The 46,258-nt window shown below is 36.2% G+C and carries 52 protein-coding genes; 17 read left to right on the top strand and 35 right to left on the bottom strand.

Features of this window, described 5'->3' with window-relative positions:
- Window positions 1-951, top strand: a 951-nt coding sequence (locus COD92_RS18660) for an IS110 family RNA-guided transposase (RefSeq protein ID WP_098527279.1), incomplete at its 5' end; no start/stop codon positions are given.
- Window positions 952-1,596: 645 nt separating this feature from the next.
- On the opposite strand, the gene COD92_RS18655 is transcribed toward COD92_RS18660, so the two are convergent.
- The 3 genes from COD92_RS18655 to COD92_RS32105 form a co-directional block, all read right to left on the bottom strand.
- On the bottom strand, window positions 1,597-1,920 hold the full coding sequence (locus COD92_RS18655) for a hypothetical protein (protein ID WP_098527278.1): 324 nt from the start codon (window positions 1,918-1,920) through the stop codon (window positions 1,597-1,599).
- Between the two features lie 173 nt (window positions 1,921-2,093).
- Window positions 2,094-2,486, bottom strand: a complete 393-nt coding sequence (locus COD92_RS18650) for a YybH family protein (RefSeq protein ID WP_141561123.1) — start codon at window positions 2,484-2,486, stop codon at window positions 2,094-2,096.
- A 506-nt stretch (window positions 2,487-2,992) separates the two neighbouring features.
- Complete coding sequence (locus COD92_RS32105; RefSeq protein WP_176541025.1) at window positions 2,993-3,154, bottom strand: hypothetical protein; 162 nt, start codon at window positions 3,152-3,154, stop codon at window positions 2,993-2,995.
- 457 nt (window positions 3,155-3,611) lie between these two features.
- Between COD92_RS32105 and COD92_RS18645 the strand changes: the two genes are divergently transcribed.
- A complete protein-coding gene (locus COD92_RS18645) occupies window positions 3,612-4,142 on the top strand; it encodes an ECF transporter S component (protein WP_098527276.1) in 531 nt (176 codons plus the stop codon).
- A 65-nt stretch (window positions 4,143-4,207) separates the two neighbouring features.
- Here COD92_RS18645 and COD92_RS18640 read toward each other — a convergent pair whose 3' ends face one another.
- Window positions 4,208-5,170 (bottom strand): S8 family peptidase, encoded by a 963-nt coding sequence (locus tag COD92_RS18640; protein WP_098527275.1) that lies wholly within the window; start codon window positions 5,168-5,170, stop codon window positions 4,208-4,210.
- Between the two features lie 391 nt (window positions 5,171-5,561).
- On the opposite strand from COD92_RS18640, the gene COD92_RS18635 reads away from it, so the two are divergent.
- Window positions 5,562-5,744 carry a hypothetical protein gene (locus COD92_RS18635; RefSeq protein ID WP_098527274.1) on the top strand — a complete coding sequence of 61 codons (183 nt, stop codon included), beginning with the start codon at window positions 5,562-5,564 and terminating at the stop codon, window positions 5,742-5,744.
- 189 nt (window positions 5,745-5,933) lie between these two features.
- On the opposite strand, the gene COD92_RS18630 is transcribed toward COD92_RS18635, so the two are convergent.
- From COD92_RS18630 to COD92_RS18610, 5 genes are all read right to left on the bottom strand, one after another.
- Complete coding sequence (locus COD92_RS18630; protein WP_098527273.1) at window positions 5,934-6,794, bottom strand: DUF421 domain-containing protein; 861 nt, start codon at window positions 6,792-6,794, stop codon at window positions 5,934-5,936.
- Window positions 6,795-6,810: 16 nt separating this feature from the next.
- On the bottom strand, window positions 6,811-7,017 hold the full coding sequence (locus tag COD92_RS18625) for a DUF1657 domain-containing protein (protein WP_098527272.1): 207 nt from the start codon (window positions 7,015-7,017) through the stop codon (window positions 6,811-6,813).
- Window positions 7,018-7,098: 81 nt separating this feature from the next.
- The gene (locus COD92_RS18620; RefSeq protein ID WP_098527271.1) at window positions 7,099-7,302 is read right to left on the bottom strand and encodes a DUF1657 domain-containing protein; all 204 of its coding nucleotides are present in this window, start codon (window positions 7,300-7,302) and stop codon (window positions 7,099-7,101) included.
- 194 nt (window positions 7,303-7,496) lie between these two features.
- Entirely contained in the window at window positions 7,497-7,802 is a 306-nt protein-coding gene (locus COD92_RS18615) for a hypothetical protein (protein ID WP_255286489.1), read from the bottom strand.
- A gap of 200 nt (window positions 7,803-8,002) precedes the next feature.
- The gene (locus COD92_RS18610) at window positions 8,003-8,812 is read right to left on the bottom strand and encodes a hypothetical protein (protein WP_098527270.1); all 810 of its coding nucleotides are present in this window, start codon (window positions 8,810-8,812) and stop codon (window positions 8,003-8,005) included.
- Between the two features lie 213 nt (window positions 8,813-9,025).
- On the opposite strand from COD92_RS18610, the gene COD92_RS18605 reads away from it, so the two are divergent.
- Window positions 9,026-10,498, top strand: coding sequence for a flavin monoamine oxidase family protein (locus COD92_RS18605; RefSeq protein ID WP_098527269.1), 1,473 nt, complete (start codon window positions 9,026-9,028; stop codon window positions 10,496-10,498).
- 134 nt (window positions 10,499-10,632) lie between these two features.
- Here the strand turns inward: COD92_RS18605 and COD92_RS32100 are convergent, their stop codons facing one another.
- The 5 genes from COD92_RS32100 to COD92_RS18580 form a co-directional block, all read right to left on the bottom strand.
- Complete coding sequence (locus tag COD92_RS32100) at window positions 10,633-10,797, bottom strand: hypothetical protein (protein ID WP_176550455.1); 165 nt, start codon at window positions 10,795-10,797, stop codon at window positions 10,633-10,635.
- Between the two features lie 29 nt (window positions 10,798-10,826).
- A complete protein-coding gene (locus COD92_RS18595) occupies window positions 10,827-11,981 on the bottom strand; it encodes a Ger(x)C family spore germination protein (RefSeq protein WP_176541024.1) in 1,155 nt (384 codons plus the stop codon).
- A 28-nt stretch (window positions 11,982-12,009) separates the two neighbouring features.
- Entirely contained in the window at window positions 12,010-13,569 is a 1,560-nt protein-coding gene (locus tag COD92_RS18590) for a spore germination protein (protein ID WP_098527266.1), read from the bottom strand.
- Window positions 13,570-13,587: 18 nt separating this feature from the next.
- Entirely contained in the window at window positions 13,588-14,697 is a 1,110-nt protein-coding gene (locus COD92_RS18585) for a GerAB/ArcD/ProY family transporter (protein WP_176541023.1), read from the bottom strand.
- 259 nt (window positions 14,698-14,956) lie between these two features.
- A complete protein-coding gene (locus COD92_RS18580) occupies window positions 14,957-16,174 on the bottom strand; it encodes an MFS transporter (RefSeq protein WP_098527264.1) in 1,218 nt (405 codons plus the stop codon).
- Between the two features lie 385 nt (window positions 16,175-16,559).
- Between COD92_RS18580 and COD92_RS18575 the strand changes: the two genes are divergently transcribed.
- Entirely contained in the window at window positions 16,560-17,522 is a 963-nt protein-coding gene (locus tag COD92_RS18575) for an LCP family protein (protein ID WP_098527263.1), read from the top strand.
- Window positions 17,523-17,716: 194 nt separating this feature from the next.
- On the opposite strand, the gene COD92_RS18570 is transcribed toward COD92_RS18575, so the two are convergent.
- The 3 genes from COD92_RS18570 to COD92_RS18560 all read right to left on the bottom strand — a co-directional run bounded on the left by COD92_RS18570 (window position 17,717) and on the right by COD92_RS18560 (window position 19,624).
- On the bottom strand, window positions 17,717-18,580 hold the full coding sequence (locus COD92_RS18570) for a hypothetical protein (protein WP_098527262.1): 864 nt from the start codon (window positions 18,578-18,580) through the stop codon (window positions 17,717-17,719).
- A complete protein-coding gene (locus COD92_RS18565) occupies window positions 18,561-18,902 on the bottom strand; it encodes a glycosyl hydrolase family 28-related protein (protein WP_098527261.1) in 342 nt (113 codons plus the stop codon). The genes COD92_RS18570 and COD92_RS18565 overlap by 20 nt, the downstream gene beginning before the upstream one ends.
- Before the next feature lie 278 nt (window positions 18,903-19,180).
- The gene (locus COD92_RS18560; RefSeq protein ID WP_098527260.1) at window positions 19,181-19,624 is read right to left on the bottom strand and encodes an NlpC/P60 family protein; all 444 of its coding nucleotides are present in this window, start codon (window positions 19,622-19,624) and stop codon (window positions 19,181-19,183) included.
- Between the two features lie 486 nt (window positions 19,625-20,110).
- On the opposite strand from COD92_RS18560, the gene COD92_RS18555 reads away from it, so the two are divergent.
- Together COD92_RS18555 and COD92_RS33400 are read left to right on the top strand one after the other, a co-directional pair.
- Entirely contained in the window at window positions 20,111-20,536 is a 426-nt protein-coding gene (locus tag COD92_RS18555) for an SRPBCC family protein (RefSeq protein ID WP_098527259.1), read from the top strand.
- 252 nt (window positions 20,537-20,788) lie between these two features.
- Complete coding sequence (locus tag COD92_RS33400; RefSeq protein WP_368731436.1) at window positions 20,789-21,148, top strand: CBO0543 family protein; 360 nt, start codon at window positions 20,789-20,791, stop codon at window positions 21,146-21,148.
- Window positions 21,149-21,367: 219 nt separating this feature from the next.
- Here COD92_RS33400 and ycaC read toward each other — a convergent pair whose 3' ends face one another.
- Both ycaC and COD92_RS18545 read right to left on the bottom strand, forming a co-directional pair.
- Entirely contained in the window at window positions 21,368-22,012 is a 645-nt protein-coding gene (ycaC, locus tag COD92_RS18550) for an isochorismate family cysteine hydrolase YcaC (RefSeq protein ID WP_098527258.1), read from the bottom strand.
- Between the two features lie 204 nt (window positions 22,013-22,216).
- The gene (locus COD92_RS18545; protein WP_098527257.1) at window positions 22,217-22,777 is read right to left on the bottom strand and encodes an NADPH-dependent FMN reductase; all 561 of its coding nucleotides are present in this window, start codon (window positions 22,775-22,777) and stop codon (window positions 22,217-22,219) included.
- A gap of 73 nt (window positions 22,778-22,850) precedes the next feature.
- On the opposite strand from COD92_RS18545, the gene COD92_RS18540 reads away from it, so the two are divergent.
- Window positions 22,851-23,942: a low temperature requirement protein A gene (locus tag COD92_RS18540; RefSeq protein WP_098527282.1), complete on the top strand. Its 1,092-nt coding sequence runs from the start codon at window positions 22,851-22,853 to the stop codon at window positions 23,940-23,942.
- A gap of 228 nt (window positions 23,943-24,170) precedes the next feature.
- Here COD92_RS18540 and COD92_RS18535 read toward each other — a convergent pair whose 3' ends face one another.
- The 5 genes from COD92_RS18535 to COD92_RS18510 all read right to left on the bottom strand — a co-directional run bounded on the left by COD92_RS18535 (window position 24,171) and on the right by COD92_RS18510 (window position 28,930).
- The gene (locus COD92_RS18535) at window positions 24,171-24,692 is read right to left on the bottom strand and encodes a DUF3231 family protein (protein WP_255295283.1); all 522 of its coding nucleotides are present in this window, start codon (window positions 24,690-24,692) and stop codon (window positions 24,171-24,173) included.
- A 301-nt stretch (window positions 24,693-24,993) separates the two neighbouring features.
- Window positions 24,994-25,890 carry a shikimate dehydrogenase gene (aroE, locus tag COD92_RS18525; RefSeq protein ID WP_098527254.1) on the bottom strand — a complete coding sequence of 299 codons (897 nt, stop codon included), beginning with the start codon at window positions 25,888-25,890 and terminating at the stop codon, window positions 24,994-24,996.
- Window positions 25,891-25,898: 8 nt separating this feature from the next.
- Window positions 25,899-26,663, bottom strand: a complete 765-nt coding sequence (gene aroD, locus COD92_RS18520; protein WP_098527253.1) for a type I 3-dehydroquinate dehydratase — start codon at window positions 26,661-26,663, stop codon at window positions 25,899-25,901.
- 168 nt (window positions 26,664-26,831) lie between these two features.
- Window positions 26,832-28,142 (bottom strand): MFS transporter, encoded by a 1,311-nt coding sequence (locus tag COD92_RS18515; protein ID WP_098527252.1) that lies wholly within the window; start codon window positions 28,140-28,142, stop codon window positions 26,832-26,834.
- Between the two features lie 215 nt (window positions 28,143-28,357).
- Window positions 28,358-28,930, bottom strand: coding sequence for a VOC family protein (locus COD92_RS18510; protein ID WP_255286488.1), 573 nt, complete (start codon window positions 28,928-28,930; stop codon window positions 28,358-28,360).
- Between the two features lie 198 nt (window positions 28,931-29,128).
- Between COD92_RS18510 and COD92_RS18505 the strand changes: the two genes are divergently transcribed.
- On the top strand, window positions 29,129-30,034 hold the full coding sequence (locus COD92_RS18505; protein ID WP_098527251.1) for a LysR family transcriptional regulator: 906 nt from the start codon (window positions 29,129-29,131) through the stop codon (window positions 30,032-30,034).
- Between the two features lie 78 nt (window positions 30,035-30,112).
- On the opposite strand, the gene COD92_RS18500 is transcribed toward COD92_RS18505, so the two are convergent.
- From COD92_RS18500 to COD92_RS18490, 3 genes are all read right to left on the bottom strand, one after another.
- Complete coding sequence (locus tag COD92_RS18500) at window positions 30,113-30,301, bottom strand: hypothetical protein (RefSeq protein WP_098527250.1); 189 nt, start codon at window positions 30,299-30,301, stop codon at window positions 30,113-30,115.
- Window positions 30,302-30,425: 124 nt separating this feature from the next.
- Window positions 30,426-31,367: an aldo/keto reductase gene (locus COD92_RS18495; RefSeq protein WP_098527249.1), complete on the bottom strand. Its 942-nt coding sequence runs from the start codon at window positions 31,365-31,367 to the stop codon at window positions 30,426-30,428.
- A 15-nt stretch (window positions 31,368-31,382) separates the two neighbouring features.
- Window positions 31,383-32,381 carry a Gfo/Idh/MocA family protein gene (locus tag COD92_RS18490; RefSeq protein ID WP_098527248.1) on the bottom strand — a complete coding sequence of 333 codons (999 nt, stop codon included), beginning with the start codon at window positions 32,379-32,381 and terminating at the stop codon, window positions 31,383-31,385.
- Between the two features lie 124 nt (window positions 32,382-32,505).
- Between COD92_RS18490 and COD92_RS18485 the strand changes: the two genes are divergently transcribed.
- On the top strand, window positions 32,506-33,354 hold the full coding sequence (locus tag COD92_RS18485; protein ID WP_098527247.1) for a helix-turn-helix domain-containing protein: 849 nt from the start codon (window positions 32,506-32,508) through the stop codon (window positions 33,352-33,354).
- A gap of 76 nt (window positions 33,355-33,430) precedes the next feature.
- Here the strand turns inward: COD92_RS18485 and COD92_RS18480 are convergent, their stop codons facing one another.
- Window positions 33,431-33,607: a DUF3934 family protein gene (locus COD92_RS18480; RefSeq protein WP_098527246.1), complete on the bottom strand. Its 177-nt coding sequence runs from the start codon at window positions 33,605-33,607 to the stop codon at window positions 33,431-33,433.
- Window positions 33,608-33,923: 316 nt separating this feature from the next.
- Between COD92_RS18480 and COD92_RS18475 the strand changes: the two genes are divergently transcribed.
- Window positions 33,924-34,112 (top strand): hypothetical protein, encoded by a 189-nt coding sequence (locus tag COD92_RS18475; RefSeq protein WP_098527245.1) that lies wholly within the window; start codon window positions 33,924-33,926, stop codon window positions 34,110-34,112.
- A gap of 193 nt (window positions 34,113-34,305) precedes the next feature.
- Window positions 34,306-35,451: a YsnF/AvaK domain-containing protein gene (locus COD92_RS18470; protein ID WP_098527244.1), complete on the top strand. Its 1,146-nt coding sequence runs from the start codon at window positions 34,306-34,308 to the stop codon at window positions 35,449-35,451.
- A gap of 151 nt (window positions 35,452-35,602) precedes the next feature.
- Here COD92_RS18470 and COD92_RS32095 read toward each other — a convergent pair whose 3' ends face one another.
- Entirely contained in the window at window positions 35,603-35,779 is a 177-nt protein-coding gene (locus COD92_RS32095; RefSeq protein WP_176541022.1) for a hypothetical protein, read from the bottom strand.
- Window positions 35,780-36,033: 254 nt separating this feature from the next.
- Window positions 36,034-36,519, bottom strand: a complete 486-nt coding sequence (locus tag COD92_RS33395; protein ID WP_368731437.1) for a CBO0543 family protein — start codon at window positions 36,517-36,519, stop codon at window positions 36,034-36,036.
- Window positions 36,520-36,981: 462 nt separating this feature from the next.
- Between COD92_RS33395 and COD92_RS18460 the strand changes: the two genes are divergently transcribed.
- Complete coding sequence (locus COD92_RS18460) at window positions 36,982-37,449, top strand: DUF3291 domain-containing protein (RefSeq protein WP_098527242.1); 468 nt, start codon at window positions 36,982-36,984, stop codon at window positions 37,447-37,449.
- Between the two features lie 86 nt (window positions 37,450-37,535).
- Here COD92_RS18460 and COD92_RS18455 read toward each other — a convergent pair whose 3' ends face one another.
- The gene (locus COD92_RS18455) at window positions 37,536-38,093 is read right to left on the bottom strand and encodes a GNAT family N-acetyltransferase (RefSeq protein WP_098527241.1); all 558 of its coding nucleotides are present in this window, start codon (window positions 38,091-38,093) and stop codon (window positions 37,536-37,538) included.
- A gap of 265 nt (window positions 38,094-38,358) precedes the next feature.
- On the opposite strand from COD92_RS18455, the gene COD92_RS18450 reads away from it, so the two are divergent.
- Together COD92_RS18450 and acpP are read left to right on the top strand one after the other, a co-directional pair.
- Window positions 38,359-38,550 (top strand): aspartyl-phosphate phosphatase Spo0E family protein, encoded by a 192-nt coding sequence (locus tag COD92_RS18450; protein ID WP_098527240.1) that lies wholly within the window; start codon window positions 38,359-38,361, stop codon window positions 38,548-38,550.
- A 103-nt stretch (window positions 38,551-38,653) separates the two neighbouring features.
- On the top strand, window positions 38,654-38,881 hold the full coding sequence (gene acpP / locus COD92_RS18445; protein ID WP_098527239.1) for an acyl carrier protein: 228 nt from the start codon (window positions 38,654-38,656) through the stop codon (window positions 38,879-38,881).
- Between the two features lie 256 nt (window positions 38,882-39,137).
- Here acpP and COD92_RS18440 read toward each other — a convergent pair whose 3' ends face one another.
- Both COD92_RS18440 and COD92_RS18435 read right to left on the bottom strand, forming a co-directional pair.
- Window positions 39,138-39,527, bottom strand: coding sequence for a cupredoxin domain-containing protein (locus COD92_RS18440; RefSeq protein ID WP_098527238.1), 390 nt, complete (start codon window positions 39,525-39,527; stop codon window positions 39,138-39,140).
- Window positions 39,528-39,717: 190 nt separating this feature from the next.
- The gene (locus COD92_RS18435) at window positions 39,718-40,722 is read right to left on the bottom strand and encodes a macro domain-containing protein (RefSeq protein ID WP_098527237.1); all 1,005 of its coding nucleotides are present in this window, start codon (window positions 40,720-40,722) and stop codon (window positions 39,718-39,720) included.
- Between the two features lie 338 nt (window positions 40,723-41,060).
- Between COD92_RS18435 and COD92_RS18430 the strand changes: the two genes are divergently transcribed.
- Window positions 41,061-42,887, top strand: a complete 1,827-nt coding sequence (locus COD92_RS18430; RefSeq protein ID WP_098527236.1) for an APC family permease — start codon at window positions 41,061-41,063, stop codon at window positions 42,885-42,887.
- Between the two features lie 163 nt (window positions 42,888-43,050).
- Here the strand turns inward: COD92_RS18430 and COD92_RS18425 are convergent, their stop codons facing one another.
- On the bottom strand, window positions 43,051-43,539 hold the full coding sequence (locus tag COD92_RS18425; RefSeq protein ID WP_098527235.1) for a DinB family protein: 489 nt from the start codon (window positions 43,537-43,539) through the stop codon (window positions 43,051-43,053).
- Between the two features lie 263 nt (window positions 43,540-43,802).
- On the opposite strand from COD92_RS18425, the gene COD92_RS18420 reads away from it, so the two are divergent.
- A complete protein-coding gene (locus COD92_RS18420) occupies window positions 43,803-44,558 on the top strand; it encodes a hypothetical protein (RefSeq protein ID WP_098527234.1) in 756 nt (251 codons plus the stop codon).
- A gap of 115 nt (window positions 44,559-44,673) precedes the next feature.
- Here the strand turns inward: COD92_RS18420 and COD92_RS18415 are convergent, their stop codons facing one another.
- Window positions 44,674-45,885 carry an ATP-binding protein gene (locus COD92_RS18415; protein ID WP_255286493.1) on the bottom strand — a complete coding sequence of 404 codons (1,212 nt, stop codon included), beginning with the start codon at window positions 45,883-45,885 and terminating at the stop codon, window positions 44,674-44,676.
- Window positions 45,886-46,258 lie beyond the last annotated feature (373 nt).

Raw genomic sequence — 46,258 nt, 5'->3', positions numbered from 1 at the left:
GTAAAAAGGAATAAAGAAAACCGTGATAATACTCAATCAAAAAGTGATAAAAAAGATGCCTTAGTCATCGCTGATATGGTGAAGAACGGTTACTACTCGGAAGTTAGATACACAACAGAATCATTTGAAAAACTAAGAGTTCTAATGTCTAACCGTGATGTAGTTGTTAAACGCCTTGTCAGTTCTATTAATCAATTAAATCGTTGGGTAGATATTGTCTTTCCTGAACTCCGACAGGTGTTTAAAGATATTAAGGCTAAAGGGGCAATCGCAACCCTTCGTTTATTCCCCTCCCCTGTTGACTTAGAGAATATGAAGCCTCACGAGGTTATTACAGGTTGGAAATCTATAATGAAGAGGCAGCCTGGATTAAAAAAGGCCCTATTACTCATCCAGTTAGTTAAGAAATCTGTTGGTAATAGACAAGCACTTGATGCTTATAAATTCCATTTGGAACAATTATTAGAGGAATATGATTTAGCTGTAACTCAACTCGAAAGAGTTGAACAACAAGTTACTGAAGCATTAAATAAAATTCCTTTCGCTAAGAAGCTCCTTACCATTAAAGGAATAAGTGAAATTTCTTTAGCTGGCATATTAGGTGAAGCTGGTGATTTAAGCAGCTTTTCTCATGGCAATTCTTTACTCCGCCATGCAGGATTGCATTTAGCCGAAGCAAGTTCGGGCAAGTGGAAAGGCCAGATTATCATTTCTAAGCGAGGACGTTCCAGACTAAGGCGATTCCTCTACCTAGCGACAATGAGCCTTGTGATGAATAATCCAGAATTTAAAGCAATACATTTTCATAATGTCAAAGTAAAAAAAATAAAGAAAATGAAATCTATTATGAAGTTAATTGGCAAATTGGCAAGGATTTTTGTAGGTATTTCTAGACGAAATGAGTCTTATTGCCCTGATAAGGTCAAACCATTATCACCGTTAGCTGCCTAATGAATTACAGAAATTAAGTTAATCGTCCCCTTAAAATAAGAAATACAGCACACATGTATTGACCGTATGTTGGCTTATTTGCAGGATTTCAAATATGTACGGAGTACCAGGTTTGTTCAACATAAGGGCACAGACCCATTCCGTTAGCATAACTGGCCTCCACCCCTTGGATAGGCATGACGAAGGAATGATAGGGCAAATGACCCGTTGAGACATGGGAGGGAAAGCCTCCAGGGGCGGCGTGGAGCATGTACATTATATGGTAAATTATGGAGTTTCACTTTACTCCTCTATTTAACTATGCCTTCACGAAGCCATAATGATCTAAACGTAATTCATTTAATCGTTAACTCCAAATCAAGGGATATGAAATCCTGCGAATAAGCGAGCATTCGAGAGAAAATCGTATTTAACTGAGGGAGTTGAACAAGGATTATCAAATTATTATAGCTTTTTGAACCTATGCATTAATCATTTCATAATTGATTAAATTAAGAGAAAACTATGGGTTGGTCTTCTATGAAAAAATTCATTCTTATAATTGTTGCCTGTTTGTTTCTTGTTCCATTTACTTCAGTTAAAGCAGAAACCGTTTAAAATTGAAGCTGTATCTTAATAAGCACCCATGAGATAGTTAAAATTTAATCATCTTATAGTTTCATTGTCACCAAGATGTTCAATTTTGTCTAATATCCAGGGATTATCTCCTTTTTTTGAGTAACTTGAAAAATAAGTTTTATTAACCTCAATCAAGTTCCAGACCATTAGTTCTTGGACCAATATTTTTATTTCTTTCTTTTCTGTAATACTGTTGGGGTCATATGCTATTATCCACGCTTCGTTATCATCCTTTGAATGTGCCTTTTTAACTACATACAAATCGGAAGATGTTGATGTAAAAGGACCTCCACAAGCAGTAACAACCAATAAGAAAATAAAAAAAACTAATAAACTAGGGGTCTTTTTCATCGTTCACCACCAATAATCAATATTTATGACCAATTTATTACGATAATATCCTTTCATTCCTTCATTAAGTAAACTGCCCCGATAATGGAACAAGAAAAAGAGCTCAGTTACGACTCTCTGTTAAGCACAAGCACCCGTTTGTTTAAGTACAATGATTCACAAACTATTACTAACTATTTGTTAATTAAATCCGTACCATATGAGTTGTCTATGGCACAAAGCCACTCACCTTGTGGACTTTTCTTAAATACATATGTTGCTCGTCTATCCATTGAATAATCACTGTTATTTTTATCAGCTTCAAGCAAGGTTTGGGATATAACTAGGGCAGTGTCTCCAGTTTCTAAGACAATCATTTCTCCTTGTGTTGGGACAAGACTGTTATTGAAATATTTCGCAATTTTAATAAATGCTATTTTAATTTCCTTTTTGCCTCGTGCAATCATGCCTGGTTTTATAACTAAGATTGCATCATCTGTATAGTAATTAATTAGTGTATCAAAATCTTCCTGTTTAATTGCGATATCACATTTTTTAATAAGTCCCTTTAATTCGTGTTCAAAAATATCCCTCCTATCTCAGTTAAATTATTTATATTCTCTATTAATTGCTACTATCCTTCTTAAGCTACTCTTTCCCGTTCGTAAGCTTTCTTTTATTTTAATATAAATATCCAATAAACCTTCTTGAAATTCGGTCCTCAATTTGCGTCATAATGAACATACGAATTCGCACGCTGACAATAACTTCTGTCAACCTGTCAAAAGGGGTGGAATTTTGGGTGCTAATCGTCCTCAATTTGGATAAAAATCCTTATATAACAAAAAAAGACAGTCCAATTCAAGTGTAAATTGGACTGCTTATTGGTTTGCCAATTTGGTTTTTGTACTCGAAAAACCCAACCCGTTAGATTTAATTCTAAGCGTTTTTATGTGCTAAAATGGTTACCATTTTAGTTTAAAATTCACTATCATTGATAACAGCTGGATCCACTTTTTAAGGTCTCTTTGTTTTTTGAATCTTTAGGAATTCAATCCACATGATCTAGGCTAAAAGTATTTGGTTCATTCCTTCAGAATGGGTTAAAAGAATTCATGCCATGTTCTGGTGGATATTCCTCTAACTTCTCAGCAGTTCTACCTTCATCTGGAGAAGTCGCCCCATATTTTCTTTCAAAATAAATAGCTATTCCACTCAATATAAGAACAGGCATAAATATATATATCCAAATCATTTATTACACCTCCATTCAAAATTATTACTATTCATATTATGAAGTTAACCTTACGATACTTTTCTAAAGCCAGTTTCAGTCAGTTTAATAAATTTAATATAATCAATAACACAATGGATATTGATAAAAAACCGATTATAAAATATCCAAAGAATTTTAATGCTTTTGGTAATTTTTTAAAATTAGTTTTGGCAAGTTTAACAGCATTTCCTTCAATCTTGTAAAGTGGTCAATTACTTCATTTATTGGTTTATTTTCGTCCTTCATACAACCACTCCCTTTACCACATTTTAACATATACAATCCTATTTTTTATGTTTTTGTTTATAAAAATTGAATAATTCTCCGTTATCTCAAATGTATAAAAGGCTGCCTGAGAAAAAAAGAATATTACATATTTATAAAGTTTCAGATTAGGTGTATGATATTATTTTAAAAACAAGAAAGAGGTCATCATATGAATACTACATTCTCACCGGCAGCAACTTCTAAAACAAAGTCCATAGTTATCAATGCACTTTTCATCGCATTAACACTGGTAGCCACAATGTTCATTAACTTAAGGCTCCCAATAATGGGTAATGGAGGTCTAATCCACCTAGGGAACGTGCCTCTTTTTATAGCTGCCTTGGTTTATGGTAAAAAAACAGGAGCCATAGCTGGCGCCTTTGGAATGGGCTTATTCGATCTTATCTCTGGCTGGGCAGTATGGTCGCCGTTTACTTTTATCATCGTAGGGGCAATGGGCTTTTTAGCTGGTCTCATATCTGAGAAAGTACCCGGCAATAGAATCCTTGTAAACACAGTAGCAATTGCGGTTGCATTGATAATAAAAGTCGTAGGCTACTATTTTGCTGAAGTCATCCTTTACGGTAACTGGGTACAGCCATTCGGCTCCATTCCTGGAAACATTATGCAGGTTGTCATAGCCGGGATAATCGTAGTACCTCTTGTAGGACGCTTAAAGAAAAGATCTGGACAGATTTAGAAGTTAAATATGCCAAAAAAACAGTGCCAGAAATATTCTTTTGGCACTGTTTTTTTACTAGTAAACTAGTTATTTAGCACTTCTGCTTTTACATCACTGTTAAATATTTCAGTTAAATAATCTACTGCCGTCAGATACACTATCCCATTCCCTTCTAACTTTGGAGAATGACCGAGAGGAACCGTTCGTTTGATTAATTGCGCATAAAGCTCTGGTACAGTTAGCTCTCTATCGAATGATTGATTTGCAAGGACTTTGATGAGGGCAAGTGCACCCGATACATGTGGAGTGGCCATTGACGTGCCGCTAAGCGTTGCAAATTTCCCATTCAGATAGGTAGATAGAATCGTTTCACCTGGCGCTACAAGATCTACTTCATTATTAGAATTACTGAAATCCGAGATTCGTCGGTCTAAGTTGACCGCCCCTACACTGATCACTTCATTATAAGATCCAGGATAATCAAATTCATTGGTTGCATCCTGTCCATCCCCTTCATTTCCGGCAGCACAGACCACAAGAATATTATGTTCGACTGCCTTTTGAATAGCCTCGTGTAACTCCGAAACATCTTCAGGACCGCCAAGGCTCATGGAAATAATGTCTGCTTGTTGTTCAATCGCATAATAGATACCATTTATAATCCAGTCATATTGGCCGGATCCATTTTTATCAAGAACTTTAACAATTAATAGATTGGCTTCAGGAGCAACTCCAACTACCCCTCTTTGATTCTGTGTCGCTGCCATCGTGCCGGCCACATGGGTACCATGGCCATTGTAATCCCGATAAACATCTTTATTCCCGTTATCATCATTCGTGAAATTCCTGCCGCCAATAATCCGGTCCTTTAAGTCAGGATGTGTCAGATCACAGCCTGTATCTAGGATGGCAATGGTCATGCCACTTCCTTTTGTTTTTTCCCATACTTTAGGGGCCTGAATCATTTCGACTCCTTTCGGGACCTCGGTTACTTCTTCAACATGTGCAATGAATTGGTACGGAATCAAGTGCATTTTTCGTTCCATATTATCCCTCCTGACTAGTTTCATTGAAGTCGACCCATGATAGTAATAATAGTTTAACAATTTTGAATCAATTTAAACAGGGTCTTTTTACGTACATTTGTTCCCATTCTTCTCTACTACTATTAATGAAATCAACTTCTATATATATGAAAACAATGGAAAGAGACAGGTAAGGTTTTAAGATTTTTTTCTACAATTAGTTAAAGCACCTATTGGTTTACCGTCTGAATTTGTAGGAAAAGGGAGGAATTTTAATTTTACTTATAAAATATGGAGATTACTGTAGAAAAGTTTTGTAACGTGATGGCAGGAAAAATGCTTCTCTTTACAAAATATTAAAGAAAACGGATAAACAGATGTCTAACGAATAAGTTGAAAGGTGGTATTATCCTTGAATGAACTTACCCTACAACAACTCGTCGAAGGTCTACCGAAGTCTTTATTAAATGCATCTGATCGAGATTTGGAAGGATTCCAAAAAATTATTGAAGAAACGATAAAATTAAGAGAGGGCCATCGAAACCTGCAAAAAATGGTGAAAAACTTCTCACTCTCTACGATTCAACGTACTTAGAACCCAATGAGAAGAAGGATTTAGAAGGTGAATTGCCTTCTTTTTTTATTTGAATCGTTCTCTTATTAATTCTTATGATATACATGATCCTTAGTCCCCTCCTAAGGATCATTTTGACTTAGATGTATGAAAATTATGAGGCAAGAATAGAAAAAATACATGCTGTACCCTTAACTTTTCTTCAAAGATTTAAGCTTTTAAATAAGGGCTAAGTATATCAATTGCATTTTGTATTTTTTCGGCATTTACTTGATATAATTTTTTTGCTTCTGCAGAATCAGTTTGTAATGAAAAGGATTCCAGATCCGCTTGGCATTTTTTTAGTGATGACATTAACAAAGGCTTTTGTTGTGGTGATGGGATCTTGAGTTTGTCATCATATACATCCACCGTTAATTGTCCGTATGAATCAACTTGTCCCATAAATACATTCTCCTGCATGACGCCAAGTTTTTGTAATTCAGTATCCAGCCACTGCCGGTTCTTATTAGCTTCCGTAAGAGCACTATCTAAAATTTTTCCGTCCATGATGACCGTCTGTGGAACTTTTTCATTCCCAACCTTCATATTTAAATCTTTTGGAGTTAGAGGTTGATTTTCTTTCTTCAACAGTACATTTAAGTCCCCATTGGGTTCTAAAACGGCAAACTCTACATCCGCAACTTTAAATACATTCTTTTTTCTTAGTAATGAATTTAATTCATCAATCGTATAATATTCCTTTTTTAAACTGTCTTCCATAATCTTGCCATCTTTAACAACAACCGTTGAAGTACCTTCAGCAAAATCTCTGAATTTTTTGCTCTTCAAAGAAAAAACATCAACCGCATAGGTTATCCCGCTAAAAAGAATTAGCACAATAATACCGTGCATAATATTTGCATCTAGACCTGTAATTACTTCAGCTGCTACACTACCAATAGTGATACCTGAGATATATTCGAAAAAAGAAAGCTGGGAAATTTGTTTGGTCCCTAAAAGTTTGGTCATAAAAAATAATACAGCAATAAACAAAATGGACCGTAATCCAACTTCAACCCAATCCAGCATTTTTATCACCTCGAAATTACAATGGTTTATATTGAGGTTCTTGAACTTCCATTTCTATCGTTCGTTTTTGTAAATCATTTTTCACTTCTTCGACAATTAACATGGCATTGTGAAAGGTCTGTTGAGCTTTTTCATCCTGAGAATTTAAAGCGAAAGTGGATAGTTGTGCTTCAATTCCCTTAATGGAAACTAAGCATTGTTTTACATTGGAGTATATCGTCATTTTTATCTCCCTATTTTTAAAAACTTATTTATTGTGCATGTTAATATTAAAAGGGGCAGCATAAAACGCCACCCCACCTTTTTACTGATTATATTGGGGTTCTTCTTTTTGTATTTCCTGAAGACGCGGTTCTAAACTGTCAATGATTGACTGAGTTTGTTGAGCAGCATTTTGGTACAATTCCTTTGCATTCTTGTTTTCAGTCTGTAAGGCAAATGTTTCAAAACTAGCTTGTGCACTTTTTAAACCTGCTAAAGTTTGATTTACTTGAGTAGCAACCGTCATTGTGCATACCCTCCCTTTAATTTTAATTGTACTAACATATATAATCTCTGTCTGAAAATTAGTAAGTATAAGTGGTAATGTTTACATAAAACAATTACAAACAAGCATTCACAAATCCAGAAAAAAATACAGCCAGATTACAATGAGAATAAAACGTTGTATTCTGGCTGATTTCTATTTAAGATAAAAATTTATTACTTGTTCACAGAACCGCTGTTATTGGTGGCATTACGGTTGTTAGCAGCATTATTCTCTCCGCTAAACTCCTCACCAACTTGGTTACCAAGCGCACCGCCTGCAAGTCCACCTGCAACAGTACCTATTGGTCCTAAAACAGAGCCAATCGCAGCCCCAGCAGCACCGCCGCCAACAGTACCAACCGCTTCACCAACATCACTGCCTGTTTTGTTCGTTGCATTGTTACCAGCTTGGTTTGTAGCGTTGTTGACACCTTGGTTTGCGTTTTCACCATATCGATTACGTTCGTCGTTTGTAGGCATCCTCTTTCACTCCTTATTTGTAGTTGGAAAGCTACTAAGCCTGGTCAGTACCATTCCCTAACATATTTTAACCAAGCTGAATGGTATTACACGATTATTTGTGATTTCCATTAATACACTAACTCAACCATGTTTCTCTCCTTGTTTCACCTATGTAAAAAAGTTGGCACCATGATAGATGCCAACTTTTCCGTTAAATTCTATTTTATCTTTTCACATTCCTCTAAAATATTCTCCGTCTGTTCGATTAAAAAGAATGTTTCATTCCAAGAGTTCTCGGTGTTGATATCCTGGGAATGAGCCAAATTGTTCCGGAGCTCTTCTAATTTTTTAAAAAAATGCTTCCCCTTCGTCTTGGTTTCAATCCCCAACTGCTCCCTTAATGGATCTTCATTCAAGACAATATCCCGTTTATCGCAAATTTGCAAGCAATCACTTAATTGAATCCCTTCATTCCTGGCTTTTCGAAGAGCAAATAAATCTTCTGTAAATTGAATCCGCTTCGGATTTAAATGCTTTTTCCAGGAATCATCAGGAAAATACTCATTAATAATCCGATAAAGATGCATCTCTAATAACGAGATCAACCCAAATAATAACATCCGAATCGGCGGCTTCTGAAGATCGGCAAGTGTGACAACCTTTGTTATTCTGTTTCCTTCAAGGATAAAAATTCGTTCATTTTCTTTAAAAATAAACAGTGTATGTAAAAGGGACGTTGATTCCGAAACAAGCTCTGTCGGACTAAAGCTCCGGTAATAATCTTTACAGATTCCTTCCTTCAATTCATCTCTTACCACATATCCAATAACAATTCCGTTATCCTCCACACCGAGAATATCGTAGTCCTTCATTTCCATCATGTTTTTAATATGGGTAGCATCATCATGTAGATGACAAGTATCCAATGATTCTGCAATACTGTTTACGGTGATGTTTTGCTCGTATAAGGAACGAAGACTTTGATACGAACTCACTTTATCGCGCTGATGAACTGGTTGAATTGGCATAATTATTACCTCCGTGTTAACTCCTCTTAGACAAATCTATTATAACCTTAATCATTAACAAAAAAATAGACAACTCATTGATTGCCTGCCCTTTCGAATGCTTGAAAAGTAAAAACTTTATGAAACACAGGGACGTTCATCTTCATGCCATAAACACATAGGGATCTCTTTAAGTGAATACAATGTAGTAATCTTTTCACTAGGGGCGATGAGATGCCTGATTACAAATACAATAAGTTAACAAAGCAACAAATGCTTAGCATCATACAAAATGGGCTGATGAAGTCGAAAGTACCCAAGAATATTACAATTGTCGGTGCAGGGCTAGCAGGACTGGTTGCTGCTTCCTTATTGAAAGAAGCCGGGCACAATGTCATCATCCTCGAAGCCACTAACCATGTGGGCGGCCGTGTCTATACTATTCGTTCCCCTTTTTCCAATGGGCTTTATCTGAACGCAGGACCGATGCGTATTCCGGATTCTCATCATTTAACCTTAGAGTATATTAAAAAATTCAGTTTGAATATAAACTTGTTCATTAACCGAACACCTGTCGATATTCTTTATATCAACGGAATCAAAACACGCCTTAACATTTTTGAGCGTTATCCGGATATTCTAAATTTCCCTGTAGCCCCGAACGAAAAAGGGAAGAGTGCAGAAGAACTCTTAAATTTAGCTTTACAACCCATTATTGATTTTATTAACAAAGATCCAATGAAAAATTGGGATTTAATCGAAAAAGAATTTAAGGACTACTCACTGGGTTCATTCTTAAAATTTTACCATTATCAATATGGAACCACATTTTCTGATGGTGCGGTTGATATGATCGGAGTGCTCCTTGACTATGAAGCCTATATGGGAATGTCATTTCTGGAAGTATTGCGAGAAACCGCGCAGTTTAGAACGAATCGTTACTATGAGATAACAGGTGGTATGGATCTGCTTCCGAAAGCCTTTCTTCCACAATTAAATGATGTCATCTACTTCAATCAAAAGATGACGAAAATTACCCAACATCACAACAGTGTAACCATTCATTCCTCCCATCCGGACACGTTAGCAGCTTCCACCCTAACTAGTGATCTTGCTATTATCACCATCCCATTTTCCGTACTGCGATTTGTCCAAGTTGAACCACATCGTTCTTTTTCCTACTTTAAACGACGAGCGATCCGTGAATTGAACTATATGGCCGCAACTAAAATCGGAATCGAATTTAAAAGCAGGTTTTGGGAACGGTTTGAACAAAAAGGTGGAAAGTCCATAACGGATCTGCCAATCCGTTTCACCTATTACCCAAGTCAAGGTATTGGTACAAGTGGACCCGCTGTACTTTTAGCAAGCTATACATGGGCGGATGAGGCTTCGACATGGGAGGGTCTATCAAACGAAGATCGCATTCAATACGCTTTAAGGGACTTAGCTGAAATTTATGGAGACCTGGTCTATTCTGAGTTTAAAGTAGGAACTTCGTTCAGCTGGGTCGATAATCCCTATTCTACTGGGGCGTTAGCGGCTTTCGAACCAGGTCAGGAAAACGAGTTGTTTCCTTATGTCACTTTACCTGAGGGCAGAGTACATTTTGCTGGGGAGCATACCACACTTACACACGGGTGGATGCAAGGTGCGATTGAATCTGGGATACGAGTTGCCTATGAAGTGAATGATCTGTCAAAATAAACAAGAAAATATTTAATAAGGGTTGCTCCGAAATACGATCAACCCTTTAGATTTACTAACCTGTCGGACAAGAAGAAACTAAGGTTAAGCGAATAAAAATTATTAAGCAATCTGCTTTAATTAGAATTTAATCATTAGATAAATGATCGAATAACGACCAAAATACTCAAAGCAAGTCCAATGATCGAAAGAATAGAAAAAACAACTAATTCTTTTATCTCTTTTTTTCGTATTAACTGTAAGGCTTCCCAGGCAAAGAGTGAAACAAACATAAGAATCTCTATAAAAATCTTAAGCATTTTCGATTCCTTTATCTGAAGTTTTTTCATTACTTACTTAAACCGATTCTTCTTACAAAAACTTTTGGATTAATGGTTACCTCTAATTTTGGAAACTCTTGGTCCCACTTCTTTTTATAAATTGTATTCCATGCTTTTGGGTATTCTCTGTATACAGCTTGGCCAAATCCAAATATGTCTGACTGAAACTCTTTTTGGGCTTTGTCTAAAACCATTTGTATTCGATCTTTAATCTCTTTTTCGATATCTGTTTGGATCCCATCAATTTCTTTTTGATTAAATAATACTACCTTTGAAGCATTTTCAATTACAATGATTTCTGAGGTAACATTTATATTAAATTTTATTTGTCCATTGTTCAAATGGGGAATGATTTTGGTATCGGCTCGAATAATCTCAAAACTAATATTCCCTCCGCCTTTCTCCTTTGGGATCTTAATTGAAATGACTCCTTCTTCTATCTCATTTCGAAGCCATAATAATCCCCGGGTTTCACTATCATCAAGCCAACCTATTAGTTTGTCCTTTTTAAATACAGCAGCTCCATTAATTACCTGTACTTGAGCAGAATTATTTTCCGTATTTACTTCTAATGAAGTTAATTTATATTGAGGGGCAAATGGTTCTAATCCATCTGTAAGCAGCATGTTCAAAAAATCTCTTACATAAACTTTTATACCTACACTTAGCTTTGCAAGTTCTTTCGTTTCTTCTGATGAAACATTTTCTAAATTCGGAATATTTTTAATAACATCAGAAGCGTTTCCTTTTGTAAACATGATAAAACTGTTCATTCGAGGTTGATGGAACCTTGTATAAAAATCAATAATATTAGAAATTCCCTTTTTGGCCAACGCCTCTCCGATTAGTAAGACTCTGCTTTGAGAAAAGAATATACGTCTTGATAGCTTCATTTGTAAATTTCGGTAAGCTTCAGAAACGGTTACGCCCTTCTCTGAAATGACGAATGTACTGCGTTCTTTGCTACCTCCTTTAGCCCCCCCTGCTGGTCCTAACTTTGCTGGTATCGCTACTTGCAGAGATAAGCGGATCATATCATCATCAACAAGGTCTAATCCAATCGCTGTAACAATGGCAATATCATTCACTTCAATCCGGTTCCAACAACCTGTAAGTAAACTAACTGTTATGACCAAATGTAGCAGCACTTTAATCGCCCTCATGTATCTCATCCTGTCTTTTTGAAGCGAACTAGTATTTACGGTTTCGGAGACCTAATCTCTTCAAGTTTCTTTTTCCTGTTTGTTCAGGTCTTTCATTCATCTTCCACCAAGGCGCACGAATAAAAACGTCTTTAAGATTGTTAAAATTAAAAGGAGCTATAGGAGCTAAATAAGGAACACCAAAGCTACGAAGTTGAACAAGGTGAACCAGGATAAAGAAAACTCCTAACAAAATCCCATAAAACCCTAAAGTAGCGGCTAAAAAAATCATTAAAAACCGTAGGAGTCGAATAGCGCCTGTTAAACTATAACTAGGAAACATAAACGAAGCAATACCTGTAGTCGATACTACAATGACTAATGGAGCTGAAACAATTCCCGCCTCGACAGCAGCTTGACCAATCACCAATGCACCTACAATACTAACGGTTGATCCGATTGGCCGCGGTAAACGCAAACCAGCTTCTCGCAAAGCTTCAAAAGTAATTTCCATTAATAATGCTTCGACAACTGCTGGGAACGGAACCGTTTCTCTTGATGCAGCAACACTAAACAAAAGATTGGTTGGAAGTAATTCCTGATGAAAAGTTGTCACTGCAATATAAATGGCCGGAAACATTAGGGCAATCAATAAAAAGAGATACCTGATAAACCGAATAAATGTAGTTATGATATATCTTCCATAATAGTCCTCAGGAGAGGTCATCATTTGAAAAAATGTCGCAGGAACAATCAGTGCAAAAGGGCTATTTTCAACAATGATTCCGACTCTGCCTTCAAGAAGGTTACCAACAACACGATCTGGACGTTCAGTCTGCAATATTTGCGGAAACACGGAGTAAGGATGATCTTCAATAAGCTCTACAATGTATCCGCTATCCTCAATCGCATCGATATTAATCTGATTTAGTCTGCTGTGAACTTCTTCAATGATTGAATTCTGTGCAATACCGTCAAGATAGGTAATAACTACTTCGGTTTTGGAAAGATCCCCAATTTTTATACTTTCAAACTTAAGTTTAGTTGTTTTTAAGCGTCTTCGAATCATGCTTGTATTTGTTTGGATATTTTCAGTAAAGCCTTCTCTTGGGCCTAATACAACTGCTTCGGATATAGGTTCTTCAATTGAACGCTTTTCCCATGATTGTTCACTTATAAAAATGGCTTGTTTGAGTCCATTAATCAGTAAAACCGTATCTCCCGATAATAGATGATTAACGATTTCTTGAACGGTTTCTCCATGTTTGACTTGAGCTGAACTAAGCCCCTCTTTTATGTTATCAATGGTCGGTTCAGGGTTCTTTAATAAAGCCTCGATATGCTTTAACAAAGGATCTATAATATTTAATTCGATTCTTTCGATATCCACTAATCCATTTAGATATAAAATCGTGATAACGTGATTGTCTTTTAAAGTAAGTTCTCGATAGGCAAAATCTGAAGCCCCTTCAAAATGCTGCATGACCAGCGAAAAATCATTCTGCAGAAATCCAGATAATCGATCATTTCCATCTTGCACTATAATTTTGTCGGGATTTTGCTCTTGTATTATAGATGTTAGTTTTTTTAACCGCCTTAAAATTCTCAATAATCGTACCACCCTAAATTATTTTTGCGGATAGACAAGTCCCAATTTTTTTCGAATCACTGCGATGCCAAGCAATAAAATTGGTAAAATAATTTGCAAAAATGTATGTAGATATGGAACATAGAGCTTAAATCCAATTTCTAAATGTTCTACATAACTGGATGCACTTATTAGCGATAAGGGAGTAATAATTAACCCAAGGCCAAGAATGACAGAACGAGTTTGTTTTAAATTGAATAAATGAGAAATAGCAATGGATGCACCCAATGTAAATCCTCCAACCTTAAAAAAAACTCCTGCTACCATCATTAAAATAACAAGGGCATCAAAACGTTCAAGAAAATCTGCAACAGAAACCATTTGAGTAGCTGCAAGAAGGGAAAAAAGGTCCTTGCTGTAAATTTCCGGTCCTAAAGTAGAAATCATCATAATAGAATTAACTGTTAACAGGGATCCTCCAATTAGTAGAGTGGACAGTCCGATCTTTCTTATATTTTTTTTATTGCTTAAAAAAGGAAAAAACATCATAATGACTATTGTTTCTCCAAATGGGAAGTTTATGGCAGCGGGGACCGCTTTTTTCAATACGTGCATTACACCATTACCTAATACAGGTGTCAGATTTCTCAAATCAAATGTTTCGACACTTAGTAAAAGAAGCCAAATCAGCATGAGGGAAAAAAAATAAATAGGAAATACAATTTCTGCCATCCGCCCTAAAGTCTCCACTCCTCCTCGTAAGCAATAAATCACTAACACCATGAAGCTTCCTATTACTACAAAGATTGGGGTTTCAGTTAAAATGGTTGTCACAATTAGGTCCCCTAATTCTCTGCAAGCCCTTGCTGCAGAATAGGTAAAATGTGCAATATAAAGCAGGATAACGGGATAGGATAGAATTTTTCCAATTATTTTTGGCATCATCTGAGCGAGAGTATCACCCGGATAGTAAAATGTTAATTGAGTGTAAACAACCATTAAAAGCACACTGGATAACATTCCTATTATGATAAAAATCCATGCATCTTGCTTCACATCTGCACCTAATCCTAAAATGATCGCAGTTCCCAATACATAGCCTGCCATTAAATAAAAAAGCTGGAGTCCGCTTATTTTTTCCTTATTCATTCTTAATCTCCCACTTATGTAAAGCTTTTGATATTTCATAGCAAACTTATTTTTTTTAAAAGCTTCCTTTTTGGTTAATATTTTCCATAAAGAAACATGTTATACATGAAGACCGATTGCCTAAAACCTTGAGATAAATAAAAAAAATGACGCGTACCAGTTTACGCGTCATAACTAATAAAATTTTCCCAGTATAAAACTAGCTTGGTAATTTGGTTAAAGGAATAGACCTTTTCCTTAAAAGATTCCAGCTTTCACTTTACACCGCTTTAGAAAATGAATGGATTTGTGCTTTCTTATCCTTTCCTTTTTTCAAACTAACCATTGCGATAAAGGAGATACAGTAAAGGCCAGCAAGATACCCCATCGCTACCGTTACATTCGCGTGCTGCAGGATGTATCCTACCAAAATAGGAGATAATCCCCCTAATGCCCTGCCAAAGTTAAAGATCGTATTGGTTGCTGTGCTTCGAATCTCAACTGGATAATAATTACTGATTAGTGCACCATATCCCGCAAACATTCCATTCGAGAAAAACCCTACAAGCGCACCGCCGATTAAAAGACCTGCACTCCCTGAAGCAAAGGAGAATAAGAACACAGCCACCGCAGAAGCGAATAAGAAGATTCCATATGAGCGCTTCATTCCAAAACGATCCATAAATTGGCCAAAAGTTAACATCCCTGCAATCATTCCAACAGCCGTACTAATCGTCCAAAGAGCCGAATTGGAAACGGATAATCCTTGGGATTGTTGGAGCATGGACGGCAGCCAAATCATCAACCCATTATAACCGGCAATTTGGACAGTAGCCATGATGGCTAAAGCGATCGTTGTGACCGATGTTCTAGGCGAAGAAAACAATTGCGATAATTTCCCTTGTTTTGGCAAAAGTTGTTTTTGCTTTTGTGCCCCTACCCATACAGGTGATTCGTCTAATTTCTTTCTAACGATAAAAGCGAATATAACGGGAACCAAACCGATGAAAAACAATCCTCTCCATCCCCACGCAGGAAGGATCATGGCGCTAAGAAGAGCAGCGAGGATCACACCATATTGAGCACCAATGCTGACATAGGAAGAAGCGCGTCCTTGTTTATTCTTTGGCCATGCTTCAGCCACAAGCGCCATTCCAATGCCGTATTCTCCACCTGCACCTAAGCCTGCAATAAACCTAAATAGATAAACTTGTTCAATATTTGAGGCTAACCCTGTTAATGCCGTACCAAGAGCAAATAGTAGAATCGTATAAGTAAAAACTTTAACTCTTCCAAATTTATCTGCTAAAATCCCAAAAATGACTCCACCTGCCAGCATTCCTAAGTTGGTAATAGAAGAAATAAGACCGCCTGTAGCCATGTCGATATGAAATTCGGCAATAATCATCGACATCGCAAAGGATATAAACATGATATCCATACCCTCTAATGTTAAACCTGCTACTGAAGCAACTACTGTTTTTTTACGATAATCCATTTTTGTCGTTCTCCTTTCAAGCCTCACAGGACTTTGTTTAAAGAAAAGTTGGCAAAAATAAAAATGCCCTCTCATCCAAAGGACAAAAGGGCACTTATATACATGACAAGTATATAAGAAGTCTACTTTCGCCTTTTTGGCCTCTCTGGACCAAATTAAAGGAATTTAATTTCATCTAATAGTATCATGATATTAAAAGTGTGACAATATTTTAAAATAATAAACTTAATTTAAACATAAGGTCATACCTCTAAGACAACTAGATAAGTGACAATAAAACAAGAAAATGTAATCAGAAATTCAAAAAAATGTAACCTGATATTAAAAAGGATGAAAAATATTTATGGGATAATCATTACTTCAGGGGATGTGAATAGATGAGGTGATGCAAGATTTGACACGGTCAAAAAAGAATAGAAGAAGACTAAGATTGGGGAGAGTGTTTGGCGCACTTCTTCTATTAAGCATTTTTATAGTTGGTCTTTTTCATATATTTCAATACATACAAGGTACAATCGAAACAATCAACGAACCACTTAAAAAAGTGGAAGGAAAAGATACGTTTCAAGGAGATACAAATAAACTAGGTGCAGTCAATGTTCTTTTATTAGGAAGTGACTCAAGGGGAGAAAAACAAGCTCGAACGGATACGATCATGGTTGCCCATTATGATCCAGAAACACATAAAATCAAACTTATTTCTCTAATGCGTGATATGTTGGTTTCTGTACCAGAGCATGGCCAGCAAAAATTAAATGCGGCTTTTTCGTTTGGAGGTCCTGAACTACTAAGGAAAACCCTTAAAGAAAATTTCGGGCTGGATATTCATTATTATGCGATTGTCGACTTTAAGGGGTTCGAAAAAGCGGTCGATCTCCTCGTACCAGACGGAATTAAAGTAGACATACCATACGAGATGTCTTATGGCATTGAAACAAAGTTAGAAGAAGGCAAACAAACACTTCATGGAAAAGAATTATTAGGATATGTCCGTTTTCGTCACGATCGATTAAGTGACTTCGGACGGATCCAAAGACAGCAGGAAGTGATTAAAAAATTAACGGATGAAGCCGTAAGCCTGCAAAGTGTTGTAAAACTCCCTAAACTATTAAGTTTGATGAATGAATACGTAGATACCAATATGGATAGTTCCACTATTTTGACAATTGGAAAAGACCTGTTAACGAAGAAAAGTGGCAATATAGAAACCGTACGCATCCCTGAAGATGGCAGTTTTCAAAATAAACGTGATGAAGAGCTTGGCGCTGTATTAGAAGTGGACTTCGATAAAAATATCGAAGCTCTAAATCAGTTTTTAGAAGGAAAAAGTGTTGCTCAAAATGAATAAATAAGGTGGTAAAAATAACGCTAGGATTGGTTTGTCCTAGCGTTCGACCTTATTGACGATATTAATGGTTGTGAGTGAGGTTAGTACTGACCACAAGATTCCCATCCTATCTTAGATTTCTTGAGTGACGATTATAATCCATTTCAATCCCTTTTCCAGCTTCAATCTATTTTTTTAGACTGACAACCAACTCATTACCTCGTTCCTCTTGTTACAACTAGTGTTCCATCTTGTTTAAACATATTGAGAGATTGTCTAACATAGCCAGTACCACATTTTATGATTCTAGGCTTAGTGGTGGGGTCGTCACCCCATAGGCAGTTGGTTACTAGACCACTACTACCATCCTCCCAGTACATAACACCATTGATCTTACAGCCATTAAACACAATCCCATTTTGTCTAACATGGACATAAGCTACATAAGGATCAGTTAAACCATCACTCATAATATTACAATGATTAAAAGCTACGGATGTATTATTACGAATAGTATTTATGGCTTGGATATCTATTGCCCTTGAGGTACAGGAAATATAACAACCATCAAATACAAAGTCTGACATATCAGCACCTGTAACAGCAAAGAGAGAGTTCAAGTTCACGACCATGTGAGAGAATTTGAACGCCAATCCTCGTACTACATTTATACCCCTTTTAGCTGAACCAATGAAACCACCCAAGAAGGTAAAGCCCTCCGGACGTCTGATAGATCCTTGATATGTAGCACCATTTACATAAACACCATTATTTAAACCAGAAAATTGACAGCCAACAAAGGTATTATTAACAATTTGCCCTTGTATTTTTAAACCACAATCCCCGATATAAGTGGTGCTTATATTTTCAAAGTAACTCCCCCATTCCTCCGCTAAAAATAGACCAGTAGAGACATGAGAGATAGAAATGTTTTTAAATGCACATTGATAGACAGCATAGTTAACACTTGATGATTGTGTAATTTTACTTTGATCTTCAGTTCCCATATACAATCCGACAAGGTTACAGTAATTGGAATTCCCATCAATTTTCAAATCCTTAATAAATCTTGTACTCATAGTTAAATCCGTTCCTGCCAAAGGCGCTGATAGTGTTCCTGTTGATACTATACTTTGGGTAAAGGGACGGGACTGAAACTTTATTCCAATCACTAGCAACCTTTATTAAAGCATTGTTACCCTTTACTGAAATATAATCAGGGATTTCGAGTATCTGTGTAATTACATAGGTTACATGAGGTTTAAGATTTAATATCCCCATTCCTCCCAATGCGCTAGCAATACAATTTTTCAAGGCTTCTGTATCATCTGTAACACCATCACCTTTTGCCCCGAAATCCTCCGGTAGTAGGTAGTTATGCATAGAATTTGGAAAGGACAATATGATCAGCTCCTTTACTCAACTGTATTGAAGCAATTGTGATAATTTGCAACCAGTCTTAAGGAGATTGTATGCTTGTCTATTGATACATATTAATTGATTTTGGATGTTATGGCATGATAGCGGAACAAGAAAAAAGGGTTGCTGCAGTAACCCCTTGTTCAACTCAAGCATTGTTTAAGTACATTTTTCACATTCTTTAATGTATTGGCCAGTCAAAATTCTAGATGATTTTTAATTTAATCCGATGAAGATTTAGCATTAGTGAAAATTTAATATTAATAAATTTTCCTTTGAAACCCAAGCATAATTCGTTCAAGTGATACCCATCCAATGAACTTTGTTTTTTCCCAACCTGGAGCAGTAGTTAACTTTTCTACATCAAGGTAATTATTAATCCTTACCTTATCCCAAGCATGAATAACCTCTCCATTACCAATAGATAAGCCTACATGCCCCCAATTTTTACGCTCACCATTAATTACTCCTAAGCAATCATAAAAAACAAAGGTTCCTTTTGGAGGCATACCTGTTTGCTTATTTGCTTCATATAAATCCGCAGATTCTTTTGCAGTATCTCCACCAAAGATTTCAATGTTATTACTTCTCTCTAATGCATCCTCTACAAAAGCCAAACAAATATAACAATATTCTTTAGAATTTAGATGACCTTTAGCCCACTCAATTGCATTATTAATATACTCATCATAATTTTTATCCATTTATTGTCTCCTCTTAACATTCATTCTTAATCTTAATGATATATGTATATTTAATTCCAGTTATTAATAAGTGTTAATCATTCTTCAAGGTACTACTAAAGCTGGAAGCATACCTACAAATTCCATATTTTTCATCCCCTTAAGCTACTATATTCATCAACAATAAGAGCTTTACTCCCTGCCAAGGAAATAAAACTATCTGAGTATTGCTTCTTTAACTAAACGCCTTCTATATAGAAAGGAATATCTCACGATTTCTCTTGTTTTCTCCGAATTAAGCAGTTGTCTGTTTTATCTTCATTTTCCGTTTAAAAATCCCAATGCTAGTTACAAGGTTAGTGGAAGGGAAGAAATGGATTACAAGGGCGGTATAAGGAACCAATGAAGAAGTAGCGTAATTATTCGAAATCATCTAGAATATAGTCAGGCACCTATTGTGGATAAATCGCTTAAAAAATCTTCGTATTAAGAGAGGCGGTAAATGAAATGGAAACATCTAAAAAAATAACAGTAGAAACAACAGTTCAAGCACCAGTAGAAAAGGTATGGAAATATTGGACAGAGCCAACTCATATCACAAGATGGAGCAAAGCTTCAGATGACTGGCATACACCATTTGCTGAGAATGATTTAAGAGCAGGTGGGAAATTCCTTTCAAGAATGGAAGCCAAAGATGGCAGTTTTGGTTTCGATTTTGGTGGAATTTATGATGAAGTGAAATTACATGAGGTTATTGCTTATACTCTGGGTGATGGAAGAAAAGTTAAAATTACTTTTAAAGGTCAAGAAAACGAAACCGAAGTAATTGAAACTTTTGATGCTGAAACTACAAATCCAATTGAGTTACAACAACAAGGATGGCAGGCAATTCTAGATAATTTCAAAAAATATGCACAGCAAACAACCATTTAAAAAAGCAAAGAAGAGATGCTCTAGTTATCATTTTTATAAGGCACAAAACTAAATTAGTGGCGTGTGTCTGTGGCTATGATTATTATTAAATAACCACGGATACTGCCATTTTTTATTTTTATGATTGTCGTAAGAAGTCATGGTGTCAGGCTCATGCGCAACTGTCCCTAGCGGGTGACGACATGTTCTTTCCAAAAAGTTAAGGCGATAGCAGTGCAGCTGTTGAAAAAATGACTCTTCAATTTTCTGCTTATGATTGGGAAGGATCGGTTTTTATACGCCGGTTTATTTGTCAGTTTAGTATCCATTACATTAGATAATATAGGTGTTCAACTAACATTTTGGAACTATTTGAGACCTGTCACACCTGCATTCCCATCCTACATTCCTTATGACTCTGCACTTATGCCTGTATGTGTTTTGTTCGTAATCCGGTACTTTTATAATAGAAACCCCTGGATTGTGGGTTTACTATTTGGAATGTTAACTGAATTTATTGGAGAACCGCTTTTTAAATGCTTCGGTATATATCATCGCACAAATTGGAAGTTTAGTTATTCCATTTCCTTTTTATACTTTGATCTACCTATTTGCTCACAAACTAGCCTTTAGAGAAAAATTTAAGAAATTGATTTAATTAGGCATCGTGTGATGCTTTTTTTATATAGTCTAAAAGCTCGGAATATAGGTCAAAGCGACATAAATAAGTTCTCTATAATTCAACAATTCTGCTTGAAGAAGGGAGCCTGACGGCGAAACGCGAATTTCGTATGAAATCCGCGTTTGTTGGTGAGGATAGCTAACTATATGTCAAGGTTGATCTTTGTTGATCTAGTCATTCTGCTTGCGGAAATCTCGTTGAGCTCCCATATAGCTTCCAATTAAATTTTGATAACCAGGAAGTTGGCCAGAAAGTAAAGCGCCAAAACCCTCGACGTCGTTGCGCCAATCGCGTTGTAATTCACATGCTACGCTAAACCAGTTCATAAGCTGTACCCCACCATGGGCCATGCGCATTAATGACGCGTTCGCTACTTGTTTGCTAAACGTTCCGGAAGCATCAGTGACAACAAATACTTCGTAACCGGCGTTTACAGCAGATAGTGCCGGGAATGCAACACAAACATCAGTAACAACTCCTGCTATAATAAGCTGTTTTTTACCGGTTGCTTCAATGGCTTTAACAAAATCTTCATTGTCCCATGCGTTAATTTGTCCAGGCCGAGCTATCTTTGGCGCATCAGGAAAGAGTTCAACCAATTCTTGCATTAGTGGTCCGTTAGGTCCGTTTTCAAAGCTTGTTGTTAGAATCACAGGTAAATCAAAAAACTTAGCTGTGTTTGCAAGAGCCAAAACATTGTTCTTGAATTCATCAACACCATAGTCACGCACTAGGCCGGAAATAAGGCCGGTTTGATGATCCACTAGAAGAATAGCAGCATCCTCTTTGGAAAGACGAGAATAGAGATCAGACATTTTATAATCCTCCTTAAATTAACGAATATCAAAAATACCATATATCGGTAAATTTACCTTAAACTTCATCGTCTGTTATAATTAGTTTAATAGTAAATTCATTGTTGTCATAGGTTTATCTATAAACCTATTAGTGTCAACAGCATTTTTTAATAATATATGATCATCATAAAAAATTACTTGATGATGTTTTGTATTCCTGGGTTAATTTAAAACAAAAGTCTGATCAATCCAATGAATAAATTGTTGTAAATAACGCCCAAGATATCGTTTTGTTTTTTCGTCAGTAAGCACTTTCTGGTCGGAGTCAATCTTTTCATGTACTTGCGAAATCAGCACTTTTTGATATGGAAGAACCTGAGCTTGCATGGCATCTAATATTTGTCTGATTTGCATTTGAGCAAAGGCAGTCCCTAATCCCCCAGGAGTTGCTCCGATTAAGCCAACCGGTTTTCTACTTAGAACGGAGGTCTTCGGAGGTCTTGACGCCCAGTCTAAAGCATTTTTTAGCGCACCTGGAATTCCAGAATTGTACTCTGGACTTACGATAATGATACCGTCAACGTCCTGAATAGCGGATTTAAATGATGTTACTGTTTCTGGATCTCCGCCAATTTCTAAATCTTCGTTAAACAAAGGAAGATCGTTGATTTCGATCCACCGAAATTGAGCGTCATCACTCATATCTGTCAATGATTGAGCAACGATTCGGTTAAAAGAATTCTTTCGTAAGCTTCCACAAATAAGGCCAATGGTTTTGGGCATTGAGATTCCCTCCTTGTTTGAAATCATCTTTTATGATACCACATTTCGTTATATATGGGGGTTATTACCAATGATAGAAGAAAAAAAAGTGACTTGGTTAGAACTTTTTTATGACTTGCTGTTTGTCGCGGCCGTTGCAACTACTACTCATGTTTTACTTCATGTTGAAAAAGGTTATATTCATCCAGAATATTTATTAAAGTTTGTTCTGATGTTTATCCCGATATGGTGGTCTTGGACCGGACAAACAATGTTTATTAATCGGTTTGGACAAGATTTTTTACATCAACGTATCTTTATTATTCTTCAAATGTTATTTGTCCTTGTTATGACATCCAGCTTATCCGTAGATTTTGACCAATACTATCGCCCTTTTCTTATTGGCTATATCGGAGCTAGAATACTAACGGCAATTCAATATCTTGTTGTTCAGAAAATTGAAGAAGGGGATCGAAAAACGGCTGCTCGGTTTTTAGGAACATGTTTTGGGATTGGAGTCTTTATCTCATTTCTCTCTATCTTTTTTGATTCATGGCTCCGATACGCCGTGTTATATGCAGGAATTTTTATAGATGTTATAGTGCCTGTTTTCGGACGCAAGTATTTGGTAAAAGCCCTGACCAATACGGCTCACTTATTAGAACGTTATGCTTTATTGACATTAATCCTATTTGGAGAATCAGTCGTCAGCACCCTATTTGTACTTCAGCCTCAAAAAGGTGATTGGAATTCGATCTCATTTTCAATTATTTCATTTATTCTTATTATTTCAATGTGGTGGCAATATTTTGAAAATGTAGAAAAGAAGGTAAACAAGTCAATTCAGGGGGCAGGGCAAACTATTATTTACGGACATTTGTTTATTCTAATGTCGTTGAGCATGATTGCAGCATCTATCAAACTAATGTTTTTATATGAAGTCGATTATTCATATATCTTATATTTCGTATTTAGTTCTGTATTACTCTATTTCATTTCAACTACCATTGTTTTTCATCAATACAGATATGAACAACACCGTTTGAAAATTTATCATTTAGGGTTGTTTTTAGGGATTTTAGCAGCCTTTTTTATTATTAATTTAATCATGGTAGTTCCAAACATTGTGATCATGGGTGAATTAGCTCTATTTTTTATCATCTATGCTAAAATTACAACTACTTAATAAAATACGGAAAATTTAATAATGGGGTCGTGACGCATGCCAGTTCAATAATTCACTAAAAAAGCCGTTTCCAAGTAGGAAAATGGCTTTAAATCATCATTAATTATATTTTTAAAATCTTATTGGCCTTTTATGCATATTAGTGCTTCTTCTTATTATTTGTTAGCTTATTTTGTATTAATTTATTCCGCCATCGTTCTTGCACACATGTTACTATCTACACTTCCCCTAATTCAATGGATGTTGTGAACCAGGTGGAACGTAAAACGGTGGTACTTTAATCCATCCGCGTTTGCGCATTAAATGTTTTAATTTAGTCGCGAAAGCTAATTTTTCTGCTTGAAACTGAATAAACAATAATCCAACATCGGTGCGAATCGATTCAGAAGCTGCACCAGCAGCACGCATAATTAAACTAATTATTTTTAATGATAGATCGTTAGCAATCACATCATCCGTTAATTTAACACCAAGAGGAATATTGTTAGAAGCGGATATTGGCATATCTTCAGGAGCTGGAGGTAACGTAATTCCTTCCTTAAGCATGAAATCATGGAGTCGCTGCCTTTGACTGGTCCCAAGTTTCATATCTTCTTCAAGTATTGCTTTTAGCTCATCGTCGGTCGTGGTGTTTATGCCTGCTTGAACAGATACTTTGGCTAATTCAAGTCCTGATAAGTAAATCCAGCATGCCATCACTTCTCCGACATGGAGAGGTTGGTCTTCATCTTGAACTGACAGTGATTTCATGGCATCCATGACTGTTTCTAATATATTTACCATGCGATTCCTCCTAAACTGGTAGTAAACTATAAATATTGTTTGTTTGAAAAGATTTTTTATTCAGCAATACCGACAACATTTCAGAATTTTTATACGCAAAACATATTTCAATCTAAAATTGCAAAACCAGTGACTATCTGTTCAATTAACCAGCACCTTTTACTAAACAAAAAAGAAGTTGCCGCAGCAACCTCCGTTATTAAGCTATTACCCCCTATAGTTCAAAAAGCTAATACTGCTTCTGCATCTTCTATCATGGGGATTATCCTCATTCAAACATGATTTTTTTGATTTCTTCAATGGGCATTTCTGCACCAGTAAATAGTTTAAATGCAATAGCCCCTTGCCACAACATCATACCAAGACCATTAATGGCAGTTGCTCCAGCTTGTTCTGCCAGATGTAATAACTTGGTTTTTGAGGGATTATAAACAACATCTGTTACAACTAATCCTTCACGCAGTACACCTAAGGTATCATCCACGATACTTAATTGGTCTAAAGGTTTCATCCCTAAACTTGTACCGTTTGCAAGTACTGTACTTTTTGCTACTTCACGTTGGAAGGCCTCTTTATCTTCTAATTGAAAGATATTAGCTTTAACACCAAAGGCCTTCATATCATAGTTGATTCTATCCACATTTATTTCAGCTTGGTGGAAGAATTTATCATAACGGGCAAAAATGCTAATCTCGCTAATTCCAGACTGTGCTAATTCAATCGCGATTGGTGTGGCAGCACCGCCGGACCCGACTAATGTAACTTTTTGTCCGTTCAGATCTACCCCATGAACTTCTAGGTTTTTCACATAGCCTTTTCCATCTGAGTTATATCCAATTAACTTACCATCTTTATTTACCACCGTATTTACTGCACCGGTATATTTAGCACTATCATCTAATTCATCCAAATATTTAATGACTTCCATTTTATTTGGCATCGATACGTTGAACCCAGCCACATCGAGAGCTCTCATCCCTTCTACGGCTTTTTCGAGTGTTTCATTGCCTACTTCAAACGCAAGATAAGAGTAGTTTAAACCCTTTAATGTATAACCTAAATTATGCATTCTTGGAGATAAACTGTGTCCTATTGGAGTAGCAAGTAATCCTACTAACTTTGTTCTGCCATCAATTTTTTCTAAGTTTTTATCAAAGTATGTCATAGTTCATCTCACCTAATATTTTTATTGATAATTTCTAAAACATTTCTTAGTTCAGAAACTGGAATTTGTCCTGGTGCAGATGCTTCTTTCCCTGCACCAAATGTACATGCTGAGCCAAATACTTCACCTGCTAGTCTACTTATCAAGCCTATCTCCGCCATTGACATGGTAATAATGGGACGATTCGCATATTTTGTTATCATTGTGTTTGTAGCATCTAATAAGGTGATCACGTCTTGAACACTATTCGGCATCACAGCAATCTTAGGGATATGCGCTCCAAGTTCTTGCATTTTACGAAGTCGATGAATAATTTCCTCTTTTTTTGGAGTCTTATGGAAATCATGATTAGACATAACCACAAAAATACCATTCTCTTCAGCCAATGCCACAAGTTCTTTAACAGCAGAATCATTTGTAAACAATTCAATATCAATTAGATCAATGTTTTTTGTCCGAATTACTGTTTGTAGTAATTCTACATAATTTCGATCCGAAATCTCTTTATTTCCACCTTCTTTATGGCTTCTGAATGTAAATAAAAGAAGGGAATCCGTCGCAAGCCTTCTTAATTCTGATAGCATTTGTTTAACAGCTTCTAAATCTTCGACATGTTCATATACATCCACCCGCCATTCGATAATATCGGGGGCTAACGTTTTTATTTCGTTGAACTCTTGAAAAAGTTGTTCTTCTGTTTTACCCATTAATGGAATAATAATCTTTGGAGTCCCCTCTCCAATCACCTTATTTTTAATAGAGATTGTATTCATAGGAAATTAACTCCTTTATTTGTTTGATTAAATACGGCAACAAAGGCAGTATGAATTTTTTATTTTAAAACAGTTAAGAAGAGCCGACACTGGAGTTTTAAACTTCAGAATTGGCTCTTTTTATCGAAATAATAGAAAGGGTGAAACAATACAATCTTGCAAACTATTTTAAATAGTTTGTTTATTCGAAATTACCCGATTGTTTGATGTGCCGGAACCAGCACTTTCAATCGGTTCTAGATCTGTAAGAAGGAAGGCATAGCTTAAAATTCCAACAATTAGAATAGCTGCTGCTAATAAAAACGCATACATAAAGGAGCCTGTAGCTTGAACGATAAATCCAGTCGTGATGGGCGCTACAATTGCCATCGAATTGTTTCCAAAGGTAAGTAAGCCAGTCAAAGTGCCTACCGTTCCCTTAGGAGCGATAAAAGTTGGAATGGAATAGGCAACTGCCGATGTTACGACAAGACCGCCGAGTGCCATTGAAATCCAAAATACAGCAACGTTTGCACTATGGGTAAATGCTGCACCAATGATGGATAAACCGAAAAGCAAACCTATCACTAAAAATGTTTTGCTTACACGGGTACGATTATATCCCTTTTCAATGAGTCTATCTACTAGCCAGCCGCCGATCACAATTTCTGTAATAGTACCAACAATCCATGGAATCGCTGAATACCAGCCAGACTTTAAAATGGACATATGCATCTCAGTGGCAAGGTAACCCGGTAGCCAAGTTAAGAATAAAAACCATGAATATCCATATGCCGCAAACCCTATAAATACGGCCCACACTTTTCGTTTTGACAAAAGGTACCGTATATTTTGCATGGCACTGCCTGATGCGACTTCAGAACTTTGTGAACCGCCTTCAGTAATATATGTAAACTCTTCTTTCGTCAAGCGTTTATCTTCATGGGGTTCACGGTACCATACCCAATACACAACAGCATAGAGAAAACTGAGAACCGCCGTTGCTGTAAAACCGCCGCGCCATCCCCATTCGGTCACAATCAAGGCTATAATTGGTGCACCGATTGCATTGGATAATTTGGACTGAGCATCATAGGTAGCGATGGCCTTTGAACGTTCATTTCGTGGAACCCATTGGCTAACTGCTTTAGCAGCTGCTGGGAAAAATGGCGCCTCCCCAACACCCAATAAGACCCTGGATAATATAATCAACCCCCATCCATTAGCGACAGCAGTTAGAAGGCAAGCTACGGTCCATATCATTGTAGCTGCACGTGTTACCCATTTGACCCCAATCTTGTCCAATATAGGTCCTACGGGAAGTTGAAGAAGTGCGTATGACCAGGCAAATGCTGATAAAAATATCCCGACCTGACCTGGCGATAAATGAAATTCCTTTTGCATTAACGGCATTGCGATTGACATATTGATTCGGTCAAAGTAATTCACTACCACACCAACAGCAATTAAGAATACGATGGACCAACGATGTTTTTTCATCCTTTTCCTCCATTTACTAGGTTTTTATTATCCAAGATTATACGCTTTCATAGACAAAAAAATAAAAACGATCATATGATGCTTAATCTCTTTCGATACTTAACTCATATTAGGATAATAATTAACATTTTTCTTATTTTATATAAATATATAATTCAGATTAAGTCAAATTATAAGATAATTCTGTATAATAAATACTTTTGTAAATACCACCATCAACAATCAGGTGTCCAGCGGTCCACTTCGCTATTATCTGGGTAATGAATCCCACTTGAATACGAAATTAATTCGATTAAACTTCCCCATGGTGCTTGGCCATAGACCCAGTAATTCTTTTCTCCGCCTTCGATTTCTGAAGGCAGAGGGTGTGGATCTGAACAAAGCGTACCGCCGGCCTCAACAAATTTTTTAGCCGATAACTCAATATTATCCGTATAAAACGCAAGATGGGTTAAGCCGAAATTAACAATGGTATCTACAACAGATTGTTTATTTGATTTAATATGAAATAATTCAAGACAAGGAGTGTTTCCTATTCTTAAGAGTCTAATATGATCAATACTTGTACCTTCTGGTAGATTTACGTTCCTTTTAGCAGACCTTCCACGTTGTGGAGGCATATTCGGAGTATGTACATCGTAACAAACTTTTGCGTTAAAGACCTTTTTAAAAAATTCCGTTGCCTCTTCGATATCTGGTACGGTTAGTCCAATATGATCGATTCCTCGTATTTCATGAGTATTCGCTTCTAGTTTTTTTTCCATTTTAGTTTCATCTACCTTTTGCATTTACTTATTACCACCCTTAACCTTAAATTTTAATCTTCTGCCTTATTGAAAGCGTTTTAGTAAGTTCATTATAGTAATAATATTCAGAAAAATAAATCCAATAAATTTTACATTATCGATAGAAATATTCTATAGGTTCTCTTATAATTTGGTTAAAGTAGTAAATTGTGGTTTAGAAGGGAGAGTATGTGAAGGATAATGAACTTAAAACATCTTGAATATTTCCGTGTATTGGCGAAATTTGAGCATTATACATTGGCAGCAGAACAGCTGTCTATTGCCCAACCAAGCTTAACTTACGCCATTTCGGAATTAGAGAAGGAATTAGGTGTATATCTTTTTGAAAAGAGCGGAAGAAACATTCGATTAACGAAATATGGATCTATTTTTTTACAATATGTTAATAAATCTTTAAATTCGCTAGATGAGGGGCAGAGAATAATTAATGATTTAGTAAGCCCAAATAAAGGTACGATTGATTTGTCATTTATTTATACACTGGGCTCGAGATTTGTACCGACTATGGTCAAGAATTTCCTGAGTATTGAAAAGCACAAAGATATTTCATTTTCTTTTAGTCAGGGAACTACGCAGAACATTATCGAAGGTCTTAAATCCGATAAATATGATTTGGCATTTTGCTCATATATTGAAGATGAACCTAATATCGATTTTATACCATTGGTTAAGCAGAATCTGGTCCTTGTCGTCCCTTCCGGCCATCCGCTAGCAAGTTACACAAGCATTGACTTAAAGGATACGGAGCCTTTCCCGTTTGTATATTTTGATAAAGGGAGTGGTCTTAGACGATTGAGTGATCGTTTATTTAAAGAAGTTGATATTACTCCTAACATTGCATTTGAAGTGGAGGAAGACAGTGCTGCGATTGGCTTAGTTTCGATGAATTACGGAATTGCCTTGTTACCTGATATTTGGATGTTGAAACATTTCGATGTGAGGGTTTTACCAATAAGAAATCCACCTTATGAACGTTTTATTTATCTTGCGACCGTAAAAAACAAATATTTAAGCCCGGTCGTACATTTGTTTCGAGATTTTGCAAAGCATTATAACAAAAATTATTCTAGTCAAATCGAAATTTAGTATTAAAGCCTGTATTGATCTAATTTTATTTTTAGTGTGGTGTCAAAGATATTGATACCACACTATAGCGAGAATTCGTTAAAAGATTTCTTTTAATAAAGTAAAATTCTTAAGAAGTTCACTTTCATTGATCGATATCCTATTCGTTAAATCTTTCGTTCTCAATACATACTCTTTAACGCCTATAAATTCTGATTCACTAATCAAGTAAAACTGTGTTCCTCTTTTATATTCATTAAACTGCCTTTTAAGTCTATATACCTTCATTTAATACCTCAAAATAAGTTAATTGATTCGGACAATACAATCACAATAATAGCAATTGGCAAAAAAAATCGCCATCTGTTAAATCCTCAGATGGCGATTTTTTTTAAATTTAATTCATACCTGTTTATCTCACACTTATATCAACGTGTTCCAACCATCTTAACTCTTCTTTTGTTAAGACAATTTTGGAGCCCTCATAACATGAGATTAACTCTTCTTCATTTTGAGCACCGATAAGGGCACATGTCGGAAAAGGTTGATTGAGCACATAGGCAAGAGCGATTTGAATGGTGCTGACACCTTTTTCTTTCGCCAATTGTTCAGCGCGGCGTAAACGTTCCCAATTATCGTCACTGTAGAAAACACGAACAAGATCTTCGTTGCTTTGATCTTCAGGCGTGAAACGGCCAGTAAAGAAACCTCTTGCTTGGGAAGACCACGATAAAATGGGGAGCTGATATTTTTCATGCCACTCACTATCTGCGGCATCAACTGATACACAGCCTGCCCAAAATGGTTCTTTCGCTTTGGCTAAGCTTAAATTTGGACTACTAAAAGTAAATCCCACTAACCCATTTGCTGCCGCATATTCATTCGCCTCCTGCAACCGCCCGACCGTCCAATTCGACCCGCCAATTGCCTTAATTCTTCCCGCGGCAATATGTTCATTTAATGCATCCATAATGACACTAACTGGAACATTTGGGTCATCACGATGCAACGCATATAAATCGATATAATCAGTTCCAAGTCTTTCTAAGCTCTCAAACAGATCCTTTGATATGGCTTCTGGATTTACACGAGGGCCGTTCTGGTCGTGGTGAGCCCCTTTCGTCAAAATGACGACATCTTCACGATTATTCCGGTCTTTCATCCATTGACCAATTGCCAGTTCGCTCTCACCGCCACAGTAAATACGGGCAGTGTCAATCGTATTCCCGCCAATAGCAATAAAACGGTCCAGCACGTTGCAAACTTTTTCATAAACACTTGGCCTAAAATAATCAGAGCCTTGAATAAGAGTGGTTACTGGTTTTGATAATCCTGGAATTGTAATCGAATTCATGATTTTGACCTCCAATTAGTTAATCTCAACACGACGACGTTCTCTTGCCGATGTTAGACAAGCATCTAAAACTTTCATATTCAGGACGGCATCGGATGCTGGAAATGGAAGCGGTTCTCCGTTTCGAATGCTTCTTCCAATTGCATCTGCTTGCAAGGCATATTGGTTCAAGCGAGGAACTTCCACTTCTCGGCGCCCATCCTTTGTACAAACAAAAAAGTTATCTCCTTCATCCTGATTAACTACAAAAGCACTAGGAACTTCAATTCGTCCTTCTGTTCCCAAGACTTCGAGCGTATTTCTGAAAGCTGCCCACATTCCGCAATCAAAAGTTAAAGCTACACCTCTATTAAACTCCAAAATGCCAGAGGCCATCATATCTACATGATCGTGCTCTTCAGATAATAATGCATGAACAGCTGCAGCTTTTGGCTCTTCGTTTAACAACATGCGTGCAGCACTAATCGGATAAACGCCAACATCATATAACGAGCCGCCGCCCCACTCTTGTTTATATCGAATATTGTTCATATCCTTTGAATTGTTAAAGGTAAAGGTGCCATGGATTCCGCGAAGCTCCCCTATCTCACCCGATTTAATAATGTCACGAATGGTGGTATATCGCGGATGATACCGGTACATAAATGCTTCAGCAAATACAACGCCAGCTTTTTCGCAAGCCTCAAGCATTTCCTGTGCTTCTTCTGCATTGATCGCTAATGGCTTTTCGCATAAAACATGTTTGCCCGCTTCTGCAGCACGGATAACCCATTCTTTATGCAGGTGATTAGGCAATGGAATGTAAACGGCTTCAATAGTAGGATCAGCAAGTAATTCTTCATAACTTCCATAAGCTTTCGGTATAATCAATTGTTCAGCTGTTTGCATGGCCTTGTCCAATCCGCGGCTTGCGATTGCAGCGACTTCGCCCGTATCAGATTGCTGGATTCCAGGTATAACCGAGCGCTTCGCAATTCCGGCGCATCCGATAATACCCCAACGAATTTTATTCATTCAATTCCTCTCCTTTATGTAAAAATAATACTATATTGTCATTATATGAAACTCATAATAAAATAAAAATAGAATCTTTTTGCCCTACATATGAAACAATATTGCGATGAAAAGAGTGATGGAGATGCAAAGACAATATTTATTACCTACACTCAATGATCATGAATATATGGTCCTTCCCGAATCGATCGGATTGTATTGGGATGAGCCGCAACATCAGGTCGACCGAAAAGTGGGAACGCTTAATAATTTTAGTATCCACTTTGTTGTCTCTGGTTCTGGCTTTGTAGAAATGGATGGTAAACAATATTCCTTAAAGCGCGGGGATGCTTTTTTGTATTTTCCTATGCAGGAACAACGTTATTACAGCAGCCATAATGACCCTTGGAATATTCGATGGATTCATTTTTATGGTAGTGTCCTCCAACCATTTTTATCGGATAAAGGTTTTCATCGGCATTCACTTTGGAATGTTCAACATCTCCAACCATTAGAAGAAGCACATGAACAGCTGCTTCTTGAAGCAGAGAAAAATAGTTTTTTGCATTTGTCTCGATTGTCCACCCTTACCTATACTTTTTTAATAGAGTTTATTACACATGTGGTGCCTCGGACTTCTGACAGAAAGCAAGAATTAGACGATCGTATTCAATCTTTGTTACCGTTGATGCAAAGCAAAGCTTGTGAACCATTCGAATTGGATTACTGGGCAGAACAAGCATGTGTAAGCACCTATTATTTTTGCCGTCTCTTTAAACGGGCTACACAAATGACGCCAATGGCGTTTATTACATTATGCCGGCTTCAAATGAGCAAGCAATGGCTGTTGGACAATAAGGAAATGACAATTAAAGAAATTGCTCTAAAGGCAGGCTATCCGAGTATAAGTTATTTTAATAAACGTTTTTTACAACATGAAGGAATGACACCTACCGATTACCGCCAGCTGTATCCTTTTAAAACACAGAGATAGTATGACTCCATTTAACCTGTTTTGTTAGCAAATTTAAAAATGCGTTTCTACCTAAAGTAGAAACGCACACGTTATTTCATTCGGATGTATCACCTTTACTATTGTTGGTGGTCTTTGACTCCTCTGATTTTTTTACACCTTTGCTTACATAAGGTTTGGCACTCTTAGCTCTGTTGGCACTAGCTTGCCAACGATTCCATCCCTTCTTTCCTGTTCCTCTACCTGTACCGCTTTTACCCTTAGCTTTATTCATATAATCACTCCATTATTATTGTATACCTGAGCTCCTAAGGTTTGTTTTGTCCATTTTACTTCCCTACTTACCAAGTACGATGCATTATACCATATCATAAATATTAAATAGAGAGCAATCACATCTTTAAAAAACGTTTACATAGAATTCATCAGAACTTAAACAATGGCTTTTATAATGTAATTATTAAGACAGAGCTCTAGTTCTAAATGAAGGAATATCCGCTGATAACGTCTTTATCATCACTCTCTTTTTCTTTATTTTTTTCACAATTTTTTATTGGATTCTCATAATCAAAATAAAAGGAGAAATTTTTTTGCTGTGGTTAGATAGTATTTTATTTATGTGGGTAAACAGAATGTTACTTATTGGTACCGTTTTTTCGTTTGTTTTAGCGGTCGTTATCTTTAAAAAGTCATCTGACCGTGATTGGCCGTTTATTTCTTTTCTTATAGGTATTGGCTTTATCAGCACTTTTTTAATTGTTAATTACACAACAAGATGAATATAACTAACAAATATTTCGATTGCGTGGAAATAGAGGAAAACTCGTCAACTCCCAAGTGATTGGCGTTTTTTTTTTTTTGTTCACCATATTTTCTAGCAAATGTTTCAAGTGAAGAGTACTCGGGTAGACATTCTATACACTTCGATGTAATTTTTTTACTGCACTAGTACATTATAGGAGGCATGGTATTATGAGTATGGAAAAAAGAATCGTTGGAACATTCAATTCAGAGCAAGAAGTCTTGTATGCGATCGAAGGTTTGAAACGTCAGGGGCATCGTGAAACAGATATGATGGTTGTGGCAAAATATCGAAGTGACATTCCATCAATCACTTCCCAAACTGGTGTCATGGTAGAAGCAGATACACAAGTGAGTACCTTAGCTGGTGTCATGATGGAAAGCTTTTTTTCCTTGATGACGGTAGGAATGGGCGGAAGCCCGGCAAACGCCCTATCCAGCAGGCTTATTGGAAGGGGACTACCAGTATTTACGGCAAAACAGTGTGAAAAGGAAATAAATAATGGGAAAATGATTTTGCTGGTTGATACGAATGAAACTTACGATAGCCCTATTTATGAATCTCAATTTGAGACCGAAAAAACAACAGCTGTCCGACTTCGTGAAGAACAGCTTGATATTACAAAAGAGCGTGTCCAAGTCGGAGAATTACAGCTCCATAAAGAAGTAGTGGAAGAACAGCGAACTGTTTATGTTCCACTTATTCGAGAAGAAGTATATATTGAGCGCCGTCCTGTCATTGATGGAAAGTATGATAGCAGCGCATTTGCAGAAGATGAAATCATTCGTATTCCGATTACGGAAGAACGAATAGAAGTAACGAAAAGGCCTGTAGTCGTTGAAGAAGTAATTGTAGGCAAGCGAAAAATTCAAGAAACAAAGCAGGTACAAGATATCATCAGAAAAGAAGAAGCACGAATTGAGCATTCCGTCCCTTCCGTCACGGAAGTTGTTACACTACCCAAGACCGAAGTAGCGCACGAAGAAGTTATAATGGAAAACCCTGATATTTTGATAGTGGAAGGAAATCCCGATATTGAAAACATTATGAAAGAAGACAAAAAGGAAGAATCCCGAGAAAAACGCACAGGCTCCCTCGTTGTTAAAGGAGAGAAAAATAAACCAGAATTACCTTCAAGTAATAAGTTCGAAGCGAACGGAACGCTAACAGATTCTACTGTTAGTAAGGAACATGAAAGTGAAAGTGATTTACCGATTACAGTAGCTAATGTGAAAGAAGAAATCGACAGTAACGAAAATTCTTCGAAAGAGGAAAATAAAAATAATAAAAATCAAATAAAAAACAAGAAAAAATGATCATTGTCAGTGAATAAGATTGGATAGTCATACTATAAAAAAGCTGATTTCAAGGGCTAAATTGTCCCCTTTTGAAGTCAGCTTTTTTCTGGTGAATTAAAAAAAACTGTAAGATTACCTACATGCAAATCTAAATGATAAGTGAATTTCCTTATTGACCAGAATTTCCATTGTCACTTTGAGAACCGTCATCGGTTTGAGAACCATCATTGGTTTGCTGGGTGTTTGGGTCTTCCGTTTTTGAACTAGCATTTGAGCACGCTGTAGCAGCTCCAAGTAATAACAATGCTGACATCAAAGCAAATAACCAGTTTTTGAAAGTTTTCATTTTTATTCCTCCTTGAATGCTTGCATTTTGTAGTACAGTCTTATAATACAAGCATTCAAAGAAAAAAGAATGCGATTTTCCATCTCTTAACATAAATTAACCATTTCATAAATCACTTGAAATATTTATTATTCAAAATTTACAGACTATAAATGTAAGTTAACTCTTATTACATGAATACATTCAGAATTTTACTTAATCGAATCTCCCTATCCATACTTAATGGGGTTTCTTCGGGAAGTCATTTGCTTATATTAGGGTAAAGGAACATGAAAATAAATCACAAAAAAAGCTGTCGATATAAATGAAACTATCCAAGCAGGTATCGGCTTAAAGTAATGAAATCTCAACATAATAACCCAAATGAAATTAAAGACTATTGACCATCCAAAATTCCAACCGTTATGATATGTGATTTTTCCCAAAATATACATTATAGCCTCAATACCAACAAGAACGGAGCCTGATATAATTAAATAGACTATTTGATTCTTGAAATTTTTAGGCAAATACGACAAAAACAGTATGACAATACATGGAAGAATAACGAAAGTTTGAATTAAAACTGAAAAGGTTTGGTTTAATAAAAAATCGGGTTCCAACCTCCATAGATGATATTTTCCATTTACAAAGAAGCAATATAATAAATTATTTGTGCTCAAATATAAAATAGTGGGGTAATATTTTCTCCAATGTTTTATATCTCCGAATTTCCAGCAACTAATTAAAACGGTGAGCATCAGAACAACACGCAATAATAACACCCAATTTCAAGAGTTTGGTATTATTATTTGCCAAAAGATGAGAATATTTCGCTGAATTTGAATGGAAAAGAATAAAAATTGAAGCTTAAGTTTGGTTTTTGCCATTTCGTTAAAATAATGGAAAACGAAAAGCGGACTGCCTAAACAGTCCGTTTTTTTGAAACTAACACCCCTTTAGCTCTATAACTACAGGAAGTAAACTTTAATTATTTATTATTTATTTTAAGCTTGTTGGCTTAATTTATCACGTTAGAATTAATTAGCCAAATTAGTACTTAATTCTTTAATATCCCCTTCTCTAGATAAAAAAGCTGAGAGCAGATTCTAGTGGGAATTATAATAAATTAATTTTTAATTTATTAGCAATTTTGTTCATCAGGAATTAGTCCAGTGTTTTTTGAATATATGTAGGTAAAAAGTGTAAATGGAGGGATAATTATGGCTTTTGTTGCGATCTATACTGTTGGTAGGCTAAAACATCCATATGAACATCCTGCCTCTCGGGAGTTTTTTGAAGTGGGTTACGATGTAATTCGACAGGCCGTTAAATCAGGGAATCTAATAAAGGAGTTTTCACCTAATGGAGTGCCATTCCCTGAAGAAGCGATTCCAGGGGATGGTGATCCCATTCTTACATTAACGGTATGGAAGAACCTTCAATCTTTATATCGTTTTACCTATTCAGGTCAACATAAACAAGCATTACGAGACAGGAACAAGTGGATTGGACCTCATCAAGAAAAACAACCTACATATGTATTATGGTGGGCGGAGAAGGTGAAGGAAGTATCCTGGGAGGAGGCTTTCAAGAGATACAACTATTATATTCAGAACGGACCAACTCCTTTTGCGTTTGACTATAAGCACGCATTTGATGAGGTTGGGGAGACATTCGTGGTTAAATAGCAGGGAGCAGTTCTCTTGCCCCCTTATTGGAAGCGGAAAATATGCCCCATTACTTCTATTTAACAAATCTGTTGAATGAGGTTGGGTTAGTTTTCTCTCCATTCCGACTGCAGTAATGAATATTGATACTCGTCAACCCACTGTCCTTTTGACATATAATTTTCCAACAAATGTCCTTCTCTCCTCATGCCTACACGTTCAAGTAGACGGATCGACTTTTCGTTTCTAACATCTGTAAAGGCTATCACCTTGTGTTTTCCGAGATCATTAAAAGCATAACTCAATAATGCTCTCACCGCTTCACTGGCGTAGCTTTTTCCCTGATGCTCTTCGGCTAAAGTAAAACCTATTTCGACAATACGAGGCTCATTCAAGAGTGTGTGAAGAGCACAATCTCCAATTAAATGATTCGTCTCAACTAAGGCAATCGCAAACTGAAACCAAGTACCAGGTTGATCTGGCATACTCTTCGATTGCTTTCTAACAAAAACTTCCGCATCGTGATATTGATAATTCTCCCAAGACTGAAATTTAGCCACTTCAGGACTCGAACGGTACAAATAAAAGGATTCAACATCTTTTTGTGAAAATTGTCTCAAAATCAAGCGATTTGACCGCGCATAAATATGTTCTGATATCTCCACTTAGTTACACTCTCCATGTACAGATTTTCCGAAAAATATGAGTAGTTCCTTATAAACTAAATAGCTAGTTAGTAAGAGTAATTCTATAAATCAATACAAATTCCTTCTAAACCTAATTCTACCTTTCTCTTTTACCTTTTCAACATTAGTTGTCATATCTAATTTATCGATTAATATCTATAGAAATAATCCTATAGAAGGCTTTTATAGTAATTGTTAAAATAGAGATTATGATTTTACTAACTTTTCCAAATGAGGTATCTGTATGGATATAGAACCGATTGTTTTAGGTCCGTTTGAGCTTCGAGTATACATAGAAAACTTGAGGGAAGAACTAATTGAAATTGGTCAGAAAATGGGTTTTAGTCACCAATTAACTATTCAAGCTAGTGTGAAATTGGATTATTTTCTTAACGAATATACAAAGGTTCATGATAATTGTATTAACTTTCAATAAATCAATATCAAAACCCACCCAGATATTGGCAACAATTTTATGTTTTACGTTCCGTTTTAGGGTGTTATAATGGTGGTTATGAAATAATAAGGAGGATGCCGCAATGACCACTTTTGAGAAGTTAAGACCTATTATTGCTGACCAACTGGGTGTCAAAATGGAACTGATCAAACCAGAATCATCATTCAAAGATGACTTAGAAGCTGATTCGCTTGATATGGTTGACCTGACAATGGAAATTGAAGATGAATTCGCCATTGAAATTAGCGACAAAACCGCAGCGACGCTTCAAACAGTCGGGGATGTCGTAAACTATATTGAAAAGCGTTAACAAATAAGGATTAAGTTCTTCTTGATAGATGAAAAACTTTTTTTAAATCAATACATATGTATTAATTATTAGTCAAAAAAAGAGACTTTCTAGAAAGTCTCTTTTTTTGACGTAAAATACAATTAAATATAAAAACTTATTATAGTTCTTAAAGGAATATCCGTTTGTGGAGAAAAGATAGTTGTTATAATATCGGGGTTTAATAATCTGTTACGGTTGCCTATTAAAAATGCAAGGCCCGATTGGGCCCTGCTTGTTATTTAACTATTACTTTTCCAACCATTCCTTCCTGGAAATGGTACCGACATATCAGATCATATGTACCGGGCTTATTCGGTTTCACGGTAATGGTTTTTTCTTTTCCGAGTTGGACTTCCGCGTCAATACTAAGCTTTTCCACTGTGAAGGTGTGCTCTTTCCTACCTTCGTTTTTCAATATCAACGTTGTCGGTCTTCCATTGGGAATAGTGATGACTTTCGGATTAAAGTAATCATCGTTCAACTTGACCTCTATCGCATTCACCGTCTCCATAGGCTGTGTTACGATACCAGATTCAGCAAATACTGGAAGTGAGCCTGGAGTTGTCACACCCAAAATCATCGCAAGCAAAACGAACAATCCTGTTAACCATTTTTTTACAGACATTTTCAATCCCTCCTTTCCTAAGAACTATTTTTTTCCAATTCATAAAATATTATCACAATAAATTGGGTTCCAACCTCCTTTCTTTCTCTTAATAAACTAAATTTACAGAGAGTTTAGATTAAAAAGTTCAAAAAACTTGATACATAATAAAATGACGTGTGAATTCACACGTCATTTTTGATTAGCAAATTTAAGCTCCGAGTAATGGTTGATCAAACGCGAATAAGGCTTCATTTATTTCATGAATATTGTAGTTAGCTTGTTGAATAAAGAACTCAATAATGATATCAAATTTATTGCTATGTGATAAGGTGTAACCTGCAGTTGATAATAGATCTATTGTTTCTTTTAAATTCAACCTTAAGGCAATGGCAAAGGCGATTGCTGTTTTCTTTGCAGGAGTATATTCCACTCCATTTCGAATTTTTGAGAATAAGCGACGGTCTATATTTGCCCTTTTATAGGTCTCTACATCTGTCATTTCTTTTTCATCAATGAAACGAAGCAGCCGCTCGGAAAAAGATTCATCGAGTTGGTCCAATAGGTTTACTAAAGATACGTTCTTTACTTCAAATATATCCTCTGTCCTAAATTCCTCATCATGCAATGGTTCCATTGCATATCGGTCTTCTCTGCTATAACGTTGAATAGTGAGTTCTACCTCTTCGACATAATGCTCATCAATATATTCATGGATGGATGTAAATAATTTCTTACTTATACCAAATGATTTTTTATCAAAAACAACGAGATAAACGAGCATGTCGTTATACAATAAAAACGGACTAATGGTGGAGACTGCAATTTGTAAGGCTTCTTCTTTCGGATAACCATATATGCCAGTCGATATTAATGGAAAAGCAATCGACTCACAATGATGTTTTTTTGCTAGTTCCAAAGAGTTAAGATAAGAAGCCTTTAATAGTTCGGCTTCGTTATTACTCCCACCTTGCCAAATAGGACCAGGTGTATGGATGATAAATTTAGCATCTAAGTTATAACCTTCAGTTATAACCGCTTCTCCCACTTTGCACCCGCCGATTTGATCACAGGCGTCTTGCAACTCCCTGGCACCCGCCGCCTGGAATATTGCCCCACACACACCGCCACCCATCTTCAAGGCAGTATTCGCAGCATTCACAATCACATCTACGTTCATCTTTGTAAGATCATGACGAACAATTTCTAATGGCAACCTTTTTCCCCTCCTCCTAAAACCTCTTACCGAATCTAATAAGTTAATTATACCTCTAACCATTGACCAGAAAAATAGAGTAGTCCTATGAAAAGTCTACTCCTCAATTGAAACACTCTTTTACAAGATATATATCTACAATGGACGAACAGAGATGAAATTATAATCTTCTTGATAAACTCCCCTACATATAGTTCTATTTTGTGTTTTTTAAACTTACTTATTTATATATCATCAATGATTTTCAAAAGAGGATAACGGGTAGTATAAACGCATAACACATTTATTAATGAATGGAAACAAAGTACAATGCTTTTAATCATATGGAGGTAACCTTTATGCGTTATTCTATCTTTAAACGGGCCTTAATTGGGAAACCGCTTAAAACGAGTGAATTAGGTGAACAAAGATTAGGTAAGTTAAAAGCACTTGCCATTCTGTCATCAGATGCCCTTTCTTCCGTGGCATATGGTCCAGAACAAATTATCATTGTGTTATCCACTTTAGGTATGATTGCCTTTTGGTATTCGGTCCCCATTGGTTTTGGTGTTCTGATCCTTTTAGCTGCACTAATTTTGTCATATCGTCAAATTATTTATGCTTATCCTCATGGCGGTGGTGCCTATGTTGTATCGAAAAGTAACTTGGGGAAAAACGCTGGATTAGTAGCAGGCGGCTCATTATTAGTTGATTATATTTTAACAGTAGCCGTAAGTGTTTCAGCGGGAACCGATGCGATTACATCTGCATTCCCTCAATTACATCCTTTTAATGTCGGTATTGCCTCTTTATTAGTTATTTTGATCACCATTTTAAATCTCAGAGGTATTACGGAATCAGCTTCAGTCCTCGCTTATCCCGTCTATTTATTTGTATTGGCTTTAGTCCTTCTTATTGGAGTGGGAATATGGCAAATTGTAAGCGGACAGATTGCGTCTAATTTACATGCACCAATTGGAGCAGCCGTTCCTGGTATCAGTTTATTTTTATTATTGCGTGCATTTTCATCGGGCTGCTCAGCTCTTACAGGAGTAGAAGCTGTTTCGAATGCCGTCCCGAATTTTAAAGAACCTGAAGCTAAAAACGCAGTCCATACATTGATGATTATGGGCTTTATTTTAGCAATTCTCTTCACTGGAACGATGTTTTTAGCTTATTGGCTGGGAATCTCCCCTAAAGCGGAAGAAACGGTTGTTTCCCAAATGGCTGCAGAGATATTTGGAAGAAATTTATTGTATTACTTTGTTCAGGGAACTACTGCCCTTATTCTAGTACTTGCTGCAAACACTGGATTTTCTGCTTTTCCTCTGTTAGCAGTTAACTTCGCCACAGACAAGTATATACCGAGAATGTTTCTAAACCGAGGGGATAGACTTGGCTATTCAAATGGAATCATTACTCTTAGTGTGGCATCCATATTGTTGATTATCATCTTTAGAGGGCAAACGGAACAACTTATTCCATTGTACGCAGTGGGTGTATTCATCCCTTTTACACTGTCTCAAACAGGTATGATTGTGAAATGGATAAAGGATAGACCTTCTGGTTGGCTATTTAAAATGATGATTAATCTAATTGGTGCCTTGATCACCCTAACCGTTGTCGTCATTTTCTTTACCACAAAATTTTCTCAAGTCTGGTATGTGCTCATATTTTTACCGATTATCGTATTTGTTTGCCACCGGATTAAAAAACATTACGATGCCGTTGGTGAACAGCTAATGATTAAAGCGGGTGATGAGGCTCTTCCGTTAGAGGGTACTATCGTCATTGTCCCGGTAGCTGGCATTACAAAGGTAGTTGAAAATTCATTAAATTATGCTAAGTTAATCGGTGACTCTGTAATTGCTGTTTATGTGGCTTTTGACCGAGAGAGCGAAAAACAAATGGAGGAAAATTGGAAGGAATGGCAACCGGATATCCGCCTTGTGACGTTATATACATCTTACAGAAGTTTACTAAGACCGATTGCGCGCTTTATTGAAATTGTAGAAGACAAAGCAAATGAAGAAAAATACACACTAACCGTACTGATTCCTCAATTCATTACGAAGAAAAGATGGCATGATATTTTGCATAATCAATCAAGTTTATTATTACGACTTTACCTCATTTATCAGAAAAATGTTATTGTCTCAACCGTACCATTTAGATTCAAAAAATAATTCTGATTAGGACAACCGAGAAAGGTTTCATCTTAATTTAACCTGTCCGTTTGTTAAATCTTTAAATACTACCTTCCTTTGTAGGTAGTATTTTCTATGTACAGTGACTTACACAAAGAAAAAGGCGATGACTTTTAATCATCGCCGTTTATACTTACATAAATTAATCTTCTGTTCCTAAAACATCTGTATTTGGGGGTTCATAACCCATCTGACGAAGCATGGCTACTATTTGTCCCTTATGATGAAACTCGTGTGTAATGGTATGCATTAACAACTTATTCGGAGTAATAGATACCAGTTCAGGTGCTTCTCTCCAAGGAATTTCTCTCTCAATCAGAACGTTTAATTCATTTCCATGTAATTCAAGTAACTCATTGACTATTAAATCCACCTGTTCAAATCGTGCAATTATTTCTTCTAAACTGATATTATGTAGTTCTTCTCTGGGTGTAAGTGGTTTTTTTGTCTTCAATAAAACAAATGAGCTAAGCCATGCAACATAGCAATCTGCTATATGAACCAATGTGTCTCTTACACTTTGCCAAGCGAAACCATTTTTATGAGTAAAATGATTAGGATCTAATTTCCCACAAAAATCCAACAGAGTCCCTCTAGTCTGTCGAACCCATTTATATTCGTGTTGTATCATCAAAACACCCACCTTCAAGGAAATATAACTACTTATTAAAAATATATAAAGTAAAACTATTTCTTTACTAATTATTCCATTTCTATTAATAAAAGACCATTTCTTTTTGTCAAAGGATTCGAACCCCATTTGTGACGACTGCATTATAGGAAATAAATGAGCCTTTCCCCACACAGGAAATGTTATATTAAAAGTTGCTTAAAAATCACTATTTATACTGAAATAAGATATAATGGTAAAAAAATATTTGAGGTGAATACGAATTGTTTGTTAATTCAGAGTCAGACCAACAAGTAGAAAAAGATTATGATGAAGAATATAAAGAAAGAGATTCCTCTACTAGTCTAGAAGCAGAAAGGGAACAAGAAGAAAGCGGATTTAAACAATGGTTTTTGAGCAGAAAAAAGAAAAAAGCCGATGAAGAGAGCGAGGCGGAAATATACACGCCAACCAGATTCCGTTCGTCAAAAAAGAAAAAGAAAGTGGAAATGTTCTGGGTAAATCTAGTCTTTAAGATTTTCATAGTTGGAGCTGTTTGTTTCAACTTCAAATTCATTTTGAACTTTATGAAAGATCCTATTAGTAATTTTACGCATACATTATTTGTAGTTGGAATATGTGTAGGAATTAATTTTATTGCAGTTTGGATTCTGTTTTATAAAAGTTCATTTATAAGATTTTATCTTTCCATATTTGCCATTTTAGGCTCATTTGGGTATTACTTCTATGTAAATTATCCTAATCATTCCTTTTTCGGAAATAACATCATAACTTCAGTACTTGTTATGGTATCAGCTTTGATGGTCATTAATCCTAAAGTAAATTATTATCTGAAAAGCATCGTATTACTGTTGATCCCTGTTTTAGGAATATATTTTAGTGGTAATCAATTCGCACTTGTATGGACTCTACTGTTTAATGCGGGATTGATACTTTTCTTTAGAGTGTCTAAATCAAAGAGATCTAAATCAAAGAAAAAGGAAGCACGCTCAAACAGAAACGAAAAGCAGCCAGCTTAACTATTTTCTATTTGTATTAGCAATAAAGAAATTCTGGTAATAGGAAGTAATACCGAATTTGCTCATAAAAGAAAAAGAGCCTTAAGTGGCTCTTTCAATTTTATTGGGTTAATCTTTAGGTTATCTGGGGTAAGAGAATAATAAACTCTGTCCCCATATCCTTTTCACTGTTCACTTGTATTTTACCTTTGAAAGAACGGACAATTTGAAAACTTACCATCATTCCTAGTCCTGTTCCACTTTCCTTTAAAGAATAAAACGGAGATCCAAGCCTTTCAATTTGCTTTTTTGTCATACCAATTCCTTGGTCTTTAATGGTAATCTTTATATAACCATCATCTGTTGAAGTACAGGTCACCCAAACAATTCCACCATTCGGCATTGACTCTATCGCATTTTTCAATATATTAATCAAAAACTGATTCAATTTTTGAGGGTTCGCATAAATCCAACAGTTCTCAAGAAAATCCGTTTTAATTTCAACACTATGGTTCAGGGAGTAACCTTTAATAATATTAACTACACGATGCAATTGATAACCTACATTGATTCTTTCGTTACTATCTATGGTGGGTTTTCCAAAAGATAAAAAATCACTAATAATTTCATTGGCACGATCTAATTCTTCAATGGATATTTGGATATATTCTTTCTTTTCCTTAGACAAATCAGGTTCGTTCAAAAGCTGTAAAAAGCCACGAGTTACTTGCATCGGATTTCTAATTTCATGAGCAAAAACACTTGTTAACTCACTTATCACCCGTAATTTCTCCGATTTTTGCATCTCTAATCGCAGTTTATGGATCTCCCCGATTGTTTCATTTAACATAGTCAAGAACCAAGTTACTACCACTACAAAGAAAAGATGAATGATCTGCACTTTCAGATGATCGATGGAAAAACCTCTTAGAAAGCCAGAAAAAGTAAGGCCAATAGCACAGTAATAAAAGGCAAGACTAACGGCAATTTTAACCCTTTTATCTTTTTTCGAACTTGCAAACGTGCTTTGAAAAAGCAATATGACAGGCAGTGAGAACACTAAGACAAGAACAGTATTATAGAATCCTAAACTTATTCCAAAGTATAGTCTATAAAGGATGATAAGGGCTGATAGGATGATTCCAGGCCAAAATCCGCCGTACAGTGTCCCGAATAAGAGAGGAATAATTCTTAGTTCCAAACGAGCATTTTGGCCAAAATTCACCGGAAAGGACATGCAAAGTATAATAGATATTCCCCACAAAACGGACATTATTAGGGTTCTATTTTTACTACGCTTTACCCTCTCCGTAATAAAGGTAAAATAAATAAATATCGGTATTACCATTAACGTTAGTTGCAGCAAAAAATCCTTTAATAAACTCATCTTCGTAACCTTTCATATTCTGATCTTTATCTGAAAGCTGCAATATAAGGACAATCATAATAGTCTGTATGTTTATGATTGTTCCATATAAATACAATGCTTTAAGAAAGGACCTTATATTACTAATAATTCCATATTATACTTTAAAATGATGATCATTTGTCGACTTTTGTATTTTTTCTTTTTTTCTTCAAGAATTGGTAGTTTTTCAAGAATAACTAACCTGCATTGTGACTTGAATAAGACAAAAGCCCAAGCGCCTTGAACAGCCCCGACAAGCATAAGACGCTCAGGGAAAGAAGGCGTTCTTTGCCTTNNTGGACGTCGACAGTCC

Source organism: Bacillus sp. AFS037270 (assembly GCF_002585305.1).
The sequence above is the reverse complement of the archived record's forward strand: the minus strand, read 5'-3'. Positions and strand labels throughout refer to the sequence as shown.

Bases quoted from the DNA above. Each gene is read 5' to 3' on its own strand.
- COD92_RS18655 (WP_098527278.1), bottom strand. From the start codon at position 1,920: ATGAAAAAGACCCCTAGTTTATTAGTTTTTTTTATTTTCTTATTGGTT.
- COD92_RS32105 (WP_176541025.1), bottom strand. From the start codon at position 3,154: ATGATTTGGATATATATATTTATGCCTGTTCTTATATTGAGTGGAATA.
- COD92_RS18645 (WP_098527276.1), top strand. From the start codon at position 3,612: ATGAATACTACATTCTCACCGGCAGCAACTTCTAAAACAAAGTCCATA.
- COD92_RS18640 (WP_098527275.1), bottom strand. From the start codon at position 5,170: ATGGAACGAAAAATGCACTTGATTCCGTACCAATTCATTGCACATGTT.
- COD92_RS18630 (WP_098527273.1), bottom strand. From the start codon at position 6,794: ATGCTGGATTGGGTTGAAGTTGGATTACGGTCCATTTTGTTTATTGCT.
- COD92_RS18625 (WP_098527272.1), bottom strand. From the start codon at position 7,017: ATGACGATATACTCCAATGTAAAACAATGCTTAGTTTCCATTAAGGGA.
- COD92_RS18620 (WP_098527271.1), bottom strand. From the start codon at position 7,302: ATGACGGTTGCTACTCAAGTAAATCAAACTTTAGCAGGTTTAAAAAGT.
- COD92_RS18615 (WP_255286489.1), bottom strand. From the start codon at position 7,802: ATGCCTACAAACGACGAACGTAATCGATATGGTGAAAACGCAAACCAA.
- COD92_RS18610 (WP_098527270.1), bottom strand. From the start codon at position 8,812: ATGCCAATTCAACCAGTTCATCAGCGCGATAAAGTGAGTTCGTATCAA.
- COD92_RS18605 (WP_098527269.1), top strand. From the start codon at position 9,026: ATGCCTGATTACAAATACAATAAGTTAACAAAGCAACAAATGCTTAGC.
- COD92_RS32100 (WP_176550455.1), bottom strand. From the start codon at position 10,797: ATGCTTAAGATTTTTATAGAGATTCTTATGTTTGTTTCACTCTTTGCC.
- COD92_RS18595 (WP_176541024.1), bottom strand. From the start codon at position 11,981: ATGAGGGCGATTAAAGTGCTGCTACATTTGGTCATAACAGTTAGTTTA.
- COD92_RS18585 (WP_176541023.1), bottom strand. From the start codon at position 14,697: ATGAATAAGGAAAAAATAAGCGGACTCCAGCTTTTTTATTTAATGGCA.
- COD92_RS18580 (WP_098527264.1), bottom strand. From the start codon at position 16,174: ATGGATTATCGTAAAAAAACAGTAGTTGCTTCAGTAGCAGGTTTAACA.
- COD92_RS18575 (WP_098527263.1), top strand. From the start codon at position 16,560: ATGCAAGATTTGACACGGTCAAAAAAGAATAGAAGAAGACTAAGATTG.
- COD92_RS18570 (WP_098527262.1), bottom strand. From the start codon at position 18,580: ATGAGTACAAGATTTATTAAGGATTTGAAAATTGATGGGAATTCCAAT.
- COD92_RS18560 (WP_098527260.1), bottom strand. From the start codon at position 19,624: ATGGATAAAAATTATGATGAGTATATTAATAATGCAATTGAGTGGGCT.
- COD92_RS18555 (WP_098527259.1), top strand. From the start codon at position 20,111: ATGGAAACATCTAAAAAAATAACAGTAGAAACAACAGTTCAAGCACCA.
- COD92_RS33400 (WP_368731436.1), top strand. From the start codon at position 20,789: ATGATTGGGAAGGATCGGTTTTTATACGCCGGTTTATTTGTCAGTTTA.
- ycaC (WP_098527258.1), bottom strand. From the start codon at position 22,012: ATGTCTGATCTCTATTCTCGTCTTTCCAAAGAGGATGCTGCTATTCTT.
- COD92_RS18545 (WP_098527257.1), bottom strand. From the start codon at position 22,777: ATGCCCAAAACCATTGGCCTTATTTGTGGAAGCTTACGAAAGAATTCT.
- COD92_RS18535 (WP_255295283.1), bottom strand. From the start codon at position 24,692: ATGAAATCACTGTCAGTTCAAGATGAAGACCAACCTCTCCATGTCGGA.
- aroE (WP_098527254.1), bottom strand. From the start codon at position 25,890: ATGACATACTTTGATAAAAACTTAGAAAAAATTGATGGCAGAACAAAG.
- aroD (WP_098527253.1), bottom strand. From the start codon at position 26,663: ATGAATACAATCTCTATTAAAAATAAGGTGATTGGAGAGGGGACTCCA.
- COD92_RS18515 (WP_098527252.1), bottom strand. From the start codon at position 28,142: ATGAAAAAACATCGTTGGTCCATCGTATTCTTAATTGCTGTTGGTGTG.
- COD92_RS18510 (WP_255286488.1), bottom strand. From the start codon at position 28,930: ATGCAAAAGGTAGATGAAACTAAAATGGAAAAAAAACTAGAAGCGAAT.
- COD92_RS18505 (WP_098527251.1), top strand. From the start codon at position 29,129: ATGAACTTAAAACATCTTGAATATTTCCGTGTATTGGCGAAATTTGAG.
- COD92_RS18500 (WP_098527250.1), bottom strand. From the start codon at position 30,301: ATGAAGGTATATAGACTTAAAAGGCAGTTTAATGAATATAAAAGAGGA.
- COD92_RS18495 (WP_098527249.1), bottom strand. From the start codon at position 31,367: ATGAATTCGATTACAATTCCAGGATTATCAAAACCAGTAACCACTCTT.
- COD92_RS18490 (WP_098527248.1), bottom strand. From the start codon at position 32,381: ATGAATAAAATTCGTTGGGGTATTATCGGATGCGCCGGAATTGCGAAG.
- COD92_RS18485 (WP_098527247.1), top strand. From the start codon at position 32,506: ATGCAAAGACAATATTTATTACCTACACTCAATGATCATGAATATATG.
- COD92_RS18480 (WP_098527246.1), bottom strand. From the start codon at position 33,607: ATGAATAAAGCTAAGGGTAAAAGCGGTACAGGTAGAGGAACAGGAAAG.
- COD92_RS18470 (WP_098527244.1), top strand. From the start codon at position 34,306: ATGAGTATGGAAAAAAGAATCGTTGGAACATTCAATTCAGAGCAAGAA.
- COD92_RS32095 (WP_176541022.1), bottom strand. From the start codon at position 35,779: ATGAAAACTTTCAAAAACTGGTTATTTGCTTTGATGTCAGCATTGTTA.
- COD92_RS33395 (WP_368731437.1), bottom strand. From the start codon at position 36,519: ATGCTCACCGTTTTAATTAGTTGCTGGAAATTCGGAGATATAAAACAT.
- COD92_RS18460 (WP_098527242.1), top strand. From the start codon at position 36,982: ATGGCTTTTGTTGCGATCTATACTGTTGGTAGGCTAAAACATCCATAT.
- COD92_RS18450 (WP_098527240.1), top strand. From the start codon at position 38,359: ATGGATATAGAACCGATTGTTTTAGGTCCGTTTGAGCTTCGAGTATAC.
- acpP (WP_098527239.1), top strand. From the start codon at position 38,654: ATGACCACTTTTGAGAAGTTAAGACCTATTATTGCTGACCAACTGGGT.
- COD92_RS18440 (WP_098527238.1), bottom strand. From the start codon at position 39,527: ATGTCTGTAAAAAAATGGTTAACAGGATTGTTCGTTTTGCTTGCGATG.
- COD92_RS18430 (WP_098527236.1), top strand. From the start codon at position 41,061: ATGCGTTATTCTATCTTTAAACGGGCCTTAATTGGGAAACCGCTTAAA.
- COD92_RS18425 (WP_098527235.1), bottom strand. From the start codon at position 43,539: ATGATACAACACGAATATAAATGGGTTCGACAGACTAGAGGGACTCTG.
- COD92_RS18415 (WP_255286493.1), bottom strand. From the start codon at position 45,885: ATGGTAATACCGATATTTATTTATTTTACCTTTATTACGGAGAGGGTA.